Source organism: Microbacterium sp. PM5, assembly GCF_003293595.1.
Classification (GTDB): Bacteria; Actinomycetota; Actinomycetes; order Actinomycetales; family Microbacteriaceae; genus Microbacterium.
Map to the genome: position 1 here is coordinate 3,117,093 of NZ_CP022162.1, position 41,591 is coordinate 3,158,683.

The 41,591-nt window shown below is 67.8% G+C and carries 60 protein-coding genes; 7 read left to right on the top strand and 53 right to left on the bottom strand.

The genetic code is table 11. The annotated features are described in order from the left end of the window. The first annotated feature begins 63 nt into the window (after nucleotides 1–63). From CEP17_RS14735 to CEP17_RS14745, 3 genes are all read left to right on the top strand, one after another. A complete protein-coding gene (locus CEP17_RS14735; RefSeq protein WP_112932759.1) occupies nucleotides 64–504 on the top strand; it encodes a hypothetical protein in 441 nt (146 codons plus the stop codon). Nucleotides 505–514: 10 nt separating this feature from the next. Further along, nucleotides 515–664, top strand: a complete 150-nt coding sequence (locus tag CEP17_RS15150; RefSeq protein ID WP_162722462.1) for a hypothetical protein — start codon at nucleotides 515–517, stop codon at nucleotides 662–664. A 436-nt stretch (nucleotides 665–1,100) separates the two neighbouring features. Next, nucleotides 1,101–1,439 (top strand): hypothetical protein, encoded by a 339-nt coding sequence (locus CEP17_RS14745; RefSeq protein WP_112932761.1) that lies wholly within the window; start codon nucleotides 1,101–1,103, stop codon nucleotides 1,437–1,439. On the opposite strand, the gene CEP17_RS14750 is transcribed toward CEP17_RS14745, so the two are convergent. The 27 genes from CEP17_RS14750 to CEP17_RS14880 form a co-directional block, all read right to left on the bottom strand. Beyond that, nucleotides 1,399–1,662 (bottom strand): hypothetical protein, encoded by a 264-nt coding sequence (locus CEP17_RS14750; RefSeq protein ID WP_112932762.1) that lies wholly within the window; start codon nucleotides 1,660–1,662, stop codon nucleotides 1,399–1,401. The genes CEP17_RS14745 and CEP17_RS14750 overlap by 41 nt on opposite strands. Nucleotides 1,663–1,761: 99 nt before the next feature. After that, entirely contained in the window at nucleotides 1,762–1,944 is a 183-nt protein-coding gene (locus tag CEP17_RS14755) for a hypothetical protein (protein ID WP_112932763.1), read from the bottom strand. A gap of 8 nt (nucleotides 1,945–1,952) precedes the next feature. Further along, complete coding sequence (locus CEP17_RS14760; RefSeq protein ID WP_112932764.1) at nucleotides 1,953–3,443, bottom strand: pyocin knob domain-containing protein; 1,491 nt, start codon at nucleotides 3,441–3,443, stop codon at nucleotides 1,953–1,955. Nucleotide 3,444: 1 nt separating this feature from the next. Next, nucleotides 3,445–3,753 (bottom strand): hypothetical protein, encoded by a 309-nt coding sequence (locus CEP17_RS14765; protein WP_112932765.1) that lies wholly within the window; start codon nucleotides 3,751–3,753, stop codon nucleotides 3,445–3,447. 2 nt (nucleotides 3,754–3,755) lie between these two features. After that, nucleotides 3,756–4,214 (bottom strand): hypothetical protein, encoded by a 459-nt coding sequence (locus CEP17_RS14770; protein WP_162722463.1) that lies wholly within the window; start codon nucleotides 4,212–4,214, stop codon nucleotides 3,756–3,758. Then, nucleotides 4,211–4,942 (bottom strand): hypothetical protein, encoded by a 732-nt coding sequence (locus tag CEP17_RS14775; protein WP_162722464.1) that lies wholly within the window; start codon nucleotides 4,940–4,942, stop codon nucleotides 4,211–4,213. The genes CEP17_RS14770 and CEP17_RS14775 overlap by 4 nt, the downstream gene beginning before the upstream one ends. 5 nt (nucleotides 4,943–4,947) lie before the next feature. Continuing rightward, nucleotides 4,948–5,901, bottom strand: a complete 954-nt coding sequence (locus tag CEP17_RS14780; protein ID WP_112932768.1) for a hypothetical protein — start codon at nucleotides 5,899–5,901, stop codon at nucleotides 4,948–4,950. After that, on the bottom strand, nucleotides 5,901–6,605 hold the full coding sequence (locus tag CEP17_RS14785) for a hypothetical protein (protein ID WP_162722465.1): 705 nt from the start codon (nucleotides 6,603–6,605) through the stop codon (nucleotides 5,901–5,903). Before CEP17_RS14785 ends, CEP17_RS14780 begins: the two co-directional genes overlap by 1 nt. A 40-nt stretch (nucleotides 6,606–6,645) precedes the next feature. Next, entirely contained in the window at nucleotides 6,646–7,842 is a 1,197-nt protein-coding gene (locus CEP17_RS14790; RefSeq protein WP_112932770.1) for a hypothetical protein, read from the bottom strand. Between the two features lie 9 nt (nucleotides 7,843–7,851). Beyond that, on the bottom strand, nucleotides 7,852–8,709 hold the full coding sequence (locus CEP17_RS14795; protein WP_112932771.1) for a hypothetical protein: 858 nt from the start codon (nucleotides 8,707–8,709) through the stop codon (nucleotides 7,852–7,854). Continuing rightward, nucleotides 8,706–11,510 (bottom strand): hypothetical protein, encoded by a 2,805-nt coding sequence (locus CEP17_RS14800; RefSeq protein WP_112932772.1) that lies wholly within the window; start codon nucleotides 11,508–11,510, stop codon nucleotides 8,706–8,708. The genes CEP17_RS14795 and CEP17_RS14800 overlap by 4 nt, the downstream gene beginning before the upstream one ends. Next, nucleotides 11,503–11,727 carry a hypothetical protein gene (locus tag CEP17_RS14805; protein ID WP_112932773.1) on the bottom strand — a complete coding sequence of 75 codons (225 nt, stop codon included), beginning with the start codon at nucleotides 11,725–11,727 and terminating at the stop codon, nucleotides 11,503–11,505. Before CEP17_RS14805 ends, CEP17_RS14800 begins: the two co-directional genes overlap by 8 nt. Before the next feature lie 35 nt (nucleotides 11,728–11,762). Next, complete coding sequence (locus CEP17_RS14810) at nucleotides 11,763–12,167, bottom strand: hypothetical protein (RefSeq protein WP_112932774.1); 405 nt, start codon at nucleotides 12,165–12,167, stop codon at nucleotides 11,763–11,765. 66 nt (nucleotides 12,168–12,233) lie between these two features. Continuing rightward, a complete protein-coding gene (locus CEP17_RS14815; protein WP_112932775.1) occupies nucleotides 12,234–12,941 on the bottom strand; it encodes an IPT/TIG domain-containing protein in 708 nt (235 codons plus the stop codon). Between the two features lie 90 nt (nucleotides 12,942–13,031). Beyond that, nucleotides 13,032–13,487, bottom strand: a complete 456-nt coding sequence (locus tag CEP17_RS14820) for a minor capsid protein (RefSeq protein ID WP_112932776.1) — start codon at nucleotides 13,485–13,487, stop codon at nucleotides 13,032–13,034. Beyond that, a complete protein-coding gene (locus CEP17_RS14825; protein WP_112932777.1) occupies nucleotides 13,487–13,828 on the bottom strand; it encodes a hypothetical protein in 342 nt (113 codons plus the stop codon). The genes CEP17_RS14820 and CEP17_RS14825 overlap by 1 nt, the downstream gene beginning before the upstream one ends. Nucleotides 13,829–13,836: 8 nt before the next feature. Then, a complete protein-coding gene (locus CEP17_RS14830; RefSeq protein WP_112932778.1) occupies nucleotides 13,837–14,172 on the bottom strand; it encodes a hypothetical protein in 336 nt (111 codons plus the stop codon). Continuing rightward, on the bottom strand, nucleotides 14,169–14,633 hold the full coding sequence (locus CEP17_RS14835) for a hypothetical protein (RefSeq protein WP_112932779.1): 465 nt from the start codon (nucleotides 14,631–14,633) through the stop codon (nucleotides 14,169–14,171). The genes CEP17_RS14830 and CEP17_RS14835 overlap by 4 nt, the downstream gene beginning before the upstream one ends. Nucleotides 14,634–14,694: 61 nt before the next feature. Continuing rightward, entirely contained in the window at nucleotides 14,695–15,093 is a 399-nt protein-coding gene (locus tag CEP17_RS14840; protein ID WP_204359840.1) for a hypothetical protein, read from the bottom strand. A 2-nt stretch (nucleotides 15,094–15,095) separates the two neighbouring features. Then, on the bottom strand, nucleotides 15,096–15,467 hold the full coding sequence (locus CEP17_RS14845; protein ID WP_112932780.1) for a hypothetical protein: 372 nt from the start codon (nucleotides 15,465–15,467) through the stop codon (nucleotides 15,096–15,098). 17 nt (nucleotides 15,468–15,484) lie between these two features. Continuing rightward, entirely contained in the window at nucleotides 15,485–16,333 is an 849-nt protein-coding gene (locus CEP17_RS14850) for a P22 coat protein - protein 5 domain protein (protein WP_112932781.1), read from the bottom strand. 18 nt (nucleotides 16,334–16,351) lie between these two features. Further along, nucleotides 16,352–17,065, bottom strand: a complete 714-nt coding sequence (locus CEP17_RS14855; RefSeq protein WP_112932782.1) for a hypothetical protein — start codon at nucleotides 17,063–17,065, stop codon at nucleotides 16,352–16,354. A gap of 55 nt (nucleotides 17,066–17,120) precedes the next feature. Then, the gene (locus CEP17_RS14860) at nucleotides 17,121–17,369 is read right to left on the bottom strand and encodes a hypothetical protein (protein ID WP_112932783.1); all 249 of its coding nucleotides are present in this window, start codon (nucleotides 17,367–17,369) and stop codon (nucleotides 17,121–17,123) included. A gap of 29 nt (nucleotides 17,370–17,398) precedes the next feature. After that, a complete protein-coding gene (locus CEP17_RS14865; RefSeq protein WP_112932784.1) occupies nucleotides 17,399–18,580 on the bottom strand; it encodes a phage minor capsid protein in 1,182 nt (393 codons plus the stop codon). Further along, nucleotides 18,549–20,162, bottom strand: a complete 1,614-nt coding sequence (locus tag CEP17_RS14870; protein WP_112932785.1) for a phage portal protein — start codon at nucleotides 20,160–20,162, stop codon at nucleotides 18,549–18,551. Before CEP17_RS14870 ends, CEP17_RS14865 begins: the two co-directional genes overlap by 32 nt. 119 nt (nucleotides 20,163–20,281) lie before the next feature. Then, nucleotides 20,282–21,574, bottom strand: a complete 1,293-nt coding sequence (locus CEP17_RS14875; protein ID WP_112932786.1) for a PBSX family phage terminase large subunit — start codon at nucleotides 21,572–21,574, stop codon at nucleotides 20,282–20,284. Next, a complete protein-coding gene (locus tag CEP17_RS14880) occupies nucleotides 21,571–22,089 on the bottom strand; it encodes a hypothetical protein (protein ID WP_112932787.1) in 519 nt (172 codons plus the stop codon). The genes CEP17_RS14875 and CEP17_RS14880 overlap by 4 nt, the downstream gene beginning before the upstream one ends. 148 nt (nucleotides 22,090–22,237) lie before the next feature. Between CEP17_RS14880 and CEP17_RS14885 the strand changes: the two genes are divergently transcribed. After that, nucleotides 22,238–22,750, top strand: a complete 513-nt coding sequence (locus tag CEP17_RS14885; protein WP_162722466.1) for a hypothetical protein — start codon at nucleotides 22,238–22,240, stop codon at nucleotides 22,748–22,750. 126 nt (nucleotides 22,751–22,876) lie between these two features. Here CEP17_RS14885 and CEP17_RS14890 read toward each other — a convergent pair whose 3' ends face one another. The 26 genes from CEP17_RS14890 to CEP17_RS15005 all read right to left on the bottom strand — a co-directional run bounded on the left by CEP17_RS14890 (nucleotide 22,877) and on the right by CEP17_RS15005 (nucleotide 38,923). Beyond that, the gene (locus tag CEP17_RS14890; RefSeq protein WP_162722467.1) at nucleotides 22,877–23,071 is read right to left on the bottom strand and encodes a helix-turn-helix domain-containing protein; all 195 of its coding nucleotides are present in this window, start codon (nucleotides 23,069–23,071) and stop codon (nucleotides 22,877–22,879) included. Then, nucleotides 23,064–23,318 (bottom strand): hypothetical protein, encoded by a 255-nt coding sequence (locus tag CEP17_RS14895; RefSeq protein ID WP_162722468.1) that lies wholly within the window; start codon nucleotides 23,316–23,318, stop codon nucleotides 23,064–23,066. Before CEP17_RS14895 ends, CEP17_RS14890 begins: the two co-directional genes overlap by 8 nt. Nucleotides 23,319–23,603: 285 nt before the next feature. Then, nucleotides 23,604–24,449 (bottom strand): hypothetical protein, encoded by an 846-nt coding sequence (locus tag CEP17_RS14900; RefSeq protein WP_112932791.1) that lies wholly within the window; start codon nucleotides 24,447–24,449, stop codon nucleotides 23,604–23,606. Beyond that, a complete protein-coding gene (locus tag CEP17_RS14905; RefSeq protein ID WP_112932792.1) occupies nucleotides 24,446–24,922 on the bottom strand; it encodes a hypothetical protein in 477 nt (158 codons plus the stop codon). The genes CEP17_RS14900 and CEP17_RS14905 overlap by 4 nt, the downstream gene beginning before the upstream one ends. After that, nucleotides 24,910–25,113, bottom strand: coding sequence for a hypothetical protein (locus CEP17_RS14910; protein WP_112932793.1), 204 nt, complete (start codon nucleotides 25,111–25,113; stop codon nucleotides 24,910–24,912). Before CEP17_RS14910 ends, CEP17_RS14905 begins: the two co-directional genes overlap by 13 nt. Nucleotides 25,114–25,124: 11 nt before the next feature. Further along, nucleotides 25,125–25,613, bottom strand: a complete 489-nt coding sequence (locus CEP17_RS14915; protein ID WP_112932794.1) for a single-stranded DNA-binding protein — start codon at nucleotides 25,611–25,613, stop codon at nucleotides 25,125–25,127. Continuing rightward, the gene (locus CEP17_RS14920; protein ID WP_112932795.1) at nucleotides 25,613–25,873 is read right to left on the bottom strand and encodes a hypothetical protein; all 261 of its coding nucleotides are present in this window, start codon (nucleotides 25,871–25,873) and stop codon (nucleotides 25,613–25,615) included. Before CEP17_RS14920 ends, CEP17_RS14915 begins: the two co-directional genes overlap by 1 nt. Then, nucleotides 25,870–26,190 (bottom strand): hypothetical protein, encoded by a 321-nt coding sequence (locus CEP17_RS14925; RefSeq protein ID WP_112932796.1) that lies wholly within the window; start codon nucleotides 26,188–26,190, stop codon nucleotides 25,870–25,872. The genes CEP17_RS14920 and CEP17_RS14925 overlap by 4 nt, the downstream gene beginning before the upstream one ends. Then, nucleotides 26,187–26,789: a hypothetical protein gene (locus tag CEP17_RS14930; RefSeq protein ID WP_112932797.1), complete on the bottom strand. Its 603-nt coding sequence runs from the start codon at nucleotides 26,787–26,789 to the stop codon at nucleotides 26,187–26,189. Before CEP17_RS14930 ends, CEP17_RS14925 begins: the two co-directional genes overlap by 4 nt. Further along, complete coding sequence (locus tag CEP17_RS14935; RefSeq protein WP_112932798.1) at nucleotides 26,789–27,190, bottom strand: hypothetical protein; 402 nt, start codon at nucleotides 27,188–27,190, stop codon at nucleotides 26,789–26,791. Before CEP17_RS14935 ends, CEP17_RS14930 begins: the two co-directional genes overlap by 1 nt. After that, nucleotides 27,187–29,055 (bottom strand): DNA cytosine methyltransferase, encoded by a 1,869-nt coding sequence (locus tag CEP17_RS14940; RefSeq protein ID WP_112932799.1) that lies wholly within the window; start codon nucleotides 29,053–29,055, stop codon nucleotides 27,187–27,189. The genes CEP17_RS14935 and CEP17_RS14940 overlap by 4 nt, the downstream gene beginning before the upstream one ends. Then, nucleotides 29,052–29,399: a hypothetical protein gene (locus CEP17_RS14945; RefSeq protein WP_112932800.1), complete on the bottom strand. Its 348-nt coding sequence runs from the start codon at nucleotides 29,397–29,399 to the stop codon at nucleotides 29,052–29,054. Before CEP17_RS14945 ends, CEP17_RS14940 begins: the two co-directional genes overlap by 4 nt. Next, the gene (locus tag CEP17_RS14950; RefSeq protein ID WP_112932801.1) at nucleotides 29,396–32,047 is read right to left on the bottom strand and encodes a DNA methyltransferase; all 2,652 of its coding nucleotides are present in this window, start codon (nucleotides 32,045–32,047) and stop codon (nucleotides 29,396–29,398) included. The genes CEP17_RS14945 and CEP17_RS14950 overlap by 4 nt, the downstream gene beginning before the upstream one ends. Beyond that, on the bottom strand, nucleotides 32,044–32,340 hold the full coding sequence (locus CEP17_RS14955; protein ID WP_112932802.1) for a hypothetical protein: 297 nt from the start codon (nucleotides 32,338–32,340) through the stop codon (nucleotides 32,044–32,046). The genes CEP17_RS14950 and CEP17_RS14955 overlap by 4 nt, the downstream gene beginning before the upstream one ends. After that, nucleotides 32,337–32,789 carry a RusA family crossover junction endodeoxyribonuclease gene (locus CEP17_RS14960; protein ID WP_112932803.1) on the bottom strand — a complete coding sequence of 151 codons (453 nt, stop codon included), beginning with the start codon at nucleotides 32,787–32,789 and terminating at the stop codon, nucleotides 32,337–32,339. The genes CEP17_RS14955 and CEP17_RS14960 overlap by 4 nt, the downstream gene beginning before the upstream one ends. A gap of 107 nt (nucleotides 32,790–32,896) precedes the next feature. Then, nucleotides 32,897–33,778 (bottom strand): DUF2303 family protein, encoded by an 882-nt coding sequence (locus CEP17_RS14965; protein ID WP_112932804.1) that lies wholly within the window; start codon nucleotides 33,776–33,778, stop codon nucleotides 32,897–32,899. Further along, on the bottom strand, nucleotides 33,775–34,155 hold the full coding sequence (locus CEP17_RS14970) for a hypothetical protein (RefSeq protein ID WP_112932805.1): 381 nt from the start codon (nucleotides 34,153–34,155) through the stop codon (nucleotides 33,775–33,777). The genes CEP17_RS14965 and CEP17_RS14970 overlap by 4 nt, the downstream gene beginning before the upstream one ends. A 95-nt stretch (nucleotides 34,156–34,250) precedes the next feature. Next, nucleotides 34,251–34,697: a hypothetical protein gene (locus CEP17_RS14975; protein ID WP_112932806.1), complete on the bottom strand. Its 447-nt coding sequence runs from the start codon at nucleotides 34,695–34,697 to the stop codon at nucleotides 34,251–34,253. Then, the gene (locus CEP17_RS14980; RefSeq protein WP_112932807.1) at nucleotides 34,690–35,652 is read right to left on the bottom strand and encodes a hypothetical protein; all 963 of its coding nucleotides are present in this window, start codon (nucleotides 35,650–35,652) and stop codon (nucleotides 34,690–34,692) included. Before CEP17_RS14980 ends, CEP17_RS14975 begins: the two co-directional genes overlap by 8 nt. Then, nucleotides 35,652–36,272 (bottom strand): hypothetical protein, encoded by a 621-nt coding sequence (locus CEP17_RS14985; RefSeq protein ID WP_112932808.1) that lies wholly within the window; start codon nucleotides 36,270–36,272, stop codon nucleotides 35,652–35,654. Before CEP17_RS14985 ends, CEP17_RS14980 begins: the two co-directional genes overlap by 1 nt. 208 nt (nucleotides 36,273–36,480) lie before the next feature. Next, on the bottom strand, nucleotides 36,481–37,725 hold the full coding sequence (locus CEP17_RS14990) for an ATP-binding protein (protein ID WP_112932809.1): 1,245 nt from the start codon (nucleotides 37,723–37,725) through the stop codon (nucleotides 36,481–36,483). Next, the gene (locus CEP17_RS15155) at nucleotides 37,722–37,883 is read right to left on the bottom strand and encodes a hypothetical protein (protein ID WP_162722469.1); all 162 of its coding nucleotides are present in this window, start codon (nucleotides 37,881–37,883) and stop codon (nucleotides 37,722–37,724) included. Before CEP17_RS15155 ends, CEP17_RS14990 begins: the two co-directional genes overlap by 4 nt. Then, on the bottom strand, nucleotides 37,880–38,131 hold the full coding sequence (locus CEP17_RS14995) for a hypothetical protein (RefSeq protein WP_112932810.1): 252 nt from the start codon (nucleotides 38,129–38,131) through the stop codon (nucleotides 37,880–37,882). Before CEP17_RS14995 ends, CEP17_RS15155 begins: the two co-directional genes overlap by 4 nt. Nucleotides 38,132–38,240: 109 nt before the next feature. Next, complete coding sequence (locus CEP17_RS15000; protein ID WP_112932811.1) at nucleotides 38,241–38,495, bottom strand: hypothetical protein; 255 nt, start codon at nucleotides 38,493–38,495, stop codon at nucleotides 38,241–38,243. A gap of 63 nt (nucleotides 38,496–38,558) precedes the next feature. Further along, entirely contained in the window at nucleotides 38,559–38,684 is a 126-nt protein-coding gene (locus tag CEP17_RS15350; RefSeq protein WP_275427299.1) for a hypothetical protein, read from the bottom strand. Then, nucleotides 38,684–38,923, bottom strand: a complete 240-nt coding sequence (locus CEP17_RS15005) for a helix-turn-helix transcriptional regulator (RefSeq protein WP_112932812.1) — start codon at nucleotides 38,921–38,923, stop codon at nucleotides 38,684–38,686. The genes CEP17_RS15350 and CEP17_RS15005 overlap by 1 nt, the downstream gene beginning before the upstream one ends. Nucleotides 38,924–39,023: 100 nt before the next feature. On the opposite strand from CEP17_RS15005, the gene CEP17_RS15010 reads away from it, so the two are divergent. The 3 genes from CEP17_RS15010 to CEP17_RS15020 all read left to right on the top strand — a co-directional run bounded on the left by CEP17_RS15010 (nucleotide 39,024) and on the right by CEP17_RS15020 (nucleotide 41,558). Further along, entirely contained in the window at nucleotides 39,024–39,509 is a 486-nt protein-coding gene (locus CEP17_RS15010; protein ID WP_162722470.1) for a helix-turn-helix transcriptional regulator, read from the top strand. Further along, a complete protein-coding gene (locus tag CEP17_RS15015; RefSeq protein ID WP_112932814.1) occupies nucleotides 39,506–39,955 on the top strand; it encodes an ImmA/IrrE family metallo-endopeptidase in 450 nt (149 codons plus the stop codon). Before CEP17_RS15010 ends, CEP17_RS15015 begins: the two co-directional genes overlap by 4 nt. 112 nt (nucleotides 39,956–40,067) lie before the next feature. Beyond that, nucleotides 40,068–41,558: a recombinase family protein gene (locus tag CEP17_RS15020; protein ID WP_112932815.1), complete on the top strand. Its 1,491-nt coding sequence runs from the start codon at nucleotides 40,068–40,070 to the stop codon at nucleotides 41,556–41,558. Nucleotides 41,559–41,591 lie beyond the last annotated feature (33 nt).

Here is a 41,591-nt window from a genome sequence, read left to right on the forward strand (position 1 = left end):
TGTCGAAAGAGCTATCCATACTTCAGTGGTAGCACACCGCACGGCCAGACCTGGAGGAGAGAGATGAATATCAAGAGAGTCGCCGCCGTTGCGGGCTCGGTCGTCGTTGTCGCTGCGATCGTCGGCGGCGTGTACGCGGCCACCAGCGCCGTGCAGCGCCCCGCGGAGGAGGCGCCCACGATCGCCCCGATCATGCAGACCAGCACACCGTCGCCCACGCTCACCCCTTCGGCGACGCCGACACCCCCGCCGGTGGAGCAGGCGGTCGCGCCCGTGCCGGAACCGCCGGCCGAGGAGGCGCCCGTGGAGCAGCAGGTCGTCGAGGAGCAGGCGCCGGTCGAGCAGCCGGTGGAAGAGCCCGCCGCGCCGATCCGTTGCCCTGCAGGGTCGTCGGCGAACAGCAACGACGGAGTGAACGACACGTCCTGCTTCCCCGACATCTGCTTCAACATCGCGGTCCCTGACCCGGCGCACCCCGAGTGCGACGTCGCGTTCAAGCCATAGACTCCGGCTTATGGACCTGACCTCGTACCTCATCGCATCCGTGATCCTCGGAGCGGTCGGACTCGCCGCGCTCTACTTCGTCATCAAGGCGGCGGTCAAGAACGCGCTCCACGAGGACCGGCTCTTCCAGGCGAAGGTGCAGCAGTCGCGCGGGAAGTAGCGATCTGGCGGAGGATCCGGTGCGCGGTGATCGCGTCGTGCGCCTGCCCCTCCATCGTCGCCGCGGCACGCATGAGGAGCTGGAAATAGCGTGCCGGCGGGATGCCGAGCATCCGACGGATCTCGCCTTCGATGTCGCCCAGGCCGTCGGCGTGCGCAGCCTCGAAGTCGAGGAGCTGCTGGACGGTCGGGGCGGGCATGGGGATAGTCTGCGCGCGACCACCGACACGCCCCTAGGCTCCCGCCCATGGAGGACTACCTCGCCGAGCCGAGATGCCCCGAGTGCGGAACAGTGATGCACCGTGGATGGTCCGAGTACGTGTGTCGCGGGTGCGGCCACGTGGACCCGTCACCGTGGGCAGATAGGCCGGGCGGAGCCGACGAGCTGCCCGGCATCCGCGGCGGCTGATGTCCGCGGCGCGATCTACGCTCCCCGCATGTCCCGATCAGGCCTCAACCCCGACACCGCCCTCGACGTGCTCCTGTCCGCGATCTGCGGACGCAACCAGTACACCAAGGACCCCGCACCCGTCATCGACGAGCTGCACCAGGTCGCCGGGGATCGGCTCGACATCCTCGCGCGCGTCGCCGGCGGGTGGGCGGGCTTCTACGACAGCCCCCACACCGCGCCACTGTGCAACGCGCTGCTCCTGATCCCCGGCGCGCTCGAGTGTGTGGCCCTCGGTCGTGCCAGCCGCGAAGCGGGCTCGCATGGTGCGCCGCTCGTGCGGCCCGTCAGAGGCCAGGCGTTGGGACCCGGTTCATCACGGTCCTGAGCTTCGCCTGCGTGACCTCTTCCTCCAGCTCGTTGGCTGGCCAGTCACGCAGGGCAGCGACGACGATCGACCGGTGACGAATCGTCTCTACCGGTCGGCCCAGCTCACGCGCGGCACGGCGGGCGTCGCGACGCCACTCTTCGGCTTCGTCGTCGTCGACGATGCTGACCTGCACGCTGCCGTTCAGGCGGAGTTCCTTCTTGATCTGCTCAACACGGCCCATGGTGTGAGCGTACGGGTAGTGGGATCATCAGCGTCACGGGGGAACACAGAACGCCCCCGGCCTCTCCGAAGAGAAGCCGGGGGCTTTCGTGGTGCGGGGTCAGGCGTCGGGGATCGCGTCGACCAGCGCCGTCCGGTCACCACCATCAGCGATGAACGCCGCCGCGATCGACGCGACCTGAGCAGGAGCGTTCGCGAGACGCTGACGGCGCTCCTGCTCGGCGAGGACAGCGTTCAGGTGATCGGCGAGCTGCTCGTCAGTCATCGAGGACAGGTCAGGCATGGTGTCTCCTACGTGTTCGGGATCGTGCCGGAAGCGGTGCCGGGGAGTGTCGTCGGCCACGGGTCGGTCGTCATGAACACGATGTGCGCGTTCAGAACCTGTCCCGCCTGTGCGCCGTAAACCCGGAGTGTGCTGACTCCCACGAAGGCGCGACTGAGGTTCGATCCGATGAACATCGCGAAGTTGTGGTTCAGTTGCGATCGGAATCCCGTGGGCAGCAGCGTGAGGTCGACCGTCCCTGTCGGGCTACCGACCAGCGCCACATCCTGCAACGTGAGCGAAACCATGGCGCCGTAGCGGCGCAGGTAGATCGCTCCGCCGCTGACCACAGCCGAGTCCGCGACGCTTCGAATGCCCGTATCGCCGTAGATCAGCTGTTCGCGGTTGTTGAGGTCGTCCCAGGGGTAGATCGCGCGGCCTGCGGTCTGATCCACGCGCTGCGACGCCTGGGCGCGCCATGGCGTCCACCCGGTCGTCCCGATCCGTGAGCGCGAATACGCGACCCGTGACCCCTGGGAGCCGTCGTGAACGATCGGGTAGTACGTCTGCGTGATCCATCCGCCGTTCACGTTCGCGACGAGATTCACGTACAGCGTGCCCAGGTAGGTGGTCGGGTAGTTCAGAGCGAGCGACGCGGCGGACCCTTGACGGTAGACACCAGGGGTCACGATGGTGTTCAGGTCCGTCGTCCCCAGCGGCGAGCCCACGAACTGACCAGCAAGGGCGAGATCACGCGCCGCCTCCGCACCCGCCCGAGCTGTCTCAGCACCCGTCTGAGCGGTCTGCGCGGCGACGCGCGCTGCGTCGGCATCTGTCTTCGACAGCCCCGCCGCACTGGCCGATCCGGCCGCCGCAGAAGCGGAGCCTGCGGCGGCCGTCGCTGACGTCGCCGCGGCATCGGCGCTCGACGACGCGGCGGTCGCCTTGGTCGTCGCTGTCGCGGCACCCGTGGACGCCGTCGACGCAGATCCGGCAGCGGCCGACGCCGAGCCGCTCGCGGCCGTAGCGGCTACGCCCGCGGCATCAGCTGACCCTGCAGCGCTCGTCGCGGACGCCGAAGCGGTCGACGCGGACTCCGCCGCCGTGGACGCCGATCCGACCGCCTGATCCCGCAGCGCTGCGACGTCGTCGATCGCCGCTTCCCACGCCGCCACGACATCCGCCGTCGGGACGAACGTCGCCGGGTCGACCTGCTGCAACGCACCGAACGTGACCGAACCCGTCTCGGGGATCTCCGTGAACCGAGTGACCGTCACCCGGGAATGGTCCGACTGGATCGTCCACCGCACGCAGCACACGCCCCGCGTCGGCACCAGATCCAGCGTCCCCGGATCACCATCGACGATCGCCGCGGTGATCAGCGCCGGGAACACCACATCCGCGCCGTCGACGCGCGCCACAGGACCCGACCCCGCCCAGTACTCGACCATGACGACGCCGCTCGTGACCGCAGGGACACCGAGCGCCGTGTGCAGGCCGCGGAGGTTGACAACCGTCACGTCAGCCCTGCTTCGGCGTCGCGCCCAGACCCCAACGGGTCAGGAACGCGTTCACGGCCGGGATCGCCATGATCCGGGCGAGCGCCGTCGCCACGGCCGTCAGCAGCGTCGCCGCGCCGACCAGCCACAGCCGCAGCCCCTCGGGCATCTGCTCGCCGATCTCCTCCAAGATGATCTGGATGATCAGCGGCACGACGCCGACCAGCGTCACGAACGCGGGGATGCCGACCTGCACGAGAGTGCGCAGCGACGCCTTCCACGGATACGCGGTCTGCGTCGCGGCAGCACGGATTTCAGCACGAGTGGTCATGGTTACTCCTTTTTGTGGGGATTGCGGGTGTCTTCCAGCTCGGCGCGAAGCTCTTCGTCTGCCGCGGACAGCGCGAGGACCTTCTCCTCGATCGCATCCATCCGGCCATACAGGCCCTTCACGCCGATCTCGACGCGGTCGACGGCGTCCTTCGTGCTGGAACCGTCGTTGTTGTGGGTCTCGTGGTAGATACCGTCGACCTTGCCTTCGAGGCGATCGTGGCGCTTGTCGGCGGCTTCGGCGCGGGCATCCGCACGCTCGATGTACGAGGGAAGGCCCTGAACAGACGCCAAGATCTCGGCGGCGTTGATGATCCCCCGGGCGAAGGCGACAACGCCCCGCCACCCCTTCTTCCTGATGAACCAGAATCCGGCGCCCGCGGCCATTACCCACAAGAGCGCATCCCAGACGGACACGCTCTCCAGTAAGTCCACCAACCAGGACGGTGCTGTCAGGTTCACGAGATCTTCGACAGGACGCCGCTGATCAGCAGATCCATCTCCGCGACCGACATGCCACCAGCCTTCGACACGTCACCGCCGGCGATCTGCCACCGCATCCACCGGTTCAGGAGGTCAGCGGTCTGCCCGTTCAGGGCGACCCGACCTCGAGGGCCGATCGCGACCTGCTGCTGCTGCCCAGGCGCGTCGAGGTTGTAAATGATGCTGATGTTCGGCATGGGAAGAACTCCTGTCGGCTCCGGTTCGGGTTCGGTCTGCGGCGTGAACGGTTTTGATGCCGTCGCCGCCGTCTGGGTGGTTGTGATGGTCGCCGTGTTCTCGCCGTACGTGTACGACCAGCCCACGTACGCGACGATCCCGCGACGGCGTGCCGTCCAGGAGGCGACGTCGGTTTCGCCGAGGCAGATGCCCCAGTCCCACTCGTCCGCTTCGGGGTTCGTCATCACCGCGCGGCCGTCGCCGATGGCCAGGGCGACGTGGCCCCAGTCCTTGTAGACGCCGCTCAGGCGCGCGAAGTACGACCAGTGATGGAAAGCCCCCGCGGGGGCCGCGGACATGTCCGCCGAGACGATCTGGGAGGCCAGGCGTGCATCGGTGGCCGACGGGTACGCGCGGCGCACCGTCCCCGTGAGGCGGCAGACGAGGTAGGCAAACCCGGCGCAGCCGCCGTCCCAGTTCTCGGTGGGGTAGGCATCGGCCACTTCCGTGCGCAGAGGGACAAGATCCATCTGCGTCACCACCCGACGACGCGGTAGACGTACTTCAGGTTCGGCGTCGACGTGAGCGGCGAACCGTTCGACGCGTAAACCCGGAAATTCAGTTGCGTCAGCGACTGCGTCGCGTTGATGATCTCGGAGGTGGCGCCCAATGACGTGAAGTCGAAGCGGCGCACCTCGGCGAACAGAACCCCGTTCGGGAAGGCCGTCGGGTATGCGATGGAGGCATCGCCCGACCCGTTGGTAGCGACAAGGCCCGTGACGCCCATCTTCTCGATCAGGACCGCTCCCGCCGGCAGTGCGGGACCGAACAGCACGCCCGAGAACGTGGGCGTCGTGTTCACCCAGGACCCGGCGCGCCGACTCCAGGTCAGCCCCGCGTCGATCTGATAAGCGGTCGCGCCATCCGCAGGAGTCCACGCTGCGAGCTCAGCCGAGTTCCGAACGCAGACAGTCCCGCCCTCCGCGGACGTGTACTGGAACGTTTGCGTGATGGTAACGCCCGACGCATTCGTCGCAGTCTTGTTCGCCGGCATCTGCACCGTCGCCAGTTCGAGCGCTCCCGCAGGGAGCGAACTGCGCGCCGCGGCGAACGACGACGTCGACAGCGCCGCGCCGACGATCGTGGTGTTGCTTGCGTCAGTTCCCGGGGACGTCGACTCGTTCTGCTTGACGTAGATGACGTAGTAGTTCGTGCCAGACGTTGGCGACACCAGCGGTGACGGCAGCTGAATCGTCCCGTCGTTGGAAAGGAGGACAGGGCCGCCGAACTGCACCGCGGCAGCCTGAAACGCCGCGATGTCGACGTTCAGGTCCGCGCGAGCGGACACGAGCGCATTCAGATGCGCCGGGAACACTCCCGCGCGGACGGTGCCCGTCGTGTCGGTCTCGATGAGACCAGCGAGATCCTTCCGGGCCGCAGTCGTCGACGTGAGCCCGGTCACGCCGGGCCAGGAGGGCTGCAAGGTCATCAGATTCCTTCCTCAATACGAAGCACACGCTCGGTGAGCGCGTGAAGCTGTTCCTCAACTCGCTGCCGCGCGTCGCGCTCAGCTCGCGCCGCGGCGAGCAGCGGGACGACGAGCATCGTGTAGTTCACGGAGTCGGGACGCCCTTCGGCGTCGTAGTAGACCCACGGGGTCATGCCGGCGGAGTGGAGATCTTCGGCCATAAGGCCGTATTCGTCGGCGACGACGTAGTCGGGGCCGACGTACTCCTCAAAGTCGGGATCATCGCGCTTGCGGACCTCGGCGATGTAGTGGAAGACGAAAGGGACGACGCTCAGAAACTCGTCCAGGTCGATCTCCGCATCGGTGATGTCCTGCTTGTATCGCCGCGACGAGGATGTGTTGCCGAGGCGTCCTGTCCCGGTCTCGATCCACATCGAGTACCGCGGCGACGTGATCACATTCGTGACAGCATCCGGCGCGCGGAGCTGCCCGCCGACCTGGACATCACCGCTCGTTGTCACCGTCGCGGGAGAGATCGCGCCCGGGCTCGCGACCTTCGCGTCGATCTGCGCCTTCGTGTACGAGTTCACCGAGATCGCCGCCGTGACCGTCGACGTGATGTTGGCGATCGCTTCCTGCACCTGCGCCACCAGAGAGTTCACGCTCGTGCCGGTCGGGGTCTCCAGCTCGGCGAGGCGACGCTGCATCTCGCCGAGCAGTTTCATCAGATCGCCGTACTCACCCTGAGGCGGGGTCGTGTAGCCGCTACCCACCGATCTGCTCCATCGTCGTCAGGTCCACGGTGAGCCCTTCCGCGTTGCCCGCGATGCTTAGAATCCGTCGACGGCTCCGCTTCACGCCTTCAACCAGGTAGGGGTCGCCGACGCCCTTCGCAGGGTCGTACGGGGGAATGGTGATGTCGCACCAGTCGCCCTCCCAGTACGCGCCGAGGAACGGCTGCCGCGCGGCCTCAGTCGTGAACTCCCACGTCTCGTAGGGTGCACGGCCGGCGGCGGTAGCTTGGCGCGCGTAGCCGTCGAGAGTGGTCTGCACAGCAACGGTCGAATGGGAGGCGTCCAGGGCCTCGAGCATCGGGAAGCCGAGGTCGAGGAGCGTCGTGTCAGTCGAGCGGGAGACGAGCACCGAGTCGACGGTGCGGCCAGCGGTGGCCCATGCGAGGGACGCGAGGCGTTCCCCGTCGACCTTCACCTGAAATCGTGACGTCGGGACACCGGGCATTCCGATGGTCCACGCGTGGCCCGCGTCGTCGGCCAGCAGCCGTGACGCGTCGGTGCCGGTCTGCAGTAGCCATTCGACGCCGAGCCGGTCGCCGGTGAATCGCGGCTTGAACCGGATGTCGGGACCGTCTTCGAGCTGCGCCATCTGGGAGAGCAGGGTGCCGATGTTCTTGAAGTCGACTCCGTCATGGTTGCGCTCGTGCACGCCAGCCCGGTCCGCTTCGAACACGACTGGGACCGCACCTCCGGTCCATGCCTGCGCCTGCTGTACCCACCGTTTCGCGATGGTCCCGTACTCCAGGTTCGAAAGGTACGTGCCGAGTGCAGTGTTGACCATCGTCTTGCCGGCCGCCGACGGGTCGGGCAGGATGAACGTCCCTGGGTTGACGGCCGCCGCGGCGACGGGCAACAGGAACCGGTGGTCGAAGTACGACCACAGGCCGAGCGCGGCTACCGTGAGGGTCTTCCGGTCGCGGTCGTACAGATGTGACCAGATCGGTCCCGCGCCGAGGATCGTGTCGCCTGCGGCGACCGCGAGGACCGTCCGCCCCGGGGTCATCGTCTGTCGCGGGTTCAGCGCGATCGTCGCCGGGTCCTGCATGTCCAGGATCGCCGTCAAGCGTTCGGGCTCGTTGAGCGCGCGTGACCACGTCGACGAGCTCATGACCTTGATGTCGAGGACCTGCCGCCCTGTGCGGAGGTCAGCGATGAACCAACGGAGCATGCTCACCTCCTAGTTCGCGTCGGACCACGTGGCCGTCAGCAGGGGCGAGCCGACCTGCGTGCCGAGCGGGTTGAACTGGACGATCGCCGTCGACCGGGCGGCGATCAGGAAGCCTGACCACTCCCGGCGGGTCATGAACCCCGTGATGTCGTTCGCTGGGGTGTCAAGGTACGCGCGGGTCAGCGCCGCATCGAAGACCGCCACCGACCCGGCGGGGATGATCCGTTCGAGGCGAAGCGTGCTGCCTGTGGTGATCTCGACGAGCTCGACACCATCAACACCGCCGGCGACGCTCAGCAGGAGAGGCGTCGCCTCCGAGCCGCCGTTCGCCGCCGACAAGCGGCCCGGGTTACCCCCGGTGCCCCAGTCCGCGGGCCACACCTGCGGCCACGGCTGCCCAGTCCCGCCCGATGGTGGGACTGTCGATGCCGACTGCGTCGGCCCGTACATGAGCGGGTCCGTCGCGGTGAGCACGAGCTGGAAGTCGGCGAGCAGAGCGCCCGGGTTCGGGGCGGGGACGAACCGTCGCACCGACACCATCCGCGACGAGACGCCCAGATCGTCGGAGACCGTGACGCGCACCGGCAGGCCGCCCGAAAGCGTCGACCGGAGGTCCCGGAGCATCGCTGCCCAGCTCGGGCCGCGGAACCGGCCGTTGAGGTTCAGCGGGAGAGCTGACCGCCAGTCCCGGTCGATGCCGAACGCGCCAGGCGCCGACGGGCGCTCCCGGATCTCGGTCTTCGAATCGGAGATCGAGTACCAGTCCTGAAAGAACTGCTGCCCGGCCTGGTAGAACCCGTCTCGGCCCTGATTCTCGGCGTAGAGCGTGATGGACCCGTGGTCGGATGCGAGGGTGATCGTCGTCACTTCGCCTTCACCCCCACCAGCGCGCGGGCGACCTCGCCGCCGACGATCATCCCGAGCACTCGCGGGTCTTCCTGCTGCACGCCGGCGACGTGGAAGTGCTGCTCGACGACGCGCTCCTGCGGGGCGGGCGCCGGGGTTGCAGTGATCGACGTCGGCGACGGGGTGAACCCGGCGTTGATCTGCTTCAGCAGCGTCCGGTTCCTGTCGGCCTGACCGAACACATTCCCGACGACCTCCTCACCGTGCGCGAGACGGTACATGCCAGCCGAGTCGGACCCGGCAGTGCCGCGACCCGTGACCGTCCCGCCGCCACCGTTCGCCAGCCCTCGCGCCGTGCCGCCGTTCGCGAACGCGACCTTGTAGCCGCCGGTCGTGGCGATGTTGTCGGCTCCGTGAAGCTGCACCGCGATGCTGATGTTCCGGTTGATGCCGTCGAGCAGCTGCTTCAACCCCTGAATCTCAGCTTTCGCCTCGTCGGCGTCGACCTCGACCTTCGTCTTCGGCACCTCCGCGGGGATCTGGAACAGCTTGTCGATGAACGCCTGCACCTGGTCCCGGTCCTCGCCGAGCTCGACGGCGTGCTCGATGATCGCCGTCTTCATGTCGATGAGCTTCTGGCGGGCCTCATCCGACGATGCGCCGTTGTCGCGGTACGCCTGAGCGGCATCCTGCGCGGCCTGCACCGACGAGATCAGCTCCCCACGGTTCGCTACCGCCGCGGCCGACATGCCCTCGAGCGATGTCGTCGCCCGGTTCACGTCCTTACCGGTCTTGTCGATGTGGGCGCCCATGTTCGCGAGCGACGAGTCGAAACGGTTCTGTGCCTGCTCCGCACTGATGGTCTTGCCGTTCAGCAGGTCCAGCGACGCCCGGAGGAGCCCGGCGGCGTCGTTCTGGAGGTACATCTGCGCGGTCGCCTTCTCCGTTGACGCCTTCATGTCGTCCTGGCCGTTGCGGGCCGCCTGCAGCGCGCCCACGCTGATGCCGAGGGATGCGGCGACGGCCTCGTCGGCGCGCTGCTGCGCCTGCGACGCGCCGGTGACCTGCGTGAGCATCCCGTGGAGGTCGTTGTATTGGTCGACCTGCCCCTTGATCGCGGCGGAGTTCGTGTCGATGCCCTGCGTGAGGGTGGTGACGGCGAGGGTGTAGTCGACCAGGTCGAGGCCGGTCCTCTGGAGTTGAGCGCGCTGCTTCTCCGACCCGTTCTCGCCGGTGGCCATCGCGTCGTTGAGGCGCTTCTGCGCTGCGGCGTTGCCGAGGGTCGCTTCGAGCACATCCTGCGTGGACAGCTTGAGGCGCTTCGCGGCGTCGATCACGCCGTCGTCGATGAGCTTCTGCGCGGCCTTCGCGCGCACGTTCTCGCCGATCGCGCCGGTGTCGGCATCGACGGCGGCCGTGTAGTCCTGCATGGCCCGGGTCGCACCGGAGTTGTTGGCCATGACGACGGCGAAGATGCCGGCGAGGGCGGACAGGCCCGCAACGATCCAGCCGATCGGTCCCGTCGCGATGGTCGTCGCCGCTCCGACAGCGCCCATCTGCACGGCGATGGCCGACAGCATCGGCGCGACGAATCCCCACGCCTTGAACCCGATCGCACCCCACGTGAGCGTGACGATGAGCTGCGACAGCACATCGACGGGGATCGCCTCGATCGTCTCCGCAACACCGGTGAGAACGGCGAGACCGATCGTGCCGAGCGGAGCGAGGGCCTCCAGGATGTGCATGATCGACGAGGCGAGCGCGCCGAGCGCCTCCGTCACCTTCGGGAGCATCGACAGGGCGTACCCGCCGAACTTCTCGATCCCGCTGCCTTCGGTCCACTGCTGGAAGCCCTGCATGAGGGAGCGCACGTACACCGCGGCGGTCAGGAACAGCGGGTTCAGGACGCGGAGGGAGTTGATGGTGCCCGAGTATGCGGCGGCGCCCGCCTCGCCCAGCAGCGACGAGAACTGCGCGGTCTGCGTGTTCAGCATCGGCATGGCCGCGTTGGTCTCCGCGACAACGCGGCGGAACGAACCGAGCATCGCGACTGCGGAAGTCTGCGACAGACCCGACAGGGAGCCTTTCAGACTGTCGAGGCCGGACCGGTACGCCTGGCCGACGTCGGAGCCGCGCTTCATCTCCTGGTTGATGCCGAAGAGCGCCGCGACACCAGCGACGCCGAGGCCGAGGAAACCGCCAGCGAGCCCGATCGTCGCCGCGCCGACGGGCGCGAGGAGCGGCACGAGGAGGGCGACGGCCGTCGCGATCGCACCGATGCGGGTGACGCTTGTCTTGTTCGCCTCGTTCGCCTTGACGGTCGCAGCGGCCTCACGGTCCGCGGCAGCGGCGTTCGCCTGTCGCGCGGCGGCGAGAGCCAGCTCCGACGCGATCACCTTGTCGTTCGCGGAGTCCAGACGCTTCACCGCTTCGGAGAGAGCGAGCTGCGCGGACGCGTACCGCGACCCCGTCGTGATGCCCTTCTCCTCCAGCTCGTTCAGCCGCATCTGCGCGAGCGCGGCGCGCGCGTAGGCGGTGTCGGCGGCGGACATCGCCGCAGTGAGACGGGTCTGCGCGGTCGCGACCTTCCCCTGCGTGCCGGCGAGCTTGCCGGTGCTGCCGTCCACGGCGTCGACAGCGGCCTTCGTCGCGGCCATCTTCGCCGTGACCGCCGCCGCGTTGTCGTTGATGTGGATGTCGGGGCGCAGCGCGCCGAGCTCGCGCGCATCCTCCTTCGTCTGAGCGACCGCAGCCTTCCACTCAGCTCGATCGGCGCGGATCTTCGCGACGATCGAGCCGACGGTGGTGGGTCCCTCATTCACTCGGCACCTCCGGCTTGTCTCGGGGCGCGAAGAAGCGCGCGAGGGGCGTGTCGGTGGACAGGAGATGGCTCAGGCGGACGTTGAACCAGCGCCAGCTCTTGCGATGCCAGATCTCTTCGAGGTCGACGCCGAGCACAGAGTGGAAGGTGAACTCGACGAGGGTCCACTGCTGCAGCACGTCATGCCACGAGACAGCGCGGCCCTTCTCCTCCAGCACGCCGGAGGGGACGTCGTATCCCTCGTACAGGCCCGTCAGCGGGTCTTTTTCGCCCCACCCGTACTGTTCGATCGCCTCGAGGCCCGATTCGGGGCCGACTTGCGGCGCAGGTACTCCGCCAGCGCTTTTGGGTCGCCACCGGTCTCCCACATGACGGTCGCGTACTCGCGGCCGAACTGGAAGTCGGCCATCACGGTCGCGGCGACGCGGCTCGCGAACACCATCGGGACGCCGTCGGCGACCATTTCGTCCCACATGCTGCCGAGCAGCTCGGGCCACAGCTCGGCGGTGGACAGGTCGGGGCTCTCGCCCTCGTTGAGGATGCCGTTGAGGCGGAGGCCCATCGTGATCGACACCTCGGGGGCGGTGTAGGTGCGCCCGTTGTAGGGGAAGATCAGCGGGCCAGCAGCGAAGTCGGTGAACTCGCGCAGTTCGGTCATGATTCGGGGACCTTTCTCTGGGGATGGCCCGGCCGCACGCATCCCCTACGTGCGGCCGGGAGTGGGTTACGCGCCGCGCGTGTAGCCGAACGCGGTCGAGGCGCCGGCACCGTTCGTGACGGTGATGTTCGCGGCGCCCGCGGAGCCGGCGGGCATGACCGCGACGATCGTGTTGTCGGACACGACGATGTAGCTCGTCGCGTTGGTCGCGCCGAACTTGACCCCTGTCGCGCCCGTGACGCCGCCGAAGCCGGAGCCGGTGATGTTGACGATTCCGCCCTGCGAGACCGCCGACGGGGTCGCCGAGACGATCACCGGGACGGCTGCCGCCGCGAAGGGGTTCGCGATCGCGGAGAGGGTGCCGTCACCGGTGAGAGTGCAGGTGATCTCGTCGAGGTCCGCGACACCGGTCTTCGACGGCACCCAGCCGACGATCGCGACGCCCTGGAACGCCTCCGGCGCGCCATTGCGGTCGTACCAGCGGACATTGATGCGGCCAGCGTCGCCGAATCCGAGCTGCTTGCTGCGGACCAGCTCCTGGCCGGGGTCGAACACGCCGGCGGTCGTCTTGCGGAGCGCCTTGATCGTCGCGACCCACGCCTGCATGGTCTTCTCGAACGCCGACCATCCGCCCGTGTCGTAGTCGTCCGCGGCCTGGAGGTTCGGGGTGATGGGCGGGTTGAAGTCGTTGATCCCCTTGAACGGGACCCACGAGTTCGGGGTAGCGAGGTCCGAGACGTCGACCTTCATTCGACGTGCGAGAGCGGTGGGCATGATGGCCTCCTAAAGGCATCGGGGCAGGGTTGAAGCCCCTCACCGGCTCGGTTCGGGGTCGGGCACCCGTCCAGGTGGGCGGGTGGTCTGTTACCAGGCGCCGCCAGCAGGGCGGAGCGGTGTCGGGGCGGCGTCGACGTCGAGGTAGTACTGGTCGGCGCGCTCGGTGCGGTAGTTGCCGTCCTCGCCCATCGGGGCGGAGATCCGGCGGAGGCACTGGACGATGACCTGGCTGCCGATGAGCCAGTTCGTGCGGCCGTGGAGGACGTCGAAGATCGGGTCGAGGAGGTCGTCGACGTCGAGCGGATCGTTGCGGGCGCCGCGGCCACGGACCTGCAGCATTTTCGACCCGAGCGGCATCAACGGATCGTCGGCTGTGGGGACGAGCGTGAGGGTGACGACGCGGTCGGGGTTGTCCGGCATCCGCTTCACGAGGATGCCTGTCTGCGCAGAGGTGTAGATGCCAGCCGGGTTCCAGGTGAGGCCGACGCCCGCGCCTGCGAGGAACTCGGCGATGCCGGTGAGCAGTTCCTTCGTGGAAGCCATCAGAACGCCTCCCCGAGAGTGTCAGCGATGATGTCGAGGACCTTGCCCGCTTCGGTGCGCATCGGCTGCTCGAGGTACAGAGCCTGCCCCTTCGTGTGCTTCCAGGTCAGCTCGAAGTGCTGTCGGCGGGCGTAGGGGCCAGCGAAGGAGAGCTGCGCCTCATCGCCGTGGACCGTGACGTCCGCGGACCCAACGAGGTGCCCATCGCGGACAGGCGTCAGCTCGGTCGACACGGTGCGGACGTGTTCCATGCCGCGGCCGACGGCGACGGGGATCAGGTCGTCGAGCTGCTCGTCGACCAGCTCCAGCTTCGCGATGAAGTCGCCCTCCTCGTCAGCCACGGGGCCTCCTATGTGAGCGCGACCTGGATGTGGTCGGGGAGTTCGAGGTCGCCGGAGTCGTTCAGCGCGACGGTGAGAACGTGAGAGGTGGCGCCGCGGTAGGTCACGCGGGAGCCAGGGAGGAACAGGTCGGCCGCTTCGGGGCGGCCGTAAACGGTGGACTCGGAGATGACCTCAGCCCCGTTCGCGTCGCGGACCATGCGCCGCTTCTGCTCCACGAACACGCCCGTGTCGGGCGGGGTGAGGATGACGGGGGCGGCGAAGAGCTCGCGGCCGTACCCGTCGGTGCCGGTGAGCGTTTCAACGGTCACCGTGTGGACGTAGAAGTCGTCGAGCTCGCTCATCCGTACGGCACCGGGCTCACGCCGAGGAGGTTCCGCTGCTGGAGGAAACGCACCGCCTCGGGGACGAGGGACGTGTACGCGGCGGCGCGAGCCTTCACCGTCGACTGCACCTCGGCGTCGGAGTACTCGATAGCGCCGGACGCGAGCCGCTTCGACTTCACCGCCTTGGACGACTGCTGCACACCACCCGTCGCCGGGTCGATGCCGAGCGCAACCCACGCGGCGGCCTGAATGCAGACAGCGTCGCGGAGCGCGTTGCGGACGATCGGGTCGGTGGCGACACCGGTCGCCGGGTCGACGGTGTAGATGTTGCCCTCGGTCGCTTCGAGGACGAGGGAAGTGCACCCGCGGAGGATCGCGGCGGCGTTGGCCGGCGCGGCCGTCTTCGTCCAGTCGGTGTAGTCCGCGGCCGTCGCGAGCGACGTCGGCACGACGAACGGGGCGCCGTAGAACATGCTCACGTTGCCTCCTCGGTGTGGAGGGGTGAGGCGGCGCACGAGAGCACGCCGCCTCACCCGTTGTTCAGTTGTCGGTCCCGAACTTCTCGATCAGGTCCGTCTTCGTGAGCGCCTCAGCGTCGTCGGGGGTCATGCCGTTCTTCACGGCCCAACCCACCCACGTCTTCTTGTTGGCGTTCAGCGCGGGCCGCTCCTCCGGGAGAGCCGCCACTTCGGGCGACTCCTCCTCAGGGACGTAGGGGTCGCCGTCGAGGTTCGCGACCCGACGGAGATACCCCTTCGTGAGCTGGTCTGCCAGGGCCTCGTGGAGGGGCAGATCGAGCTTGAACGGAAGACCCGCGAAACCCTGCACGTAGATGAAGGGCTTCTCCTCGGTCTCGACCGCGACCTCGGGCGCGGTGTCGGGCGCTTCGACCGTTCCCTCCTCGGGCTCGGCCGGCTGGTTCTCGGTCTCGTCGGCCATGATCAGCCCACGTACCGTCCGTCGATCGCGATGGCGGTGATCGTCATGATCACCGACGTCTCGATCGCGAGGGAACCGTCCGGCTGCTGGAACCGAGCGGACTCGAGGGGACCGATCCAGCGGGTCGCACCGTTCGCGACCGTGTCGACCAGGGAGCCCTGGCCGGACGCGATCGCCGACGGCTGGGAGCCCGCGAGGACGGTGACGGTGCCGGAACCGCCCGACGCGTTCGACACGCGCAGGAGGAGCTGCTTGCCGCCCTGGTAGGGGACCGCGAAGCCGTTGCCGGCGCCCGCGACGGACGCGGTGCCCGCCGGGTCGGCGTTGCCCGCGTTCGGAGTGATGGTGGTGGGGTTGAGAGCTGCACGAGCCATCGGTCAGCGCTCCTTTCTCAGGCCGTGACCGTGACGAGCGCGCTCGCCAGCGAGTCGGGACGGACGTTCTTCGCGCCGTAGAGCATGAGGCCCTTCACCGCGTCGGAGAACGAGGACTGGGGCCGGTACGCCTCGGTCTTGTTGATCTGCTCCGCGAAGGTGATCGCACGGTCGTTGCCGGCGATGATCGCGAACTCCTGGCCCGTGGTGTTCGGGGCGTTGTTCGTGATCAGGATGTCGAAGCCGGCGGCGCGGCCGACCATGCCGTTGCGGAGGCCTTCGCTGGTGCCCGACTCGTTGACCTTGATGAAGCGGGGGTCGCGGAGGAGGACGCCGTGGAGGTCGGGGGTGATCGCGACGGAGCGGCCCTGGGTGGCGACGTTGGCCTTGTCGAGCTGGACCTTCAGCGGGACGAGCACGTTGTCGTACGCCTGGGTCGGCGTCGCGATGCTGACCGTCTTGGAGCCGAGCTGGTTGGCGGCCTGGATGCTCGTGAAGAAGGAGGCGATGTACTGGTCGATCACGTCGGCCAGCGCGTAGCCCGCTTCGTCCTTGAGCTGCTCCATGATGCCGCCCTTCGCCTGGCGCTTGTCGACGTCGTCGATCTGCACCGCGAAGAACTTGGACTGGTCGATCACGAGCGTGCGCTGCGTGTCGGCGACGGTCTCCGGGGAGATGACCGTCTGGCCGGGCACGTAGTTGCCGATCGTGGGGCGGCCGACGGAGGTGATGCGGACGGTGTCGCCCGCTTCCGCGATCTCACCCTCGTAGTCGCGGTTGCAGAACGCCGTGTAGACGAGCTGCTTCCGCAGGGCGACCAGGAGCAGGGCGCTCCAGATCTCCGGCTTGAACTTGTTGAAAGCCACGGGGCTCTCCTTTCAGGGTTAGGTGAGCAGGCTCTTCAGGAGTCCCTTTTCGTAGGCCTCCGCGATCTGCTCGGGGGTCATCTGCGCAAGCTGCGCGTCGGTGATCTGTCCCTGCTCGCCGGGCCCGCCGGGAGTTTCGACAGTGCTCGCGCCGACCGCCCGGGTCGCCTTGAGGGTCTGGTCTGCCGTGACGGCCGCGTCGATCGCGGCCTTGATCGCGGCACCATCGGACGGGTCGATCCCGGCGATGGAAGTGAGGAACGATGCCCGGTCGAGGAGCTTCGCGGGGTCTGCGCCGGCCGCCGAAGCGCCCTTGAACACCGCGAGCTCGCGCGCCGAGTTGAGGGCATCCTGCTGCGCCTTCGTGAGGTTCGCGGCCAGCGCGGCAGGGTCGGTCGCGGCATCCGGCTTGAGGCCGAGCGCCACGGCGATCTTGTCGCCGAACTCCTGCTGCGCCTTCGTCGCGGCGTCCTTCGCGGCCGTACGGTAGTCGCCGGCCTCCTTGCGGGCGTCGCGGATGATCTTCTGCGCCCAGTCGGGGAGGTCCTCGACCTTCTCGGCCGGGTTCGACGCGGGGGCCGCGGGCGCCGCCGGCTCAGAGGGCGCGGCAGGAGCGGCCGGAGCGGCGGGCTCCTGGCCAGGCGTCGGAGCGGGTGCGGGTGCGGGCGTGCCGCCGGATGCGCCGGCGTCGTTCAGCATCAGGAACGGGGGCAGCGTGGGTCGGATGAACATGGGTGGGTCTCCTTCTGAGCGCCAGGCTCGTCAGTGGTGGGGATGGCTCCGCGGGTCAGGCGGAGAAGATCGCCTTGCCGGCCCACATGAGGGCCTCTTCGAGATGGGTGAGCGCGAGGGACTTCTCGCGAGAGTCGGCGATGTTGCCGTCGATGAAGTGGCCGATGTTCGCGAGCGCGCCGCGCAGGTGCGCCTGCGTCGCGAGTTCCTCGTCGGAGGGCTTGCCGTTCTGCGCGATCTGGAAGCGTGCCTCGATCGCGTTCGTCGCGGCCGCGCCTTCGCGCGGAGTGGTACGAAGTGCCATGTCGTGCTCCTTCTTGGGGATGGCCCGGCTCACCGGATGGGAGTCGGGAGCTTGATGCGCGCGTCGGCGAGGTCGAGCTGCTCACGACGCGACTGCCGGGCGAAGCCGGTCTCCTTGACGAACTCGCGAACCGTCGCCTGCCGACGACGGACCTGTGCGTGGGCATCGGCCGCGGCCTCCGGGGATGCCGCATACTCGAGCTGCCGCTTCGCCTTCCGCACGTCCAGTTCGAGACGCCGCTGCTTCTGGGACAGGTCGTAGAGCCGCTGATCCTCCGCCGTCCACTCGCGCGGAGGCGGGAGGACCGTCACGCCCGGGAACACCGCCGTGAGGGGGTGCTTGCAGTTCGGGTGGAACAGGCCCGCCGCGACCGCCTCGGCGATCGTCCCGTCGACGTGGATCGTCGGGTTCGGGATCTCGCGAGCCGTGAGCACACGCCCCTGCCAGGGGAAGCACTTCGGGCACGGGTGGCCGCTGTCAGGGACGGTGAAGTACTCGACCCCGAGCGCCTGCATGCGGGCCAGGTGGGAGTCGTTGAAGGCGCGTTGAGCTGCGGTGCGGACCGCCATCTCCACGTACGCCGACAGGGACCAGTTCCGGCCCGACTTGTCCGTGAACCCAGTGATGCCCTGCGACACGAACACCCGCCACGCCATCGCCTGCGCCTGCGCGGGAGTGATGTCGTTGTCGATGACCTGGTAGATCGCACCGTGCGGGGCGATCGCCTTGTACACGTCATCGGGGAGACGAGTGATGCGGGTGCGGACGTCGGCGAGCTCCGACACGATGTCGTCACGGATCGCCTGCGCGGCCCGCTCACCGTGCGGCAGTGACAGGTCGAACGGCTCATCACCGAACCGCATCCACCGGTCACCACCAGCAGACCCGCCACCGCCCGCACCGCTCGTCGACGGCAGTCGGACGGCGACCTGGCTGCCGACGTCAGCGATCGCCGCAGCGGCACCGTCACGGGCGGCGGAGTCCAGCATCCGCACCGCGATACCGGCCGTGCGGGAGTCGAGACGGTTCAGGATGCGCCGCACCAGCGTGCGGGCCTTCACGATCAGCAGTTGCCGACCCTCAAGATCGGGGGTCGTGCGGCGGATGATCGCGGTCAGCCCTGCGAGGAGGTCCTGCTCAGCGAGGATGTACGCGGCGACCAGCGCGGCGACGAGCCGCTCAGTGCTGCTGCTGTCCTGGCTGCTCGTCACCGTCGGGCTCCTCGTACGGGCTCATCTGCGGGTCGGCCGCCGTGTGGCCGAACTCCTCACGGATGCGCTCCACCTCGTCGCTGATCTGCTTCTCGTCCCAGTCGGGGTGCAGCATCGCGACGCGCTCCTCGACGGATGCCGACTCCGAGGCGTACAGGGCCTGCACGGTCTGCGCGAGACGCAGCTGCGACTCCTGCACGCCGTCGGAGAACTCGACCGTCAGATCCGTCACGACGTTCGGCCGACCGAAGAACACCCGGTCCACTTCGAGGAGCTTCGTGATGTGCTCCAGCAGCGCCGGCTGCCAGTTGCGGATCTTCCGCGCGCGGGTCATCAGCGAACGGCGTTCACGTGCTTCGATCTCCGTCGCCGTCCGGTCCCCGCCCTCAGCGTCGTCCGCGCCGAACGTGGACTGCGAGTAGCCGGCCATCTGCAGGATCTGCTCGATCAGCTCATCCGCGGTCGCCTTGTACCCCGCCGGATCGAAGTCCGGCTGCAGCACCTGGACACGGTCAGCCATCGACATGGGCTTCTCGCCCGACGAGCCCGACATGCCGGTCTCGACATACGTCTCCTGGTCGACGTTCAAGACAGCCGCCTGACCAGGGCCCATGTTCTTCGCCAGCTCCTTCGAGTACAGGACGCGGGCGCGGGCTGCGCGGCGGGCGCGCATCCAGTCCGACATCGTCTCGGAGAGCTGGTCCATGAGGTGCTCGACACCGTCAAGGTCGGAGCGGCCGAGGTTCTTCCCGAGCGGGTCGTGCCGCCACATGCGGTTCGGGATCTGGTTCGGGATGTACTGCACCGCCAGGCCTGGGGACCGAGTGTCGATCGTGCCTTCGAGGTCGAGGTCCTCGTGGATCGCGAGAGGCTTCGTTTCCGGGCGAGCGGTGAGACTGATGCGGCTGCCCAAGGTTCCCTCGTCGCCTTCGTACAGGCCGTGGAGGATCACACCGACGCCGAGCGGGCCCAGCTCGTGGCGTTCGAGGTGCCGGTAGACACGCTTCCCGTTGCGGGCGACGACCGCCCAGAACGTGACGGCCGTCAGCTTCCCGAACTTGAACTCGGGAATCGCCTCATCGGCGTCCTTCACCGTCGTGAACGGGCCGTCCGGGTTCACTGTGTCGTCCCACGTGACCCGCAGGTAGGAGCCGCCGAGCGCAGCGCCCATCTCCGCGGCCTCGGCCATGCGGGTGTGGAACGCGTCGTCGAGCAGCTCCTCGAGCCGCTCCTGCGTGGTCGTGTCGCTCACGGCCGCAGTGATCGGGTCGGAGAACAGCAGATCCGAGGACGCCTGGCAGATGTTCGCCGCGATCGGGACGGGGAGCTTCGTGTTCGGCTGCCCCGCCGTCGACGGTGTGCCGATGAACCAGCGGATCGGGCCGAGGGAGTGGACCTTCACGCCGCCCTGGTCGGATGCGAAGAACCCGAGGCCGTCGTTCAGCTTCCCGCCGCCGTACGCGGCCTGCAGCATGGACAGGTCGTTCGACCACCAGGCGCCCCACCGTTGCATCGACGGGAGCAGGTTGGCGACGTTCTTCGGGGGCCACGGGTTGACGGAGTCGGAGACGGGCAGCGCCACGGTGGCCTCCTTCTCGGGTGGGTGTGTTCGGGAGGGGCGCAGTGCCGCCTAGCCGCTTGGAGGTCGGCGTCATGAGCGGTCTTCACGAGGATCGGGCGTGTTGACGCCCCTCCCGAGGATCAGAAGGTGAGCGGGCGGGGGCCGACCTCGTCACGCCACTCGCCCTCCGTGGAGGCGATGACGTAGCGGAACGCGTCGAGGGAGTCGTCACCGATTTTGATCGGCTCGTCGAGGCCCTTCTCCGTCGCCTTCGGGTCGTACCGGTACTCCGGCATCTCCTTGATGACGCCCCAGCACCGGTCGGTGACCTTCAACAGGCCGCGGCCGAGGAGTGACGTGATCAGGCCGATGCCGTACGCGACGGAGTTGTCGGCGGGGATCGTGTCGATGCCTTGCGACTCCCGCAGCTCCTGCCGGTACGCGAGCGCGGCAGGGTCGGCGGCGAGCACTTCGGGGCGGAGGTGGCCTTCGGGGAGATGGTTCTCCTTGAGCCAGTCGGCGATCGCTTTCGCCTGCTGCGACGGCGATTGCCGTTGCGTCTGCGTTTCCGCTTCGATCCGCAGCTCGTCGATGAGGTACAGCTTGCGGTCGTAGCCGAGGCCGAGGATGACGACAGAGGTGGCGTGCTGCGTGCCGAAGTCCATGCCGACGCCGAGGAGCCGGTAAATCGGCGGCAACGTCTCCCAGGGGATGACGTGGACGGCAGGGTCCCAGCCGTCGTAGATCGCGCCCTCAGCGTTCGTCCAGAGGCCCTTGATGAACCGGTCGAAGAACAGCTTCGACTTCCGGAACGACGCCTCCATGTCGCGGATGTACGACGGGCCCGGATCGCCGCCCTCGAAGTAGAGCGGGTTGTCGTGCATCGTGAAGTGGAACACGATCATGTTCTGCGCGACCGCGTCGAGGATGTACTTCACCCGAAGCCAGTGCTGCGATGAGCCCGGGTTCGTCGTCGCGAGGAGACGGGCGCCGGCGACACGCAGACGGGTCAGCAGCATCGCCCAGAACGCTTCGGGGACCAACGTCGCCTCATCGACGTACGCCAGCTCGATCGTCGAGCCGCGGATCTTCTCCTCAGAGCGCGCATCGTTCGCGCCGACGAGATGCACCACGCGACCGAGGATGATGGCCGTGTTCGACCCGGTCGTGTGCTTCACCTGCTTCGCCAGGCGCCCGTACAGCTCCGGCTTCTGCATCTCGCCGATGACGTTGCGCTCGATCGTCTGCAACGTCTTCCCGACGATGACAATCAGGCCGCGACCCTTCGTATGGCGGATCGCGATGAAGAACGCGAACAGCGACACCATCGTCTTACCGGCCGACACCGCACCGACCCACAGCGCGATCTTCGCCGACGCCGCACGAGCGATGCTCCACCGCTGCTTGCGGGACAGCGCAGGCGGCCGGCTCATGACGGGCTCGCGAACTCGGCATCGTCGAAGCCGTCGAACTCGCCTGAGAGCTCCGCCTCGATGCGATCCAGCACCGACTCCGCCAGCGCCGTGCCCTCGGGCGTCATCTCCAACGTCCGCGTTGCGACAGCGTGCGCATCCTTCGCGATCGTCACAGCCGTCCGAGTCACCTCGATCGGCGGAGTGTCCAGCACGTGCTCCTCGTACGTGTTGTCCTTGCCGCCGAAGCTGTACACCAGGTACGGGCCGTCGAGGTTGTCGAGCGCCTCATGCGCGACCAGGAGGACCTTCTTCGTCAGCTCAGTCCGCGACGCCGCGATGTCGATCGTCCGCGCACGGACGGCCATCGCCGTCTCATCACGAGAGAAGTCGAGCCCCTCACGGCGAGCCCACCGGCTGATCGTCGCCGCGCCGACGCCGAGCTCGCGGGCGATCGCGTTGCACCCGTACCCCTGGTCGAACAGTTCACGCGCGCGTTCGCCCTGCTGGAATGTTTCGCGAGGTGCACGCGTCATGGTGGTTCACCTCTTCGGTGGCGCCAGGCCACGGTCCGGGGGTTCGGCGTCGAGGCCGGTGAAGGGGCGGGGATGTCGGTCGAGTGCGGGAGACTGGTCCTCCCGTGCGATGCGCTTCGGGGGAGAGTGGTGGATCGTGGAAGCTGGGATGCTGGTTCTGACGGCGATTGGGGTGGTCGTCGCCGGGGCGGCGGCCGTGTTCGCGTGGGTGCAAGCGCATGCGGCGCTGGAGTCACTCAAGGACGCCCGGGAGGCTCGGGACGATGCTGCGATATCCGCAAGAGAGAGCGCGCGGCTGGCAGGTGAGGCGAACGCGGCGTTCATCCGGCAGGCGGAGGCACAGGAGGAAGCAAACAGGATCAAGCGCGAGGAGATGACCCCTCCCGACTGGTCAACTTCGTCGGCCGGCAGCAACAGAACGCGGGTAGTGAACTCGTCCGGCGTTACCCTCGAAGCCCTGAGCTTCGATGCGTCGCCGGACAAGGCAGCAGATCTGGTGAGGGTGGAAACAAGCCACGAAGATGGGGTCTACGAGTACGGCGACTCGTTCCAGGTCTTGATTCTCGGCCTGAACGGTCGCGGTGTGGAGAAGGTAACAGTGAAGTATCGCCGTCAAGACGATCCGAAGGACTCGTATCGGACCTTCCACCTGGGGCTATGAGCGAAGCCCCGACCTGCTGAGAGGGTCGGGGCTTTCGTCTGGGCGGAGTGCTCCACCATCTAGGTTCTATCGTGACATGATTGACGCTTTTGACGATTTCTGATCGTGCCGTGTGGGGGTGTGTCGTCAGTCGCGGGGGCGGCCTCGGATGACGGTCTTCTCGACGCGGATGATCGCTTTCGAGAGGACTTCGAGGATGCCGTCCGTATTGCGTCGGGTGGCGAGGCGGTCGCGTTCGATCCACCGGTAGATCTGACGCTTGTCGCGGCCGACGAGGAGGGCGGCTTCCTTCACGGTGATCCACTCGCGCATCTCAGCCATGCTCAGACTCCCGTCCGGCCGAGCTGTGAGCACACGACGGCGGGCACGGCTCGCCCAGCGGATGAGTGTGCACGCGCACCCTTACTCCCTGATCAGCCGAACCTGGCTCTTCGGTGAACCCGATCTCGGTGAGAATGCGCCGCATCAGCCCGACCTCGACGCGCACCATTTCCATGCCGGCGTACTCCTCGATCGGCAGCTCGGCTACGCGGCCCAACAGACTCGATCGCATCCTCAGCGTCTTCATGACTCCCGTCCTTCCGATCTGAGCGCCAAGATCGTCGCGCACGGCCATGTCTGCGTCAAACACTCGCTGCATACGCTGTACTCCTCGAACTGAACCGGGACGGCGCGGTGCAACCCGCCCACCCGATCAATCGCCGCCTTCTGCCGCTCGATGAGGACTGCCGTCTCGAATGCTCGATCTCCCGACATGCCGAAGTTGGTCGACGCGAACTTCTTTAGATCGCGTGCGATTGCCTCTGGTTCTGTCATGACCCACTCCCGTTCTCGTGGTTGGGTGTTTGGGCGTTCATGCGGTCTTCCTCTCGGGTTCGGTGCGCAGGGTGAGGCCGTCGCGGGTGATGATCCAGTCGCGGCGGGTGACATAGCCGGCGGTCGCCTGGTCGGCGTCCCACAGGGTGTGGATGCCCTGCGGGGTGGAGGCGCGGCCGATGGTGTGGCAGTCGCACCGGCACGCGAGGTCTCGGCACGGCTGGTGGGCGAGCATGTCGGCCGCTTCGCACGTCTCGGACGTGTACGTGGTCGACCGTGTGTCGCGGAGCTTGGTGAGGAGCTCACCGCAGTGCTGGCATTCGACGATCGTGGCGCCGCCTTGCTGACGTTGCGGGTTCGCGGTCAGCGAGAGGCGGTCGCAGTGGGGGCAGCGGACGCGTTCGAGTTTCAGCTCCCGCTTCTCGACCTCGAGGGACTGGTAGGCGCGTTGTGCGGCGTGGGTGAACATGACGGCGTCGCGGGCGCCGGCTTCGGTGTGGACCCACGCTTCGAGGGTGATGCCGAGGCCGGAGCGGTGGAGGCGGTCGCATTCGTCGAGGGCGAGGAACGTGAGGGGCAGGTTCGTGTACCCGTCGGGGGTGGAGCCTTTCCCTCCGCCTTCGGGGGAGACGGCGCGGCCGTCGGTTTCGACGACGAGGCGGCGGAACTGCGGCCACCGGAGCATGACGTCGTTGAGCCGGTCCCAGCAGCCGCGGCAGAGGTAGCCGACCTCGGCTTTGCGGGGCAGGCATCCTCGGCACGTGCCGGGCCGGAGGTCCTCCCTCCATCCCTCATGGTCTCGGCAGGAGACGCGGTGCAGGCCCAGGTGCGTGCAGGGGCGGATGCCGGGGAGGTGTCCGTTCGTGATGCAGAGGATCGTCACGTGGGGTCTCCGATCTGCGCGAGGATCCGCGCGGTCGTGTCGTCGTCGAGGCGGCGGAGGCCGAGAGCGCCCTTGAACGGGATGGGCTCGGTGAGCGGTCGTGGGGACGCGAGGACGAGGTGATGCGCGCCAGGCTCAGCCCAGCCCGAGCACGGCTTCAGACGCCCGTCGTGGTTGCCGCTCGGGAGACACCCCTGCGCGTCAGAGTTCCGGTGCACGTCGACGAGGTCGACGACGCCGATGATCGCACCGAATGTCTCGATGCCGGACGGCGCGTCTCGCAGTAGCGCGGCCGAGCGTGGGTGAGTCCTCGCGAAGTCGTACCACTCGGCGATGGGGTTGACCCTCGCGGCGGCATGAATGGCGACAGGTCCGCGGTAGGCGCCGGCGACGTTCCGTGTACGGTTCTCGACGTCCTTTCCGCCCCAGACGATCGCGTGCGACCACGGGTGCCGGACGGTCAGGATGCGCATGAGCAGGCTCCGTTCAGTGCGATCTCGGTGAAGCAGTTCGGGCACGTCGGACGCGGCTCCGGCTCGTCGTCCTTCGGGAAGCACCCGACGTGCACGAGCTGATCGTCGACGTAGCGGACATGGTCGCCTGGGTGGATGCGGTCACCGCACTCAGCGGCGCACGTGCCGTCGTAGCGGGCTGTGAAGGTCATGGCGCATCTCCTCAGAACGGGGTGTCGTCGCCGTACATGGGCGTCGGTGTGGCCCACGCGTCGGGAGCGGTGGTGCCGGGCGTCGCCCACGCCTCATCGGTGGCCGCAGCGGGGCGAGCGCCCTGCGTGCCGCCGGACGCCGCGCGGGTGACCTGCGCGGTCGCGTAGCGGAGCGAGGGGCCGATCTCGTCGACCTCCAGCTCTATCGCGGTGCGGGTCTGGCCTTCGCGATCTTGGTAGGAGCGCTGCTTGAGTCGTCCGGTCGCGATGACGCGCATGCCCTTCGTGAGGGAGCCGGCGACGTGCTCGGCGAACTCGCGCCACACCGACGCGCGGAGGAACAGCGCTTCGCCGTCCTTCCACTCGTTGGCCTGACGGTCGAAGTTGCGCGGCGTCGACGCGATCGTGAAGTTCGCGACGGGCAGACCGTTCTGCGTGTAGCGCAGCTCGGGGTCTGCCGTGAGGTTTCCCACGACGGTGATGACGGTCTCGCCGGCCATTACTTCGCCTGCGCCTTCTCGTTGCGCGCCTGCTCGAGTTGCTTCCGCGCCTCGGCGTTCCGTGCGGCGACGGCGGCCTTCTCGTCGGCGATCTCGCTGGCGATGAACTCGACGTCTACGTACCCGGCGAGGATCAGTCCCTCTGCCATGCGGACGCGCGTGTCCTTCTCCGTGCGCGGGGCGCCGTCCTTCAGCTTCTCGACGACGCGCTCCCGCACCGCCAGCCAGTCCGAGGCGGCGATCTCCGTGTTCTTGCTCATGCTCTGTTCCTTTCGTGTGATGTGCGGGGCGGTTGCCCAACTCGGTTCGGGGGGAGCCCGGCGTGGCGGCGGGTGTCCGAGACGTACTGCTTCAGCTCGCCGGTGCGCTCTGCGATCGCGGCATCCGTGAGGCCCTCGCCCCATGCCTGCAAGACGTGATTACGGCGCGCCTGCGCTTCGAGGCGTGCCATCGTCGACGGCCGCAGCGCGTCTTTGATCGCGGCTTCGATGACCCGCGCGACGGTCGTGTAGTTCTTCTCGGCGACGTCCAATGCCTCAGCCCAGACCTTGTCCGGGAGGTGCAGTTCGACCCTCATGGCGTCACCGCCAGCGCTCGCTCGTCGACGAACTGCTGCACCTCGAACGGTGACAGCGAGATCGAGCGGGTCACGTACATCTGCGGGTTACGCGGGTGCTGCTTCGCCTTCTCGATCAGGTGCAGACCGACCTGCAGTGCCCCGTCGGGGGCGATGTCGCGGTGCGCGTGCTTCCTGACAGAGTCGATGACGGATTGCAGGGAGGTGATGCCGTTCTGGTTCGCTGCGCGCAGAGTCGTGGCGGACACCTCCAGCGTGTTCGGCTGAACGTTCGCCTTCTTGTTCGCCCGAACCTTCCGCATCCGGTCGCGCGCGTCCGCGCGGTCTTCAAGAACCTTCTCGCTCGTCGGCTGGAACTCGTCCCAGTCGTGGAAGACCCAGCCGTCCTCGTGCTCATCCCACAGCCCCGCCTTGACGAGAGCCGCGGCGAGCTTCACGCCGTGCGGCTTCGACTCCACGAACCAGCGCTCGACCACACCGTCGGTGAGGTACGACATGCAGTGTGATCCGGCGAGGGTCCATAGCCCCATCGCAGCGAGACCAGCGCGGCCCGCCTTCGGGTGCGAATGGAGCTGATCGTCGACCTTGAACCAAGCCATCAGAGGATCGCCTCCGTCCACCACTGCATGTACTCGTCGCCGTACACGGCGTGCATCGCGTCGAGCGCGGCGACCGCCGAGATCTCGATGCGCTCCATCCCGTCGAGGAGGAACCAGGCCCACTCGTGGGGGGAGTAGATCGGCACCTTGCCGGGGTCCGCCCAGCGGCGCACCTTCCACCCGTAGACGAGCGCGAGGCGCTGCAGGGAGTGCTCGCACGCCTCGTTGCAGGGCAGGCAGAGGGTGAGCCCGTCGGTGGCGCCAGGCTGGATCTTCGACCCGCCCATGCCGACCGCTCGACGGTGTTGGAACGAGAGCCCGTCGACGCGACGACACACGACACACGCGCGGCCGTCGCGGTCGTAGACCGCGTTCCGAACTGTGAGAGTCGGCGCGCTCATGCTGCGAGCTCCCAGACGTCGTAGCCGAGGGATTCGACGCAGGCGGCGATGATGTCTCGCGCGGCGTTCGGGGTGACGGCGTTGCCGGCCATGCGGACCTGTTCGCGCTTGTTGCCGAGGAGGACGTAGTCGGCACCGAACGACATGCCTCGCTTTATCTCGTCGGGCTCGAGCATCCTGAACTCGGCGTCGTAGACCATCTGCCAGATCTCGTCGTCCGTGAGCGTCGGTGCGGGCGCCGGCAAAGTCTCGGTGTCGATGAGGGACTGGTGCCCCGCCGTCGTCAGCGTCCGCAGCGGTTCAGCCGCCGGCGTCGTCTGCCATGCGGACTCGTCGGGGCCGCCGTTGTTCCGCATCACGAGCGCGTGGTGGTTTCCGGATGCCGCGATCGTGTCGACGGGGTCCGCCGAAGGCTTCGCGACGCCGTGATTGCGCAGCGGGACGACGAGCGCCTCACGGTCGACGGTGGTGACGGTGCCCATCGGGGCCGACGTCGGCCGAGCCGAGCCTGTCGAGTAGTACGGCACGAGAAGCCCGGTCTCGTTGCGGGTCGACTGGGTGCGCATCGGCTCGGCGGCGCGGCGCGCTGTCTTCCCGTCGCGGCCCTCGACGGGCACGAGCAGCGCGGCGTGGTTCCCGCCGGCGACGAGCGAGGGCAGCGGGTCCGACGCGCGGCGCGTGCGGGACTCGTCTGAGCCGGAGACGTTGTTCACGATCAGCGGTCCCGGCGTCAGCAACGAATGCGGCGACGACGCGGTGATCGCACCGATCGGCTCGGTGACCGGCTTCGACATCTGCCCGCCGTCGCCGCGCGCGGTCATGTTCCGCATGATGAGCGCCTTCGATGCCGTTGTGTGCAGGGTGCGCAGCGGCTCGTCGACCGGCCACGCCCGGTAGTAGGCGTCGGGGTCGCCGTGCTGAGGGTGACGGGGGGAGGTCGCGTCGTACGTGTTCCCCGCGGCCTCGATCACCATGGGCGCCCAGTGCCGCTTCACGCCGTGGAAGGTGCGGAGCATCGTCTTCTGCTCCAGCTCCCGCATCCCGAGGGACTTCCGGTCGCCGATGCGTGTGCCGCGCTTGGACCAGTCGATGATCGTGTCCGCGCCGGCGACGGCGGGGAACACCTCCGTGTTGCAGGACTGGTGGGGGCAGCGGAGCGTGTACTGCGCACCGTACGTCTTCATAGGGGAGCCCTTCGGCTTGAAGACCTGCGCCGACTGGATCAGCCCGTGCTCCGGGCAGATCGCTTCCGGGCGCAGCCACTTCTCGAACGCGGGGCGCGGGTTCCCGGCGCGCCAGAACACGATGTAGACGCGGTCGCGGGACTGTGGGGCTCCGTCGCCGAGGCCCTGCGCGTGCATCGAGTTCAGCCAGACCACCTCGTGCAGGTAGCCGAGGTCGTGCATCGACGTGAGCCACCGGTTCCAGTGCACGCCCTTGACCACGCGGGGCACGTTCTCGACGATGACGATGTCGTAGAGGTGGTGGGCGGAGAACCGGGGCACGTCCCACATGCCCATGCGGGAGCGGTCGGCGGCCTCGTTCGGGAGGGAGTCGCCGAAGAAGTCCCACGCGAGCTGCCCGTCGGGGAGCTTCTCGCCGCGCGCCTGCGACCAGTACGTACACTCCGGGGAGAACCAGCCGATCGTGGTCCGCGGGTAGCGTTTCGGGTCGGCCTTGTTGATGTCGGCCTTGTCGTGGTCCGTGTCGGGGTGGTTCGTGTTGTGCGTCTCGATCGCGAGGTCCCAGTGATTCACCGCCATCACGACGCGCACACCGACCGCAACGCCGCCGGTCGACGAGCCGCCCGCACCGCAGTAGTAGTCGCTCATGGTCACCTCGGAGGTGCCCATTCGCGGGGTCATCGAGTCGCCTCCGTCGGCCGGAACGCGTTGACCGTGTAGAGAGCATCGGCGCGCTGCTGGGAGCGGTCGTAGTACTGCCCGTCGAAGTAGCGGTTCAGCGCGGCCATGACGTCCGCGCGAGCCCGCCCGTTCTCGAAGTCGTCCAGGGAGCGCAGATCATCGGCGAATGAGTTGCACGAGCATCCCGCGCCGCTTGCCCAGAAGTAGGCACGCCGAGACGGCGAATACCAGGCGTGGAACTCGTCCCACTCGTAGGACTCGCCCAGGTCGACGTCGACGACGGGAACGAAATCGAGGTCGTCTGAGCCCTCGAACTGGATGTAGTGGTCGTCGAGGGTGCTCATGCTGCGGATCCTTCGAGGTCGAGGAGGTCGAACAGGGTGGGGGTGTTCGCCTGGTTGTCGTGGCGGGTGAGGTAGACGACCGAGTCGGCCACGCTCACCGGGTTCAGTTCCGTCCCGAAGCCCTTCCGGCCCTGACGGACCGCTTCGAGGACCGTGGAGCCGAGGCCCGAGAACGGGTCGCCGACCAGCTCGCCGGGGTTGGAGTACATGCCGATCAAGCGGCGGGGGATGTCGAGAGGGAACGGGCAGATGTGCGCCTCCACCTCGCGGCGGCGCTGCTCGCTGTTGAGGGTGTCGATGCGGAGCACATCTGTCCACACGTCGTCGCGCCACGAGCCGGGCACGAGCGAGGCGAACGTGCCGGGGAGCGCATTGCGCGCGGCGAGACGGTCAGCGAGGGCGACGTGCGCGTCGTAGTCGTAGACGGTGCGTTCGGACTGAGCGGTGAACAGCTTCGAGCGTGTGCCGACATCGAGCGCGGCGAGCTCGTCACCGGACAGGAGCCGGTTCCCGCCCGTGCGCCACTCACCGGCCGCGTCGATCTGCCACTGCCCGACCGAGTAGGCCGCCTTCTGCTTCTGCACCGGGAGGTCGGCGTAGCCGCGGGAGCGGTCGGTCTGCGGCTTGTGAAAGATCAGCACGTACTCCGGCGCGCCGACACCCATCTTCGAGTGGTCCTTCAGCATCTCCGAGAACGACAGCCGGTAGGTCTGGTTGTTCTCGCGGACGACGTCGGTGGTGACCGTGATCATGCCGAAGTAGTCGAATCCGTGGCCGATGTAGTGCGCGATCGCTTCGGCGTGGAGGGTGTCGAACGTGTAGACGCCGGCGCCCGTGCGTGAGCCGGGGACGGGGAAGTCCTTGACGTGCACGGCGAGGATCCGGCCCGGCATGAGCGCCCGATACAGGCTGGGGGTGAGGTAGTCCATCTGCCACCAGAACTGGGCGTTGTCGTCGACGTGGCCGAAGTCGGCGTAGTTGGCGGAGTACTCGTACTTGCCCGAGAATGGGATCGACGTGACGATCAGGCCCATCGAGTCTGCGTCGACGTGGTCGCGCCATTCGGCGACGGCGTCGTTGAGGACGATGCTCCAATCCCGGCCGAAGTACTCCTCGCGGTCCACGCCCATCGCACGGGTGAGGGCGGCGGAGATCGCCGTCGCGTCGAGGCCGAACTCGCGGAGGATCTCCGACATCGTGTCGGTGAGGGCGTCGTCCTCCTGCCACTTCGTGAGCAGGTTGTCGCGGACGTCGCTCTCGGTCTCCCCGTAGATCAGGTGCACGCGGCAGGCGTTCACCTGTCCGAACCGGTGAATGCGGTGGATCGCCTGGACGGTCTGCTCGTACTTGTGGGTGACGCCGACGAACACGGCCGTGGAGCACTGCTGCAGGTTCAGCCCGCGGCCGAGCATCATGGGCTTCCCGATGAGCGCGTACGTCTCACCGTCGATCCAGCGGCGCAGCTGCTCCTCCACCTCGGCATCGGATTGCGCGCCCCGGATCGACGAGAATGAAAGGCCGCGGTCGGCGAGCTCACGCTCGAGCGCGTCCTGCTCGTCGTTCAGGTCGCACCAGAGGATGATCTGCGGGGCGGGCCCGTACACCGCAGGCTCCCAGTTCCAGTCGTGGTGCTTGGCGACGATGGTCATGGCTCGTTCGACGCGCGCATCCAGCGTGTGACGCTTCTCCCGCGACGACTCGACCGCCGACTTCGCGCCCGAGCGGACGAGGACGCCCTGGCCGTCCTTCTCCACCTGATCGGACATCAGCCCGACCTCAACCTCCTCCCACAGCACCTCAAGCGGCGGCAGATCGTAGCCGGCGTCGTCGTGGCCGAGGTCGGAGGGGCGTTGGATGAAGCACGCCCACGTGTTCAGCCACAGCATGAACTCGCGGACCTTGTGCGGGTGGATGCGGAGGTTGCCGGCCTTCGAGGGGTCCCGCTTGAAGAACCTGGTCAGGGCCTGGCCGGTGTCCATGATGCCGAGGAAGCCGGCGTAGTGGATCAGTTCCTTGTGGCGGTTCGGGGCGGGCGTGGCGGTCGCGACGAACCGATACGGCACGTCGGCGAACAGCGGAAGGAAGGTCTGATACGTGTCGGAGCCGAACGAGCGCAGCACGGCCGCCTCGTCCAGGGATGCCGCGATGAACAGGTCAACGTCGAGCTTCCGGTCACGGATCGACTCGTAGTTGGTGACGTACGTGCCCGACCAGGTCGGGTCGATCTCTTCGGTGCGGCGCACGAACCGGACCTCACGGTCGAGGAGGTTGCGGGCGTCGCGGATGATGTCGAAGCGGACACCGAGGGGCGCGACGATCAGGGCGCGGCGCACCTCGCAGCCGAAGCTGTCGCGCGGGCCCCCGAGCGCCGGGCCGTGCTCCACGATCAGGCGGAGTACTTCGAGCTGCATGACCGACTTGCCGAGCCCGTAGCGGGCGAAGATCGCGCGGCGGCCGCCCTTCACCGCCCACTTCACGATGTCGGCCTGGTGCGGCTTGAAGTGCTCGTGCCCGGGCTGCATGATCGGCGACAGCCACTCGTCGCGCACGTCGAAGCCGAACGAGCGATCGAACGCGACCTTCTCAGCCAGGAAGTCGTCGTAGGTGAGCGTGCCGTCGTTGCCGGTGTTCAGGGTCAGGAGGCTCATGCGACGTCCGCCTTCGCGATCCAGGTGCGGCAGGAGGTCCGCTTCCCCGGAGGCTTCACGGTGCCCGCGTACTCGACGAGACCCTGCGCTTGCAGCTCCCCGCGCGCCGTGCGGACGCGGGAGGGGGAGAACTGGCCTCTGAGGTAGCCGACGATCTCCTCGTCGGTCAGGGGCATGAGCGCTTCGTGGAGGATGTCGAGGACGGCGCGCTGGGAGGCGGCAACGCTGCTCTCCGCGACCGCGGCAGCCTCGTGGGAGGTGGAAGGGTCAGTGTTGCGGGCGCGGGCGGTCACTGCTGCACCTCGCGGACGGTGATCTCGGCGCGGGCGACGTTGCCGTAGCGCTTGCGGGTGTGGAGGTCGACCACGCGGGAGTCGTCGGTGTAGACCCCGCCGGCGGTGAGGCCGTCGAGTACGGCGCGGATCAGCTTGTCGATGTCGGGGCGGACGGAGGGGAGCGGGCGCGTGCGCTCGGTGACCGAGGCGGGCCGCACGAACAGGAACGTGACGGTGACCTCTACGGGCCCTTCGATGGGCAGCGCACCGTCCATCGCTTCGACGGCTGCCGCGGAAACGCTGTCACGCCAGGGGGCGGAGTTCTTCGAGTCCTCGACGACGCGGGCGCGGCCGCCGACGACGTAAGCGCGCTTGGAGCCCTGCGGGGCCGGGGTGCCGTGGACGACGAACGCGACGCCACGGTCGGGTGTGGGGGATGCCGTATCCGGCATGATGGGGACGCTCACGCTCTGCTCCTGACAGGGATTGCGATGTGGTGGGTGGGGACCCGGCCGGCTGCTACCCGGCCGGGTCCCGTTCTGTGGGCGCTGCACCTGCTACGTGCAGCGACCGGTCACGCGGACGGCTTGCCGTTGAAGATCGGGACGTCGCCGACGCCGTCGTGCACGCGCGTCTCCGTCCCGTCCTTCTTGTCGGTACGGCCGTCACGGATCTCGGTGACGATGTCCGCGAACGCCGCTTCCAGGACGTTCTCCGGGCGCTCGAGCTTGAACCCGAGGAGGAGGCTGCCGCCGTTGAGGCGGTAGCGGAACGACGCCCAGATGCTGTAGATCGGGCCGCCGACGTACGGACGGAGCGCGAGCTGGATGCGCGAGGGGATCTCGATGTTCCCCTTCTGCCCGGCCTTGGCGGTGGTCTGCTCGGCGTAGTTCAGCGTCACGTCGCCGGATGCCTCGCGGACGCCCGACTCGAAGTCGACCTTCGTCTTCGCCTGGAACGTGCGGGCGATGTCGATCAGTACGGCTGGGGCCGGTTCGATGACGTCGAGGTAGCGGTCGTCGAGGAAGTCGGCGAAGGTCGACTGGTCGACCAGCTTCCCGTCTGCCTGCTCCCATGCGGCCCACGCCTTCGACTTTTCGAGGCCGAGGGTGAGGCGGTGTTTCTGCCAGCCGGCGTCGCCGTCGGTGCCCTCGTGGGAGTCGATCACGGCGACCACGGACGAGCTGTTCGTGTGGGCGTAGATCTCCGTGCCGGCGACCTTGTGGCGGTTCACGTAGGCGACGAACGATGCGGCATCCGTGACGACGCGAGCCGCCTGGACGTGCCGCGGCGTATCCGCGAACTCGTCGGTGGTGACGACGCGCAGCTGACCGTCGCCGTTGGGGATGAGGTAGATCTCGCCAGCTTCGATCGACTGGTGTGCTTCGCCGTCGGCCTGCTGCTGAATCGACGCGACGACAGCCGCCTCGGTCTTCGTGTCCTCGATGTTGGTCATGCTTCCGGGGCCTCCTTGATCTCACCGGACTGGCGGTCGAAGTCCATGCCGGCGTCGCGGACTTCCTCTTCCCACAGCGGCATGGCGCCGGGGTCGGTGCGCGACAGGTCACCGTCGCGGGTGATGAACGCCATCGAGCCCTCGCGGGTCTTCTCCGGCACCTTCTGGGTGATGCGGTCGTAGACCACGACGGCATCCATGAGGCCGTCGGCGGGCTTCACGTCGAGGCGGATCGTGATCGACCCGACCTTGCCGGTCGCCTTCACCGCCTCGATGACCTTCCGCAGGGTCTCCGCCGCCTCCACGTCGGTGCGGGGACGCACCTGCGCGAGCATCGCGGCGAAGCTCGGCGGCTTCTCCTTCTCCTTGTCAGCCACTGGGGCTCCTTTCTGGTGGTGGTGGGTGGGGGCCGGCTAGATGACGTTGAGGTTTGCCCTACTCGACGTCCTTCCACCGGCCCCGGTCTGGCGGGTCAGCGGGACGAGCCCATGCCGAACGCAGCAGTGATGCGCTTGCCGATGTTCATGAGGCCGAACGAACGGTTCTGGATCGCCTTCTGCATCTCCTCGGCGTAGCGGAGCTTCTCCTTCGCGACGTTCAGCTCGTGCAGTTCGGTGCGGGTCTTGGCGATCGCGTACTGCCGCGCCATCTGCGTGCCCGACTTCTCGTGCATGACCATGTAGTCGGCGAACGTGCCGAGGTACTTCTCCTCCGCGGCGTGCTTGTCCTCGTAGAGCACGACGATCACCTGCGCGATGTGCTCGATCAGGTCCGCGATGTCGTGGATCTTCTGATCGATCTCGCCAGGGCCGAGCGGCGGCCCGTAGATCCCGGACGGGATCGCGAGCATGGTGGTCACAGCGCGCTCGGCGGGGGAGAGGCGCAGCTCGCCAGTCGCGCCGTCGACGATGTCAGCCACCTCGCACCTCCCCGGCCTCTACCGCGGCGTCGAACTGAGCCGCCGCGACGGCTTCGTAGTCCTCCTCGGAGGTGGGGCCCGCCGGGGGCGTGACGTGGGGAGCGTCAGCGGGGGCAGCGCCCCCGGCGGGAGTCTCGGTGTCATCGACGATCTCGGCGTCGATCGTGTTGAGGATCGCCATGCGGGCGCGATAGGCGGCGCGGATCTTGTCGGTGCCCTCGCCCTTCTCAGCGAGGCGCTTCCCGATCTCGGCGAGAGCGTCTTCGGAGTCGGCTTCGGCGATGAGCTTCAGCCAGTCCTCCGTCTGCTCCGGGTCGGGCTCTGCGAGGGGGATGCCGCCGTCTGTCATCTCCTCGGTGGAGTAGAGGCCGAACAGGACATCGGCGAACCCTTCGCGGCCGACCTCCGACATCGCACGCCACACCGGCATGAGTTCGGCGTAGGCCTCCCACGGCTTCGCTTTCCCCTTGTCGGAGCGCGCACGAACCTCCCACACGCCGCCCTGGTTCTTCTGGTACGAGTCGACCAGTCCGGCGCGGATCGCGCGGGCGATGTCCCACGTCGCCGTGAACACGGAACCATCGTCTGCGCGGGTGCCCGTGACGGTCACCTTGTAGTCGCCCGTCGGGATCGTGCCCGTCTTGACGATCTCGAGCTTGTGTCCGGCCTTACGAATGAGTGCGCCCATGAGGCGAGCCGAGAGAGTAGCGCGACCCTCGACCACGTCGATGGACTGCAGTGCGGCGGCGGGTGCGAGACCGAGCATCGCGCCTGTCTCCATGACGAGGAGCACCTTGCCCGGTGACGGAGCGGCGGGAACGAGCACGCCGTTCACGTTGGTGGCACTGTTCCACAGGCCCTTGGGAATGAGGTCGCCGGCCGCCGCGAGGGTCTGGGCGTACTTCATGCGGTCGTTGAGGGATGCGGCTTCGTAGGGGGCGACAGCGGTGGACATCAGAACGGGACCTTTGCGGTGTGGGCCGCGTCGAGCGCAGCGAGAACGGCGTGCGCGATCGGCACGATGAGGGTGGTCGCGGCGACGATGCGCTGATCGTCACGGCGGAAGGTGATCGACTGGATCGGGCGGCGCAGTCGCCACCTGACAGGCGACTGCTCGTCGGGGACGATCTCGCCCCACACCCACTCGGCGTGCAGCGCTTCGGGGATGCAGTAGAGCTGCCATGCGAGCTGACGGGTCTCGTACGGGGTGGGGCCTGAGACGATGCGATTGTGCTTCGTCTTCGTCTCGACGATCGCGAACCCGTCGCCGACGGGCTTCGTGCCATCGACGGTCGCACCGAATCGCCGGTCATCCGGGTGGTGGATGAGCAGGGAGTTCGGGCGGGCGCCGACCGCGCCCAGCAGCGCCGGCTCCCAGTCGTTCCCGGAGCGGGTGGAGTCGTTGCCGGAGAAGGTGCGGGGTTCGAGGATCTGGCGGACGTAGGTCTCCACCGATCCCGGCTTCGCGAACTTCCCCGCCGTCGACGAGCCGATGACCTTGTCGTGCACCGCCAGCCAGGATGCGCGGTCAGCGGAGTCCGCGAGGGTCCGGTCCAGGACGGCGAGGGCACTCATTCCTTCACCTCCGACGCGCGCGGCCACGTCTTTCCGCAGATGCAGCGGTGGGGGCCGTCATGATCGACGGTGATCTTGCAGCCGTGGGTGAGGGTGGAGTGCGGAGCGTGAGGGCGCTGCTGCTTCGCCGTTGACTTGCACCGGTAACCCGGGAGGGGCACAGGGGTCTTCTCCTGATCCCCGTAGACGCGACCGCTCGACGGGACGCTCATGCGAGCGCGCCGTCCTCGATGGTGAAGCCGATCTGACGGGACTCATCACGGTCACGCTCCACGAGTACGGTGTACCCGCGCTCGTCGGCGAGCTGACGGATCGCGGCGAGCGAGTCGGCGTCCAGGAGGTCGCCGTCCTTGATAATCACCAGGCGGAGCTTCGGGTCGCCGGCTGTCGCGATCGCGAACGCGACGCGGCGGCGCATCGCCGAGTTGACCTGCGTGAACGGGACACCGTCGAAGGTGACACCGTTCTCGTCCACGGACAGGCCGTCGACGGGGAACTTGGCGGCGGCGAGGCCAGTGGCCTTCTGCGCCTCGATGTCGTCGATGTCGTTCTGGGCGGCTTGCTGAGCGGTCGCGGCGGCGGCGTACTCGGCGGCGACCTTCTCGTACTCCCGCCGCGCTCGAAACGCCGCATTGATCTTGTCGACGTCCGCGAGCTTCTCCTGCAGAGGAGCGAGGTCCACGCGCGGAGCGGCGGCGGCGCGCTCTGCCTCCTCGATCCTCTCGACCCAGACAGCGCGGTCCGCGCGCGCCTGAGTGATCTGCGCCTCCAAGCGCTCGATCGTGCGATCGGTGTCAGCGACCTGGCGGCCGAGTTCGGTGACGAGATCCTCGGCGCGGTCGATGCGATGGTTGTGATCCTGCGCCGTCTCGATCTCGGCGAGGACCGCGGCGCCCGACACCTCCTCATCCGGCGCGTCCAGCGGGTTCGGCATCGCCGACAGGGCACCCTGCAGGCGCTTCACGTCACGGCCTGCGATCAGGCGGCGCTCCTCCGCGCCCGCCTTCTCGCGGGCGAGGGCGTCGACGTCGAAAGGCAGGTCGACCTTCGCCAGGAGAGCGTCACGCTGCTTCCGCTCGTCGAGGTTCAGGAACGCGACCGGGTCGAAGATCAGACCGCCGGTCAGCGACGCGACGACGTCGGCGGGCTTCGAGTACTTCGCACCGTCGAGGGCAAACACCTCGAGGCGGCCAGCATCGTTCTTCTTCCAGGTGCGGACGATGCGGACGCCGAGGTCCGTGTCGGTGAACTCGGCGCGGGCCTCATCCTCACCTTCACGGATCGGCTTCGGGGTCAGGCGGGTGCCCTTCGGGTCGAACAGCTCCACGAACGCGTCGATGAAGCTGGACTTCCCTGCACCGTTGCCGCCGGCGACGACGACGAGGGAACCGCTGGGGGAGAGGCTGATCTCGCGGACGCCCTTGAAGTTCTCCACGGAGAATGTCTGAGTCATGAGCGGGGATCCTTTCGGGTGTGCTCGTCCTTGATGGTCAGGACGATCAGGGTGATGACGGCGGCGAAACCGAGGAGGGTGGCGCCGTTGTAGGAGGTCCAGGCGAACGGGATCATCCCGACCGCGAAGATCAGCAGGACAAGGCGCGAAGGCTTCATGCGGCGGCCCACCGATCGAACTCGACGCCCTGCAAGCCGCGGACGCCGCAGCAGAGGGTGATGTCGTTGGCGATCTCCGCGGAGGTGTCGCCACAGGAGGAGCATCCGCCGAACTCGCGGTGCTCCTCGCAAAGGGGGCACGGGCCACCGTTCGCCGGGCCGCACTTGGCGCGGTGCTGCTCGTGCTCCGCGTCGGTGAGATCGTCCCAGTCGGGGCGGGCGTCGGGTCTCGGGTCCTGGACGATCACGGCAGCACCGCCACGATCAGCAGCACCACGGCGACCGCGCCAGCGATCTCGGCGACGGTGCGCCACACGCGCGACTCCCGGCCCCACGGCATCTCGTAGTCGAAGTCGGTCACGGCTCGATCTCCTCGTGCGCGGGGTGAACGTCGGGCGAACGGCGCAGCTCTCTGGCGGGGATCGAAAAGTAGTCGCCCCTCGCGTCGTGCCACGCCTCGACGTGCTTGCGGAGCATCTCGACGGATGCCCGCGCGTCGAGGCGGCCGGCGTCCGCATCGAAGATGAGCTGCTCGGCAGCGCCGGCGAGGCTGATCAGAGCGCCGAGGTAGGCGTCCTGCGCGGTCTCCGCTACGGTTGCGGTGTGAGCCATCAGTCGGCTCCTTCCTGTGATTCGCCCCCGTGCCAGCGGGGGCGTTTCCGTTCGTCGGTGTAGTTACGCGGCCTGCGCCGCGCTGGCTCGGAGCTCTGCTCGGGCCTCCACGAGCGCCTCTGCGGCGAGGTCCGTTGCGCGCTCGTACCGCTCGCGCTGCTCGTCGGTGAGCGTCGAAGGATCGAACATCAGGCAACCTCCGCCGCGGGCGCGATGCGGGTCACGGGGTTCGCGATGTACGCGCTGAGCGCTCCGATGGTGTTGGCGACGTACTTCTCAGACACGTTCTCGGCTTTGCCGTTCTCCACCTGGGAGAGGTAGCCGGCGGAGCGGCCGGTGAGAACGGCGGCCTCCGCGAGCGTCAGGCCAGCGAGTTCACGCACCGCGCGGATGCTCTGCCCGGCGGCTCTGGCGGCTTGGTTCCTCATGGGGAAGAAATTAGCAGAGTTCCCCACGGTTGTGAAGCAGTTTCACTCTTAGTTCCCCAATGTTTTGACTCAGATGGGGAATAGTCGCTACTCTGGACCCATGAACACGCGATCCGATGGGGAAGAACTCATCTCCGGACCGATAGATGTTGATTCGATGACGGCGGAAGAGCGCACAACCCTCGGGCCTCTCATTCGTCGAGTCCGCGAATCGAAAGGCATGACCGCCATCGAGCTCGCCGCCGCGGCTGACATCGACCGCAAGACCCTCCGATCCATCGAGAACGGAGGGCGCGCCGGCCAGCCCGCCAAGCTCCACGCCATCCTCGAAGCGCTCGGCATTTCCCAGGTGAAGGACTACGACCGCTTCAGCGAGCGGACGCGGTCATTCATCTACGCCACCGCGCCGATCTTCGACCACCTGCCCGAAGCACTTCAGGACGACGCGCAGCATGATGTGGTGGTTCTCCTCACCGGCAAGCTCGCCCGCTCCGCTGACATCCCCACGATCGGTGTCGGCACCTCCCAGCAGGATCGGAGGGTCGCTTTCGAGCGCTCCGAGGATCGCGGTGAGGATGGGGAATGAACGAACTGGACGACATGCTCGAAGCCCTCGGCGTCCGCATCGAGTACTCCAAGCAGCTCCCGCGTGACCGCGACGGCGAGTACATCCACGATCGCCGCCTCATCCGCCTCCGAGCAGGCATGGCCGAACGCCTCCACCGCTCAGTGCTCGCACACGAGGTCGCTCACGCCGTCTTCGCCGACGTCCCCTCGATGCTCGGCCCGGTGAACGCGAAGCAAGAGCGCCGCGCCGACGAGTGGGCAGCGCTCCGCCTGATCACCCCCGACGCCTACCGTCGCGCCGAAGCGATACACGGCTCCCACAACGGTGCCCTCGCTGTTGAGCTCGGCGTCATCACCCGCATCGTCGCGGCCTATCAGCGAATCCTCGCCCGCATTGGCGACACCGTTTACGTCGCCCCCCGCATGGGCGGCGGCCAATACCACCACAGCGAGCGCGTCGCATGAGTCCGTCGAATCGCGCGCACGTGTATCTCGTGACTGACTCTAGGAACGTAAGTAGTAGTCAGGGACTGGGACTGGGACTGGGGTCGTTGAACGAACAGCGAACGTTCGCAGCATGTTCGGGCGAACACACACCGAACCGGGGGAGCTGATGGGCGCCAAGGAGGCCCCGCGTCAGAGTCCGGCAGGCCGCCGCGCGCTCGCGCTCGTCCGCGTCTCGATGGAGTCCGACAAGCTGACATCGCCGGAGATCCAACGCCACGCCATCCAACAGCACAGCGACCGCCGCGGCGACGAGATCGTTGAGTGGATCGAGGGTATCGACGAGTCGGGGTCCCGCAAGAAGTCGGCGTGGTGGGCGAAGCTCGACTACGCCGTCGAGCGCGTCGAGCGCGGCGAAGTCGACGTCATCTACGTCTGGAAGTTCTCCCGCACCGCCCGTCAGCGCTTGAAGTGGGCGCTCGCTCTCGACCGTGTCGACTCCGCAGGCGGAAGCATCGAATCCGCCACCGAGCAGACCGATCCCACCCCGTCTGGACGATTCACGCGAGGCATGATCGGCGAGATGAACGCCTACCAAGCCGAGCTGATCGGCGAAGTGTGGCGCGAGACGCACGAGCGCCGCCGCCGCAACGGAGTCCCGCCGACCGGCGGACCGCGGTTCGGCTACCAGCGCGTCGACGGCCGCTACGAGCCGGACCCTGTCACCGGCCCTATCCTCGCGGACCTCTACCGCTGGTATCTCTCCGGCATGGGCTCCGCGCAGCTCACCCGCAAACTGAACGAACTCGGCATCGAAGGCCGCAGCTGGACCTACCAGGGCGTCATGAACGTCCTCGACAGCGGCTTCGCAGCCGGCCTCCTCGGCCGCACCCGCCCAAAGATCCTCCCCGCCTGGGAGCGCGAGTACACCGAGGGCATCCACCCACCTCTGATCGACATGGAGACCTGGCAGGCGTACGTCGCGCGCCGGCAGCAGCGCTACCGGAAGCAGACCCGGACTCCGCGCCGCTACCTCCTCACTGGCCTCGTGCGCTGCGGCGACTGCGGCAGCCCGATGTCAGGGAAGGTCTTCGACGGGCGACCGACCTACGTCTGTTCCCGCTCCACCACCACGGACCTCGTCAAGCGCGTCACGATGGTCGCCTGGCGCGTCGAGAAGCTCGTCGAGGAGTGGGTAGCGGAGCAAGGGACGGTGCAACGCAAGGCGCTGGCCATCGAGGCAACTCGCCGTAAGTCCGCGCGAACTGCAACGGTCGCAGACGGCATCCGCCGTGAGATCGAGAAGCAGAACGACCGCCTCGTCCGCCTCAGCGACCTACTCCTCGACGACGTCGTGACGGCGGAGGAGTACCGCATCAAGGCCGACGAGATCCAGTCGAAGAAGGATGCGCTCGAGCGGCGGCTCTCGCTCGCTGTCGTGAACCCTGTCCAGGCGACGGCATCCGCGAACCTGCCCGACGACATCATGCGACTGTGGCCGGCGATGACGATCGAGCAGAAAGCCAACACGCTCCGGCCGCTTATCGAGCGGATCGTGATCTACCCGGCGGAGCGCCGGGGGTCAGTCGACCGACACGTGGAGATCGTCCCGACCTGGGACTAGCACTGCCCTATTGACAGGCCGTTGTCGAAAGAG

Coding starts and splice junctions, on each gene's coding strand:
- CEP17_RS14915 (WP_112932794.1), bottom strand. CDS start 25,613: ATGGCCGGCGAGACCGTCATCACCGTCGTGGGAAACCTCACGGCAGAC.
- CEP17_RS14765 (WP_112932765.1), bottom strand. CDS start 3,753: ATGACCACTCGTGCTGAAATCCGTGCTGCCGCGACGCAGACCGCGTAT.
- CEP17_RS14885 (WP_162722466.1), top strand. CDS start 22,238: ATGCTGGTTCTGACGGCGATTGGGGTGGTCGTCGCCGGGGCGGCGGCC.
- CEP17_RS14875 (WP_112932786.1), bottom strand. CDS start 21,574: ATGAGCCGGCCGCCTGCGCTGTCCCGCAAGCAGCGGTGGAGCATCGCT.
- CEP17_RS14985 (WP_112932808.1), bottom strand. CDS start 36,272: ATGAGTGCCCTCGCCGTCCTGGACCGGACCCTCGCGGACTCCGCTGAC.
- CEP17_RS15015 (WP_112932814.1), top strand. CDS start 39,506: ATGAACGAACTGGACGACATGCTCGAAGCCCTCGGCGTCCGCATCGAG.
- CEP17_RS14750 (WP_112932762.1), bottom strand. CDS start 1,662: ATGGGCCGTGTTGAGCAGATCAAGAAGGAACTCCGCCTGAACGGCAGC.
- CEP17_RS14895 (WP_162722468.1), bottom strand. CDS start 23,318: ATGAAGACGCTGAGGATGCGATCGAGTCTGTTGGGCCGCGTAGCCGAG.
- CEP17_RS14940 (WP_112932799.1), bottom strand. CDS start 29,055: ATGACCCCGCGAATGGGCACCTCCGAGGTGACCATGAGCGACTACTAC.
- CEP17_RS14980 (WP_112932807.1), bottom strand. CDS start 35,652: ATGTCCACCGCTGTCGCCCCCTACGAAGCCGCATCCCTCAACGACCGC.
- CEP17_RS14935 (WP_112932798.1), bottom strand. CDS start 27,190: ATGAGCGCGCCGACTCTCACAGTTCGGAACGCGGTCTACGACCGCGAC.
- CEP17_RS14920 (WP_112932795.1), bottom strand. CDS start 25,873: ATGAGCAAGAACACGGAGATCGCCGCCTCGGACTGGCTGGCGGTGCGG.
- CEP17_RS15350 (WP_275427299.1), bottom strand. CDS start 38,684: ATGTTCGATCCTTCGACGCTCACCGACGAGCAGCGCGAGCGGTACGAG.
- CEP17_RS14780 (WP_112932768.1), bottom strand. CDS start 5,901: ATGACCTTGCAGCCCTCCTGGCCCGGCGTGACCGGGCTCACGTCGACG.
- CEP17_RS15010 (WP_162722470.1), top strand. CDS start 39,024: ATGAACACGCGATCCGATGGGGAAGAACTCATCTCCGGACCGATAGAT.
- CEP17_RS14815 (WP_112932775.1), bottom strand. CDS start 12,941: ATGCCCACCGCTCTCGCACGTCGAATGAAGGTCGACGTCTCGGACCTC.
- CEP17_RS14775 (WP_162722464.1), bottom strand. CDS start 4,942: ATGGATCTTGTCCCTCTGCGCACGGAAGTGGCCGATGCCTACCCCACC.
- CEP17_RS14880 (WP_112932787.1), bottom strand. CDS start 22,089: ATGACGCGTGCACCTCGCGAAACATTCCAGCAGGGCGAACGCGCGCGT.
- CEP17_RS14965 (WP_112932804.1), bottom strand. CDS start 33,778: ATGACCAACATCGAGGACACGAAGACCGAGGCGGCTGTCGTCGCGTCG.
- CEP17_RS15000 (WP_112932811.1), bottom strand. CDS start 38,495: ATGGCTCACACCGCAACCGTAGCGGAGACCGCGCAGGACGCCTACCTC.
- CEP17_RS14890 (WP_162722467.1), bottom strand. CDS start 23,071: ATGGCTGAGATGCGCGAGTGGATCACCGTGAAGGAAGCCGCCCTCCTC.
- CEP17_RS14950 (WP_112932801.1), bottom strand. CDS start 32,047: ATGAGCCTCCTGACCCTGAACACCGGCAACGACGGCACGCTCACCTAC.
- CEP17_RS14755 (WP_112932763.1), bottom strand. CDS start 1,944: ATGCCTGACCTGTCCTCGATGACTGACGAGCAGCTCGCCGATCACCTG.
- CEP17_RS14810 (WP_112932774.1), bottom strand. CDS start 12,167: ATGACCGAACTGCGCGAGTTCACCGACTTCGCTGCTGGCCCGCTGATC.
- CEP17_RS14820 (WP_112932776.1), bottom strand. CDS start 13,487: ATGGCTTCCACGAAGGAACTGCTCACCGGCATCGCCGAGTTCCTCGCA.
- CEP17_RS14790 (WP_112932770.1), bottom strand. CDS start 7,842: ATGCTCCGTTGGTTCATCGCTGACCTCCGCACAGGGCGGCAGGTCCTC.
- CEP17_RS14785 (WP_162722465.1), bottom strand. CDS start 6,605: ATGAAACTGCTCGGCGAGATGCAGCGTCGCCTCGCCGAGCTGGAGACC.
- CEP17_RS14910 (WP_112932793.1), bottom strand. CDS start 25,113: ATGACCTTCACAGCCCGCTACGACGGCACGTGCGCCGCTGAGTGCGGT.
- CEP17_RS15150 (WP_162722462.1), top strand. CDS start 515: ATGGACCTGACCTCGTACCTCATCGCATCCGTGATCCTCGGAGCGGTC.
- CEP17_RS14930 (WP_112932797.1), bottom strand. CDS start 26,789: ATGGCTTGGTTCAAGGTCGACGATCAGCTCCATTCGCACCCGAAGGCG.
- CEP17_RS14845 (WP_112932780.1), bottom strand. CDS start 15,467: ATGGCTCGTGCAGCTCTCAACCCCACCACCATCACTCCGAACGCGGGC.
- CEP17_RS14990 (WP_112932809.1), bottom strand. CDS start 37,725: ATGACTCAGACATTCTCCGTGGAGAACTTCAAGGGCGTCCGCGAGATC.
- CEP17_RS14840 (WP_204359840.1), bottom strand. CDS start 15,093: ATGGCCGACGAGACCGAGAACCAGCCGGCCGAGCCCGAGGAGGGAACG.
- CEP17_RS15155 (WP_162722469.1), bottom strand. CDS start 37,883: ATGAAGCCTTCGCGCCTTGTCCTGCTGATCTTCGCGGTCGGGATGATC.
- CEP17_RS14905 (WP_112932792.1), bottom strand. CDS start 24,922: ATGCGCATCCTGACCGTCCGGCACCCGTGGTCGCACGCGATCGTCTGG.
- CEP17_RS14925 (WP_112932796.1), bottom strand. CDS start 26,190: ATGAGGGTCGAACTGCACCTCCCGGACAAGGTCTGGGCTGAGGCATTG.
- CEP17_RS15020 (WP_112932815.1), top strand. CDS start 40,068: ATGTTCGGGCGAACACACACCGAACCGGGGGAGCTGATGGGCGCCAAG.
- CEP17_RS14860 (WP_112932783.1), bottom strand. CDS start 17,369: ATGGCACTTCGTACCACTCCGCGCGAAGGCGCGGCCGCGACGAACGCG.
- CEP17_RS14830 (WP_112932778.1), bottom strand. CDS start 14,172: ATGAGCGAGCTCGACGACTTCTACGTCCACACGGTGACCGTTGAAACG.
- CEP17_RS15005 (WP_112932812.1), bottom strand. CDS start 38,923: ATGAGGAACCAAGCCGCCAGAGCCGCCGGGCAGAGCATCCGCGCGGTG.
- CEP17_RS14945 (WP_112932800.1), bottom strand. CDS start 29,399: ATGAGCACCCTCGACGACCACTACATCCAGTTCGAGGGCTCAGACGAC.
- CEP17_RS14735 (WP_112932759.1), top strand. CDS start 64: ATGAATATCAAGAGAGTCGCCGCCGTTGCGGGCTCGGTCGTCGTTGTC.
- CEP17_RS14855 (WP_112932782.1), bottom strand. CDS start 17,065: ATGTTCATCCGACCCACGCTGCCCCCGTTCCTGATGCTGAACGACGCC.
- CEP17_RS14745 (WP_112932761.1), top strand. CDS start 1,101: ATGTCCCGATCAGGCCTCAACCCCGACACCGCCCTCGACGTGCTCCTG.